This window comes from Paenibacillus sp. J22P218 (assembly GCF_056269195.1).
The window spans coordinates 691,188-748,858 of the sequence record NZ_JBWDNL010000003.1 but is presented as its reverse complement, the minus strand read 5'-3'; the positions used below and the strand labels follow the sequence as shown (position 1 = coordinate 748,858).

Below are 57,671 nucleotides of genomic sequence, written 5' to 3'. Positions count from 1 at the left end.
ATTTCCGTGAAGGCGTACATGGCATTAACTTGTCGAACACGGAGTGGAATACGGTTCATCTTAACATTGCAGAGCTTCCACGAGATGTGATTACAGAGGTAGAGATCGGCTACTACATTAATGGTAAGAGCCATGCGACAGGTGACTCTATGAAGCTGTCCGTGAGATCGATTCAATTAGAGCTCGTCGATCAGCAGGAAGTGACAAAGGGTTGGTTACCAAGTCCGCGTGAAATTGTATTCTCTCATTCCGGATACCGGACAGATAGTGCGAAGACAGCATTAGCACAGCAGCTGGATGCGGAGCATTTTCAGATCATTAGCGATGTAAGTGGTACATCCGTATATACAGGCACAATCAATCAGGTTGAGACAGGTATCGGACAGTTTCAATTGATGGAATTTACAGAGGTTACAGAGGAAGGTCGTTATTATATCCAGGTTGGCGAGATCACTTCACATCCATTCACGATTGGGTCATCGGCAAAGGTATGGCATGCTTCGATCTGGAAATCATTGAACTTTGTGTTCTGTGAACGTTGCGGCTATCCGGTTCCTGGCATTCATGGCACCTGTCATGGAGATATTATCGCAGAGCATAACGGGACGAAGCTTGCCTTCCACGGTGGTTGGCATGATGCGGGCGATGTATCGCAGCAACTGATTCAGACCGCTGAAGTAACGCTTGCATTGTTCGAGTTAGCTGAGCGGACTCGGCCGAAAGATGAGGATTTGTACCTTCGCTTATTGGAGGAAGGCGAGTGGGGTCTAGATTTCCTGCTACAAACGAGATACGGTGACGGCTATCGTGCAACTAGTGCGGGAATTACACGTTGGACGGACGGTCTCATTGGCAATATGGATGACTGCGCGGCGCGTGTGCATAATCAAGCCTACGAGAATTTTTATTGTGCAGGCATCGAGGCTTATATTCATTCCCGCCTCCCTGATGAGGCGTTATCCAAGCGTCTACTGGAAATAGCGAAGGAAGACTTTCAATATGCGCTCGATGTCTTTGCAGTGGCTGGCTTCGATCAGAAACCGATCTTCTGGGAGCATACGTATCAAACGTCGGAGAGCCTATTCATGGCTACAGCCTCCTGGGCAGCCTCAATGCTGTACAAGGCAACACAGGAAGAGCGCTATGCAGAGAAGGCGGTTGAATTTATCCGTTATGTGGAACAGTCACAGGAGTTAGAGGGCATCTCTCTTCCGGATGGAACGTCATTCATAGGCTTCTTCTACCGCAATTCGGATAAGAAGATCATTCAGCACTTCAACCATCAGGCTCGCGAGCATCTGTACTTGCAAGCGTTGGTCGCTGTACACGAGACACAGCCTCAGCACGAGGAAGCCGGTCGCTGGCTTCAATCGATTCAAGCGTACGGCTCGTATCTCAAAAAATTAAGCTCGTATACGGCGCCATATCCGATGATCTCAAGCGGTCTATATCATGTGGATGAGCACCAAGATGAGCGAAGCTTCGGGCATCAGCATTTGCTTGTAGATGAGCGTGCGAAAGTCGACTACACGCTTCAATTGCATCAAGGTGTTCAAATAACGGAGGAGATATACGTACGCCGTTTCCCGGTATGGTTCTCTTTCAAAGGAAATAATGCGATCGTGTTGTCCACAGGCAAGGCAGCTTCAATAGCCGGTCAATACTTGAAGGATCAAGAGCTTCTAGATATTGCAGAGGGCCAGCTGCAGTGGATTGTCGGGAAAAATCCTTTCGGTCAATCACTCATGTATGGTGAAGGCTACCGCTACGCGCAGCAATATTCAGTATTAAGCGGTGAGATGACGGGAGAGCTTCCCGTAGGTGTACAAACGTTCGGTAACGAGGACGTTCCTTACTGGCCGCAATTCAACAATGCCACTTATAAGGAAGTTTGGGTCGGCCTTGCAGGCAAATGGATGTCCATATTGGCAGATTTGTATGCAGCGGAGGAGGTGCACCATGAATCTTGATTCGAAACCGACGATGATGACCTACATTCATGAGGAAGAGTCGATGTCTCGCAGCATTCTTGCTTCCTATCCGGCCAATGTGGAAGCCTTCGCAACAACGGCTGGGACGAAAGCGGACTGGCTCGTGTTTGCAACAGGCTCAAGCATCAATGCAGCCCTCAGTGCGAAATACTTTATCGAGCGGTTGATTGACGTTCGAATTGATGTACGTGAGCCCTTTCATTTTGCGAACTATGAATCGTTCAGTCCGTACACGGATCTCGTCGTCGCGATATCCCAAAGCGGTCAGAGTACATCGACAATCGGTGCGCTAGAGCGCACTCGTGAAGAAACAGAGCTTACGACGATTGCTCTCACGAGTGATGTGAATGCCGAGATCTCGGCAGTAGCTGACGTCACCATCGATATAGGCTGTGGCAAAGAGCGAGTAGGCTTCGTAACTAAGGGGTTTCTTGCTACCGTCTTCACCTTGATGCTTGCTGGTCTCCGTATCGCTGTCGTGAATGGCAAGATCACTCACGAGAAGGAGCGAGAGCTATTGCGTCAGTTCGAGCTTGCGATTGACGCGATTCCATTAACCATTGTGAAGACGGAGCAATTTTTTGATAGGCACAAAAATGATTTTGCTAACGCACCTCGCTTTACAGCAGTTGGGTATGGGCCTGCATACGGAACCATCAAAGAATTCGAAACGAAATTCTGCGAGACGGTTCGCATGCCTTCGCAAGGGATTGAACTGGAGGCATTCATGCATGGTCCTTACCTTGAGGTGAATCCCGAGCATCGGATATTTTTCTTGGAGATAGGAGGTGAGGTACAAGAGAGGCTCGAACTGCTGCGTGACTATGAGAGTAAGTATACAAACTATACGTATACGTTGTCGCTGAACCGTGCAAGTGATGAACACACGATTGGTCTAGAGCTCGAACTGACAGAAGAGATGGCACCTTTCATCATGATCATTCCGTTTCAAATTTTAGCCCATCATATTGCTACCGCAAGAGGCATTGCACTCCGCAATCGAATTTATACCGACTTTGGAGTGGCAATGAAGAGCAAGACGAAGCCAGGCGATTATGCTTAATCCATTATTCATAACTTGGGGGTCATGTTAATGAAGAAAAATGCACTAGTAGTATCGTCCTTGATTCTGTTAACTTCCGCTGCTTTAGCTGGCTGTGGCTCTAATCCAGATAATAGCTCAAATCATTCCACAGATGACAAGCCTATCGAGATCACATTCCGTCATGCTCTGATCGGGGAAAGAAGACAGGGTACGCTCGATTTAACGATGGAAGCAGTCAAGAAGATGGAAGCAGAAGTTCCAGGATTAACAGTGAAAATGGATGGCGTTGACGGTGAAGTCAACCGTAAAGATAAAATCAGAGGTGAAATGGCGTCCGGAAACGTGCCAGAGATCTTTGATGCATTCGGTAGTCCCGATGTCAAAACGTTCGCCAAAGAAGGAAAAGTACTCGATATTACACCAATTCTCGATGAGCTCGGAATTAAAGATAAGTTCCTTAATCTAGATGCGTGGACGTTGGATGGCAAAGTATATGGACTGCCAATGTCGGCGAGTGCTGAGGGCGTATTCTACAACAAAGAGTATTTTGCATCCAAAGGATTCGAAGTACCTACAACCTACGATGAACTGCTGACGCTTATGGACAAGATCAAAGCCGATGGCAAAATCCCATTCTCGGCTGGTTCTAAGTCTGCGTGGGTACCACTCATGCTGACCAACCAGATTTGGTCCCGTACTGCAGGTCCAGAAGTGACTGCGAAGTTCTCGACTGGCGAAGCGAAATGGACGGATCCGGCAATAACGGAAGCGTTCAAGGTTCATCAGGATTGGGTCAATAAAGGCTACTTCAAGAAGGGCGAGCTTGGCTTCGAGTATGTGGACTACAATACCCAATTTATTAATGGTGAATCGGCGATGATGTTCGACGGTAGCTGGGCAGCTTCATTATTCCAAGAAGGCGGAGCGGGCATTAGCCTTGCTGGTAAGGTCGGCTTCTTCAACTTCCCTCCTATGCCTGGCGGCGTAGGCGATCAAACGTCGATCATGCAGGATATGAACAATGGTTATGCATTCTCAGCGGAAGTAGCCAACAATCCAAGAAAGCTCGCTGCTGTAAAATCGTTCATTAAAAACTTCTACACGGAAGAGATGCAGATGCGTTTCCTCGTTGAACGCGGATCATTGCCTTGCATTAAGCTGGACGAAGCAAAGGTGCAGGAACAGGTGAAAGACCCAATGATGAAGGAACTAATGACTATGCTTCTTCATACCAAATCTTCTTACGCTGCGTTTGATGCCTTGGTACCTGCTGATGTCACTACAGAAATCGGTAATCAAATTCAAAAAATAGTTAGCAATACAACAACTCCAGAGAAGGCAACCGCTGCGATTCAAAAGGTTCAAGAAGAAGCGAATGCTGAAGCGGAATAAATATTGTAAGTTGTAAAAATAAGGGCGCCCTTATAGTAAGTGAAGGGTGCCTTTCCTTTCAATCATTATGATGATAAATTGGCAAGGTGGTGTGAGTGATATGAATAAAGCCCTAAGAAATCCAGTCACATATATACTGTTTATTATTCCAGCATTGCTGCTGCTTATCATGTTTTTTATTTACCCGCTCATGAGTTCGCTTTATTACAGCTTTACGAACTGGAACGGAATTTCAGATAATGTGAAGCCGGTTGGCTTCAAAAACTTCTCGAAAGCACTTACAGACCTAGCGTTCTGGAACTCAGTCAAAAACAACGGTTATTTCATATTATTCTCTGTATTTATTCAAGTCCCGATTACGATCGTTGCTTCATTAATGATTGCGAACGTAAAGAAGCTTCAAGGCTTATACAAGACGGCGATCTTTATGCCTACCGTCATGTCAACGGCAGTCATTGGCATATTGTGGGGATTTATTTATAACTATGATGTTGGTTTGTTAAATAAAATGATCGTTTTCTTAGGCGGACAACCGATCGATTGGTTAGGTAGTCCAAAGACAGCGATGCTGTCTATTCTAATTACGAACACCTGGCAATGGGCAGGCTTCTATATCGTGATGATTCTTGCAGCCATTCTTACGATTCCTAAGGAGCTGGATGAAGCTGCAATGATTGACGGCGCAACCGGCCTTCAGCGCGTGAGAAGAATTACAATGCCTCTCATTACGCCTGTAATCAGTGTTGTCATTATGCTCTCCATCGCGGGTTCAATGAAAGCAGCCGATATTATTATCGTCATGACGAAGGGCGGACCTGCAGGCTCGACGGACGTAATGGCTACTTATATGATCAAATACGCGATTACCAACTTTAAGTATGGTTACGGTAATGCATTATCCTTCATTATCTTTATTTTCACGATGGTGGTTACAGTTCTATATCAAGTCTTAATTGCAAGACGTGCTGAAAGGATTGATTACTAATGATGAAGGCGCTGAAAAAAAGCGGTAATCATATATTTTTAATGGCGTATCTCCTCATCATTTTGTTTCCATTCCTATTCGTCGTATTTTCTTCCTTCAAAATGAACAATGCGGAGATTGCTTTAAGTCCGTTCGGGCTTCCTAAGCAATTTCATTGGGAAAACTATGTTGATGCATGGGTAAATGCGAAGATTAATGTTTATTTCTTTAATAGCTTATACATTTCGTTAGTATCCTCCATACTGACGATTATCATTTCAGCCATGATTGGATTCGCTGTAACGCGCATGAAATATAATAAGATCAGTTCGGTCATATTTAGCATTGTATTGCTAGGAATGCTGATTCCGAATACTTCCTTGATGCTACCCATCTATCTATTGCTGCAAAAAATCGGAGTATTGAATACCCATCTTGCTCTTATCATCCCATATGTGGCAAACGCGATACCGTTATCTACGATTATTATCGCTGCTTTCATGCGTTCATTGCCCAAAGAAGTTGAAGAGGCAGCTGTTATCGATGGACTTACGGCAAAGGGGATTTTCGCGAAAATAGCCATGCCGCTAGTCGGACCAGCGCTCGTGACGGTATTTATCATGTCTTTCTTAGGAAACTGGAACGAGTTCCTGCTTGCGAACTACTTCCTATCGGATGATCTTCTACGCACTTTGCCTGTCGGGATGGTTCAGTTCCGAGATGCAAAGCTATCCAACTATGCGCAAATGGCTGCGGGTATCGTATTCTGTGTTGTTCCGGTCATGATTATTTATAGCGTATTGCAGAAGCAAATTATAGAAGGGGTTACCGCGGGTAGTGTGAAGGGGTAATTTGAGCTCGCCTCCGCCAATACCATGAAAAACCCGACCTCGCGAGGTCGGGTTTTGGACACAATACAGTCGAATTATTTCGACTTTTCTGAAATTAATAGAGTAAATCGTTTCGATTCATGGTATGTTACTCTGTGGTGAATGTCATACTATAGGGGCTGCATAACGATGATGGGAGATACGACTGAGAAAGAGCGGACGATATTTGACCATATTGGAAATACGATCAAGACCGATGATCGGGAAATTCGTATACTTGCCAAGTATGAGGCGCCATTGGTAGTCGTGCTGGGCAATGTGCTTAGCGATGAGGAATGCGATGAGCTAATTAAACACTCCAGGGATCAATTGCAACGTTCTAAAATAGGTGGAGAACATGCAGTCAATCAAATTAGAACGAGCAGCGGGGTGTTCTGCGAGGACAGTGAGACGATTACAAGAATCGAGAGGCGCTTCTCTCAAATTATGAATATTCCTATCGAGCACGGTGACGGATTGCAAGTTCTGCTCTATACCCCTGGCCAAGAGTATCAACCACATTATGATTTCTTCGCAGAAACGAGTCGAGCAAGCGCTAACAATCGAATTAGTACGCTCGTGATGTATTTGAATGATGTGGAGGAGGGCGGGGAAACGGCGTTCCCCATGCTTAATATGTCAGTTTTCCCTAACAAAGGCATGGCCGTATACTTTGAATATTTTTATAGCAATCATGAATTAAACGATTTCACTCTGCATGCGGGGACACCGGTCATTAAAGGGGAAAAGTGGGTTGCTACGATGTGGATGAGAAGACAAGCCCTTCGTATTTCCTAAATAACCGCTCGCCACCACCATAGGTAAACCGCATCCGCATGAGGATGTGGTTTTTACTATTCCCTCGACATTACGCTTGAACATAGAACTATGTATATAAAAAGGAGTGCCATACGAATGAAATCTCGTATCACGGATCGGATTAAACTCTCGCCAGGATTTTGGGCAGGATTACGTCACTTAGGGATTGCCGACTACGAAGTAGCACGCCATGCACGATTACCGCTTACCATTATAACTGAACCGGAAGTGACCACCGCCCAATATTTTGCGATATGGCAGGCTTATTCCGATCTCGTAGGCGATACGGCCAAGGCAATTATCAATCTGGCGACTTCTTATGAGACAATGCACTACCCGCCGACTGTTTTAGCGACTTACCACGCTCGTGACTACCGCGATGCTTTGCACCGAATGGCTCGTTACAAACAACTTTGCCCTCCTGAACGATTACAGATCACCGAAGGTGCCGATTACTGTACGATCGAACTGGAATGGCAGAATTCGGAGCAATCGGGTCCGCCAATGCTTGTAGGCCTCACTCTGGCGTTTCTATTAGAGCTTGGACGCAGGGGTACGGGGCAACTATTGACTGCGCGGAATGTCGAGTTTTCCCAATCCATGGGCGATGTGAAGGCGCTTGAAGCTTATTTTGGCTGCCCTGTCCGAATCGACGCAACATGTAACAGACTGACACTGCATCGAAGAGATCTGGACCGCTCCTTTGTCTCGTACAATGAAGAGCTACTAGAGATTCTGACTCCCGTTCTCGACCAATCATTGAATGAACAGAAGCAGGGCCGATCAATTGCCGAGATGGTCAAATGGATTATGAAACGCAGCCTCACAAGCGGACGACCGGACATTCAGGCTGTGGCGAGGGAACTCCGTATGAGCGACCGTACCTTGCAGCGGAGACTTAGCAATGAAAACACAAGCTTCAATAATCTGTTAACAGAGGCTAGACATGAGCAGTCGCGTGAGTACTTGGCGGACCCCTCGCTTGATATTAAGGAAGTGGCTTTCTTGATCGGATATGAAGACCAGAACTCTTTCTACCGCGCCTTTCGCAATTGGGAAGGCGATACTCCTTCAAATTGGCGCGCAGAACACTTTGGCGTGTAAAACAAGAGTATTGGCGGGATAGGCTAGTTACCGAACAACGCATACAAGGTAATATAATCACTATCCACAACATAAGAAGGAGAAATGCATGATGGATATGGGATTAAATAATAAAACAGCACTAATTACAGGTTCAACGAAAGGCATAGGCAAAGCAATCGCCATTGAACTTGCCAAAGAGGGCGTTAATGTACTTATCAATGGCCGAAATGATGATGAAGTAGAACGTACTGTGAGTGAAATCAAGTTGAAGTTCCCGGATACTACGCCTCAGAATGCTGCAGCCGATCTTGTGGATGCTAAGCAAAGAGAAGCAATATTTGAAAAATATCCTCAAATCGATATTCTAGTAAATAGTATGGGTAAATATGAAATCATGAAATATGAGGATGTTGACGACGAAGTGTGGGAATCCTATTTCCGCACAAACGTGCTTGCAGCAAATCATTTAACTAAGTTTTATTTGCCTAAAATGTTGAAAAACAATTTTGGACGTATTATCTTTATAGCTAGCGAAGAGGCCATCATGCCTTCGGGACAAATGCCTCAGTATTGCATGACCAAATCAATGCTATTATCATTGTCAAAAAGCTTGTCCAAACTAACAATAGGTACAGAAGTTACAGTCAATACGATCATGCCAGGACCCACGCTTTCTGAAAATGTGCATCAAATCATTGACGGTATATATGCTGATGAAAATATGACGTTCGCAGAAAAAGAGAAAAAATTTATGGCTGCAAACCTGCCTCAATCCGAAATACAGCGATTTATTAAGCCTAATGAGATAGGCAGACTAACAACATTCGTATGCAGTCCTTATGCATCGGCGTTTAAAGGATCTCCAATCCGTATGGATGGGGGAATGGTGCCGACTATTTTTTAACATTACTTAAAGTAGCAATAGGGTAACAGAGAAACGGCGAAGATCGTCTCAAATAAGTTGTAAGGAAAAGGACCGGCCATTGAGCCGGTCCCTCTTTGTAATCAGACTTAAACGGTTGATTCTAAACGATAGGACCATAAATATCCTTTCGATTCCAGCAGAAGCGTATCCTGGATTTCCTTCGGCTCTATGATGATGCTGTTGTTGGTATTCATGATGTAACCATCATTTATTCGATCGATTACGATGGGCACATCCAGCTCCATAAAAAGCTGACGCATACGGTATATCGTATTATACAGATTGGAGAGTGCCCGTTTTTCCTCTACATGCGTCCAGATATCATCGATGATTCTCCATTTTAAGCATAATTTATTTTCATGAAGCAGAAAGTAGTAGAACAGCTCCTCGGTTACGCGAGTAGGCCATTTTGCAAGCTGTTCCCCCTTTTTCACATATGCTTCCCCATAAAGCTGGACAAAAAGCTCCTGCTTATTCGCCGGTTTCTGTTTATTGCCATAATATTTCTGAAGGCGTTCATCCAACTGCTTAACTGTATTCGGAGTCATCGGTTTTAAGATATAATCAAGCGCTTGTACGCGAAAGGCTTGCACGGCATATTGCTGGTGAGCGGTTGTGAAAATCACAGGCACGTCGATGCCGTTTTCCACTAGGCTTTGGGCCAATTGAAGTCCTGTCATTCTCGGCATTTCAATGTCCAGCACGAGCGCGTCCAAATCTAGCTTCGGTATTTCCTGCAACGCATCGAACGGCGATTCGAAACGGCCTACAATTTGAAAGGGACCATAGGTTTCCAGCAACCTAGCATGCAGTCCCAGAATCGGTTTCTCATCCTCAACGAGAATTACTTTCCACATGATTTCGTCCCTCCATGATCGGAATTATTAATTGAATGGTAGTTCCTTTGCCCGGCAAGGAGCTGATCTCCAGGCTGCCTTGTTTGAGATCATGTACGCGTCGACGCACATTCGTAAATCCGATGCCGGCATCGGCAAGCTCTCCTCCCATTAATTGGGCGCATTGCTCTGCTGACATACCTACGCCATCATCGGCGACACATATGCTCAAGCGAGATTCGTGCGAGTAGATCGAAACCTGAACATGTCCAGATCCTTCTTTGTCGAATAGACCGTGGCGAATCGCATTTTCGACTAAAGGCTGCAAGAGCAAACTAGGAATCAGAACATTGTCGGCGGCAATTAGCGGATCGATGTCACAGGCGAATGTTAACCGTTCGCCAAATCTGGCCTTTTCTACATCTACATAAGCTTCAATAATTTCCAGCTCTTTCTGAAGGGAAGAGAATTGTCCGTCCCGGCTCGTTTCAAATATATAACGAAGGAAAGAACTGAGCATCGTCAGCAGATAAGCGGCACGCTCTCCATCCGTGTAGCAGAAGGAAATAATATTGCTGAGCGCGTTATACAAAAAATGCGGTTTGATTTGGGTTTGCAGAAAGGCCATTTCATATTCAATCGCTTTCAGCATAGATTGTTTCGTCTGTTCAGCGGCATTCAATCGAGCCATCAAAGTCTCTTTCGAGAAAGGTTTTACAATGTAATCATTTGCGCCGGAAGCAAATATTTTTTCAATATGCTTAGGATATTCGGATGAAATCATCATGATAATCGGCAGCTCCAATAAAGGCGCTTGCGTACGGATTTGCTGTAGCAATTCGAGACTATTCATGTTGCCGGGAATAATGTCGTCAATAATCATCATCGCTATTTCCGGGTGACTGCTATAGTAGTCGAGCGCCTCTTGAGCAGTATAAGCAATTCGAATTTTGTACGTATCGCTCAGCATGCCCCTCATGACTTCCGCGTGCATCACATCGTCATCGACAATGAGAAGCGTTGCCAGCTCTAGTTCTTCTGCGGATACGGCAGCTTCAACGTTGTATTCGTATTCCGCTGCTGTAACCGGCTCTTTAAATTCGCTGAAAGCCAGTTTGAGCGTGAATCGGATACCTCTCTCCATTCGTTCATACCTTATGCTTCCATTCATTTGTTGGACAAGCTCCACCGTCATCATAAGCCCGGAAGATTGCTGCCGGTCCCTGTTCGCTGTCACGGACTCGCGAGTTGTCGCCACATGAAGAAGGACATCCTCTCCAGCCTGCATGGCTTCAATAGACAGGCTGTTTTCTACGGTATCGTTAGCGATCTCTGTCATCATGCGCAGGAGCACCTGCGTCAGGGCTTGCTCGTCCGCCGATACATAAAGCTGCTTTGATATGTTTTCGTTTATTTGAATTTTCTTCTTCACGAATGTAAGCTGCATCAACTGAAGCACATGGAGCATGACCATTCGGAGATTAGTGGACTTCAGCTGAATGGCGTAATCATTAAATCGAATACGAGTAAAATCGTTCAAATCTCTCAGGATATAAACCATGTTGCCAATTAGCTGCTCGGCTAAGTATAATTGCTCGCCTTGCCTCCGGTGGTCGCGCTCTCGAGACATCGAATGAATCAAATGGACGGCGTCATGCAGAGGTCTCTGCAAATCAAGCGTAGCAACTTTCAGGAAATCATCTTTCGTATCGTTTGCCTTCTGTAATCGAGCAGTCAGCCGCTCGGATTCCTCCGTTCGATTCATGAGACGTATGCCGAGAAAAACATTCATCGCCAACACGCACCCGATCAGTCCGATTCTGTTCAAGCTGTTGCGGCCGGAGTAGAACAAGCTGTCCGACGAACCGCTTATCGCGAAGATAGCAAGAAACAATAGCATTGCCAAGAGAAGGACAGCTTCGTTTCTGCGTATCGAGATCCGATTCTTAACAATTAAATAAAAGATGCGAGCGATAACTCCCAGGAATAGTCCATCCATATAGTAAAAAAATTCATACTGCATGCTCGACAATGCTCTTGCCGGGAGAACGGCATTTAAAGACGAATAGACCAGGAGCGGAAGAAGCAGCAGAAACAATGTCTTTCGATTCATAATAGAAGGAATAATCTTGACAATAAAGACCAGAAGCAAAATGGCGCTCAGGTATGTACTGACGTCTTGGATGCGAAAATAGAGCTCGTAAGGAAATGACGGGAACTCGCGTATGATCAATCGCTCTCCGCGAAACACAATTACGATCGCTAACGTTAGAAAGTACAATCCGCTGTATAGGAAGGCTTCGTCCCTCGTCCGCAGCAAATATATGGTTAAATGATACATGCAGAACAGCAGCATACATAAGGCTGCAGCCCATTCCATGGTAAGATCTCTCTGCACGTCATTCTTAATATGCTCGGCGTCGCCGATATCGATTGGCAGGACGATGCCGCCTCTTGCATTGTAGAAGTTGGATGCGTGAACCGTAATAAGAAGCTGTCGGCCATCAGGTTTAAAGTAAACTTCATAGGATGGATTATCCAGTACCGTTTCTTGTTTAGAATCGGCGGTTTTCCCTTTTTCCGAGATGAATGCGCCATTGACATAGATGGTATGGGCAGACCAAATATTTCGAATGCGAAGACCGATGTCCTCCGACCAATGCTCGGGCAGATATACCATGATCTGATAGGAGCCCCATTGCACATTCGACGGCCAAGGACCTGGCACTGGCACATGATTCGCATCTTTGGAAAAATCAGTCGGACTGATAAAAGAATCGGCCGTAAACTTCCAATCGCCGGCTAACGAAACAAATGGAGAATCGGTCAGCTCTCGCAGGTCAAGCACGCCGTCTAAGGCTTTGCTTTGGACGGAGCTTGTATCATGGTCGCTAAAAATCATATAAAGAATGGCGATTAAGGCGCATACCACACCTAAGCAGCCAAGTACCTTTTTCATGTATAGTCACACTCCTATTGATACTATCATACGTTAAAGGTCTCTCAAAAAACTACCAATTGACATTTAGAATGGAGAGAAGTTTGAGAGATTTTTGAGAGAAGCCTCTGATATGGTGGGATCAACATCTTGGATAATTTGGAGGGGTACTTCTTTTTGGCAAGGGACTTAACTCTTAATTTGAGATGGTTCTATCAGCATGTATTTCTAAATCTAACAGGACGGGTGACTCAGATGAAGAAAAAGATGATTGCAATGGCAGTAGCTTTTCTATTGTTGGTTACGAATACATCAATGGCGTACGCACTGTCACCGGTAGCAGAGGTTTACTTTAATGCCGGCACAAGCACTTATGATTCCAGCGATTTTGAAAGTCAATTAAATGATGCCATTAAAGCTAAGCTGATAGCAGGGGGCGTAAATCCTAAGTATGTGTCGATTATGGACGCAAGCGCAAACCCGGCAGCTGTAACGGACTCGCATGTCCATTCCGGCTCTGACAGCTGGTATAACAGCACTCCACCGGAGGTTGTAACGGCCGATCTCAATCACGTTCAGACTTCCAATAACGGCAAAGCTTTAACGTTTTATGGTTACACCGAGTCGGGCTATAAGGATTTCATGCTGACGAGCGAAACGCCTGACGGCAAAAAGATCATTACTTTTGACATGGATGAATCCAAAGCCAATTACCATAGCATGGAAGGCGGAGGTTTTCTATTCAATACTCAGATCGATGACGCTGGCCTATTGAGCGGCTACGCTATTTTATATGTTAGTGATGGTATTAATGTCTATCAGATTGATGAAGTGAATGCAGATGATTTGCACAATGAGGCATATAGCGATTTGGGCTCGATAGACGGCGTTACCCTAATCGAAAGCTATGAAAAGGGGACATCGGCCCAACACACAATTAAAATCAATGTAACGGATACAACATTGAATATGTGGGATAACGGAGAGCAAGTTATTAGAAATCTCGATCTCCCTGATTCTTATGGTGAAGAATTCGGTCCAATCGTCAGCCATATCGGCCACGGTTGCGAGATCATTTCAATCTTTGCTTTTGACAATATGAAGCTGTTCTCTACTTCGAGCAAAACGTTGGACGAAGCAGTAGAAGATATCGTTTGGGAAGATTACGCTCCTTTGCGCTATGTCGTGAACATCAACGACGATCCTAGAGAAAGCTTAGATGGGGGAGAGAATCAATCCCATTTGAAGGACTCCTTCGATAACAATGACGTCCAATATGTAGGAGTAACTGAATCGGTTTATGAGGATATTAACCAAAACTTTATTGATGAGATTGCGAATGGCGGATTATATGTGCCTTCCGGTTCCGAGAATGCTAATGAAGAAATCATTGAAGCAATTGCAGAACGTATTGTGAATCAAATTATTAATGATTATAAAGTGGCGATTCTGGCTATTGAAGAAGCAGAGGACAACACGGATATCTCGTTTAATTCCGGAGATAACAAAAATACGGTGAGAAATGACATTACGTTGGAGCAAAGCGAAGATGTAACGACAGTCTGGTCCTCCGATCAGCCTTCAATCATCGCGCCTGATGGAACGGTTACAAGACCGGTTACGGACCAACCAGGAATCTATGTGAATCTGAAGGCAACGATTACAAAAGACGGGTTAACAAGCGAAAAAATCTTTACGGTTTATGTGCTTGCTGCAGAGCCTGGTCCTTTAAGCACTTTGTCGGCGGTTGCAGGCAATGGCCAAGCGACACTGAACTTTCCGCCACTAACGGATGCATCGGATGATGATATTGTGGTGGAACAATCGATAAACGGTACTGACTTTACTCCGGTTGATCTAGATGAAACGCTCACGGCTGCTTCAACGAGTGTAACCGTAACCGGCCTAACGAACGGAGAAACTTACTATTTCCGACTATCTGTCGGTTCAGGTTTTTATGAAGGTGTATCTAATATTGTCGAGGTTTCCCCTTCTGACCCGGTAACCACTTTGTCGGCTGTCGCTGGCAACAAGAAAGTTACATTGAAATTCCCTGCTATAACTGGGGCATCTGACATCGTAGTTGAACAATCAACGGACGGTGAAACTTTCACTCCAGTAACGACATCAGAGGTGTTGGACGCCGCTTCTACGAGAGCGACTGTAATTGGTCTAACGAACGGAGAAACTTATTATTTCCGTTTGGCAGTCGAATCGGGTCAGCATGCAGGCTTATCCAACGTCGTTACCGTTAAGCCGGTTGCGCCTTATATTTCTGAAGAGCCAACAATGGATACGAAAGTAATTGTGACCGACCAAGCAAACGGCGGTACAATCACACCGGACAAAATCACGAAATTAGTCGGTGACGACTTGAAAGTAACAGGTAAAATCAAGTCGGCCAACGGCAAAGAGCTGGATCTTCCGAATATTGTAATGAATGAAGACGGCAGCTTTACGCTTCCGAAGGTCGAGGCCGGCGAATATGTATTATCGTTGAACGTGATTGCGCCAAATGGCGAAAAGCTGGCAGGCCCTGTTGGCAAACTAATTGTTGATGCCAACGGAAAAGCAAGCTTAACGGTTGATCTGATCGATCCTTACGGAACGATTCTTGATACGGTAACCAATCAGCCCGTTGCGGGCGTGAATATGAAACTGTACTGGGCCGATACAGAGCTGAATCGTTCCAAGGGCAGAGTGCCTGGAACGCTTGTTGATCTGCCAGAGCTGCCGAATTTCGCACCAAACAAAAACCATAACCCGCAAATAAGCTCGGAGAGCGGCGAATACGGCTGGATGGTTTATGCCGACGCCGATTACTATTTCTTAGGCGAAAAGAATGGATACGTCGTGTTTGACAGCCGTAACGATAAGCGCGAAGAGAGCTTTGGGGATGACAGCCATATTAAAGACGGGATTATTCATGTTGGCGAAACGATCGTGAAATTCAGCTTCTCCTCGCAGCCGATCGTGAAAGCCGAGGGAACTCATAATCCATACATGGTTGGTTATCCTGACGGAACTTTCGATCCGGATCGAGGCATTGTACGAGCTGAGATCGCTGCAATCCTGTCCCGTTTGTACACATCTACAGCAAGCGAGAAGAATGTATCGTATTCCGATGTGAGCGCAAAATATTGGGCGGCAGATGCTATCGCAACAGTTACGAATAATAAATGGATGGTCGGCGCTGGAGACGATACGTTCCAGCCAAAGAAAAAAATTACGCGAGCGGAATTTGCGCAACTACTGACGAACGTGTATAAATGGGACGTTGTAAATGAAAGCACCTACACGGACGTAACGGGACACTGGGCGGAGAAAGCTATTGCAACGGTTGAGAAGCAAGGCCTGCTATTTGATTTTACGGATAAGACCTTCAATCCGAATCAGGAGATTACGAGAGTCCAGGTTGTCAGGATCTTTAACCAACTGCTGGAGCGTAACCCATGGCATGTCGAGGTTGGCGCGAAATGGACCGATGTTCCAGCAAGCCACGAGTACTACTTGGACATTATGGAAGCTTCGGTTCAGCATCCATTCGAGCAATACGAGACCGGTATCGAAAGCTGGAAAAAATAGAAACAAGTTCACGAAAGACCCGGCCTCGTGAGGTCGGGTCTTTCGTGGTATTCCTGTCCATACGCGCAAACGGTGTCTGCTCAGTGACACAGTGATTGGTTTAGGAAAAAACCTAAACTTCTGTTATAATAAAAGGATAAAGTCAAGAAAGTTATTGACTAAGAATAGGAATGGTTGCCCCGGTTATGAATGAATTCGAAGACTGGAATCTTAAAGTGAAAAAAACCTTTAATGCTACAAGTAATCAAGAAGTATTAACGGTTACAGAGGCAGGTAATTTGTTAGGCCTTACAAAAGATCAAATGAAAACCTACGCAGACAAAAGCCATCTAACTAAAGTGCCGATCATGAGAAGTGTTCATAGGTATCTTTTATTGAAGAGTGAAATAGATGAGTTAATAAAGTGATTTAAAACTTGAGAGAGAGTACCGCATGAGGTGCTCTCTTTGTTTTGTTGTTACAAACGTTGGAAAACCATGTACGGAACACTTTTCGAAGTGTTCCGTGCATGGTTTTTTTCTTGTTTTAGAAATCATATCCATTCCAAAAAATGCTGTCCTCCAAAACCGAAAAATGAAACCCTAAAACGAAATCTCAAGCCTTACTTCAGCTGCGGCTGAGATCTACAATTAGAGAGCAATATACATGTGCAAAGGCTTTCAATAGATGGTTCAAGATACACAACAGCGTGGAGGTATTGATGTTGAAGACACAGTTAAAAAAGCTATACTCTCAAAGGCATATTCAGATTATGGCGCTGTTAGGCGTGGTCTGGATGATATTATTCAACTACATTCCGATGTACGGAGTCATCATCGCCTTCAAGGAATTTAATATTGTCAAATCGATTGGCGAGGCACCTTGGGTCGGCTTAACTCATTTCAAGGAATTTTTCCAGGATGAGAGCTTCATGAACGTAATGAAAAATACGCTTGGCATCAGTCTCATTAAGTTGATAATTGGTTTTCCTCTGCCCATTATTTTTGCATTGTTCCTTAATGAGGTGCGTTCGGTTAGATTCAAGAAATCGATTCAAACGATCTCGTATTTGCCGCATTTTCTGTCATGGGTCATTCTCGGCGGCATTCTAACTACGTGGCTTGCTGATATCGGCATTATCAACAACGTTCTGCTTGCGCTCAATATCATTAAAGAGCCGATTTCTTATTTGGCGGAGCCGGGGTACTTCTGGAGCATCATCATCGCCTCCGATATCTGGAAGGAGCTTGGCTGGTCGGCGATCATTTACTTAGCGGCTATCGCCAGCGTATCGCCGGAGCTGTATGAAGCGGCAACGATCGACGGAGCGGGACGTTTTCAGAAAATGTGGTTTGTAACGCTGCCCAGCATCAAATCGACGATCTCCATTCTTTTTATTCTTGCGGTGAGCGGCGTGCTGAACTCCAACTTTGACCAAATTCTTGTGCTGCGGAATCAATTGAACGAAAGCGCGAGCAACGTCATCGATATTTACGTGTATCAGACCGGCATGCAGCAAGGACGTTATTCTTATTCCACGGCAGTAGGATTGTTCAAGTCTGTCATTGCGATTATTCTCTTGCTTCTTGCCAACCGGATAACGAAGAAAATAAATGATACATCGCTGTTCTAGCAAGTAGAATGTGCTTGCTTACAAAAGCGGTTTTGTTACTCAAAAATTTTAGGAGGTCGTGCGACCGTGTTTAGTTTGAAACGCAAAACGAAGGGCGAGGCAATCTTCGATCTCTTCAATAACATAGTCATGCTGCTGGTCTGCTTCGCCACTCTATATCCGATCTGGTATGTGCTGGTGAATGCGCTGAATGAAGGGCAGGACGCCATGCGCGGCGGCATCTACTGGTGGCCAAGGGAGTTAAGCTTTGAGAACTTCAAAGCGGTACTCCACAGCAGCGGCATTATGACCGCGATGGGAATTACGGTTGCCAAGACAGTTCTGGGCACCGTGCTTCACGTATTTTTCACAGCGATGATTGCGTTTGCGTTCTCGCGCAAAGGGCTAATCGGGGGCAAAATCTATATTCTGATCGCCACCGTTACGATGTTCTTCGGAGGCGGCTTGATCCCTACCTATCTGTTGATGAAGGATCTTCACTTGCTGGACAGCTTCCTTGTGTATATTATTCCGGCAATGTTCAGCGTTTTCGATCTGATCATCTTCATGACCTTCTTCCGCGATATTCCGGACGGTCTGGAGGAAGCGGCCAAAATTGACGGCGCCAATGATTGGTTGATTTTTATTCGCGTGATTTTGCCGGTGTCGATGCCGGTCATCGCGACGATCGCTTTGTTCCATGGCGTATATCAATGGAATGATTATTTTACCGGCGTGATCTACATGAACAATATGGATTTGCAGCCTATTCAGACGTATTTGTACCGGGTCGTCGCTCAATCCAGCTCCAATCAAATGGTAGCGGCTATTCCGGGAGGCATTGGAAAAACAGTGACGTCGCAATCGATCAAGCTGGCTACAATGGTCGTCACGACACTTCCGATCGTCCTTGCCTATCCGTTCCTGCAGAAGTATTTTGTCAAAGGCATGATGATTGGCTCGATAAAAGGTTAACCAACCATCGGCAATGGCTGCAGCGCTTTTTTTGTAAAGTGCAGTAGATTGCATATAATCAATCATAAAGAGAAGGGGAAGACACACATGAACAAAAGGTCTAATCTCAAAAGCATGTTAATGTTGATGGTTGCTGCAGTTCTTGTATTTACGGCAGCATGTTCTTCAGGCGGCAACAACGCCGGCGAGAAGGAAGGCAACACGCCTCCCGCAGAAACCGTTAAGCTGACGGAGAACGATAAGGGTTGGGAAGTGGATAAAAGCCCGATTACGTTTGACTGGTATATTAACTTCTCATGGTTTGCTAACAAATGGGGCGTAGATACAACTTCGAAATACATCACTGAGAAAACGGGCGTTAACGTGAACTTCATCGTTCCTGCGGGCAACGAAGCGGAGAAGATGAATACGATGATCGCATCCGGCACGCTTCCGGACTTCATTACGCTGAGCTGGTCTGAAGATGCAGTGAAGAAAATGATCGAAGGCGATTTGGTTCTGCCTCTTAACGAGCTTGCTGACCAATACGATCCGTACTTCTACAAAGTAGCGGACCCGGATAAGCTTTCCTGGTACAAGCAAGAGGACGGTAACGTATACGGCTACCCGAACTCGTCGTCTTCGCCTAAAGACTATGAGAAATTCGGTGATAACCTCGTGTCCTCGCAGACGTTCCTGGTACGCAAGGATATGTACGAGGCACTTGGCAAACCGGACATGCGCACACCGGAAGGCTTCCTGAAAGCTCTGGAAGATGCGAAAGAAATGTTCCCTGAAGTGAACGGCCAGCCGTTGATCCCGCTCGGCATGTATGATTTCAACAACACGGGCAACGCCTCTTTGCAACATTACATTCAGAACTTCCTTGCCATTCCGTATGAAAAAGACGGCCAGCTATATGATCGCAACACCGATCCTGAATATGTGAAATGGCTGAAAACGATGCGCCAAGCAAACCAAAACGGCTTACTGTCGAAAGATATCTTTATCGACAAGCGTCCACAAATGGAAGAGAAAATCGCTCAAGGCCGCTATTTTGCAATGCTGTATGCAAGAACGGACTTAGCGGCGCAGCAAAATGCATTGTTTGCAAACGATCCTAATTCGGTTTATATTGCTGTAGACGGTCCTGCGAATGCAAATCTGGATCAACCGACGCTCGCCGGTCCTTCGATTTCCGGCTGGACGGTTACGTTGATCTCCAAGAACGTGAAGGATAAAGCGCGCGCGATCCGTTTCCTGGACTATATGATCTCGGAAGAAGGCCAGCATGATTTGTTCTTCGGCAAGCAAGGCGTAACTTGGGACAACATTGACGGCAAAGATCAATTCCTGCCGGAAGTACTGGATCTCCTGAATACAGACCGCGGGGCGTTCGACAAGCAATACGGCGCATCCCATACGTTCTGGATGATGATGGACACGAACTTGACGCCGATTTGGCAGCCTGCGACAGTCGAGCCGTTTAAGCAATTGGAAGACTGGACTGCCGGCAAGACGAAGAGCCTGTCGGAATTTGACCAGCTCAATCCAAACGGCACTTCGGAAGAAGGCATTATCAACACCAAGATTGACCAAGAGTTCGGCAAAGTGCTTCCGAAGCTTCTGATGGCCAAATCGGATGCGGACTTCGATAAAATTTGGAACGAATACTTGGAAAAACGCGAATCGCTCGGATTCAGCAAAGTACAAGCGTTCAAACAGAAGAAATATGAAGAGAATGTAGCAAAGCTGAATGGCGCTGCGAAATAAATAAAGCTTAGGCGAAGAGTACTCCAGTTACCGGCAACGGACTGGAGTGCTTTTCGTCGCATATGGGAATAATAAACATCGACAATAGCCGGGGCGGAAGTGAGTCGCAACATGGTCAGTAAATTTTGGTTATCTATGCATTCGATTGCGAATTGGCTTGGCCGCAGATCGATGCAGAGCCGTTTGGTAACCGCTTATATTGTTATTCTGTTAATACCAAGCTTAATCGTCTCGAATTACTTGTTCAGCCAAATTCGCGAGAGCTACAGCAACGATGCTTTGAAACAGGCGCAATATTCTGCAGAAACGGAGAAAGTGAATATTCGCAATCAGATGGAAGCGATGGAAAGAGCGGTGCAGGTTACGCTTTCGAATCCCGAAATTATTGATTATTTGTCGCTCAAGGAAGATCTTCCGGTGGAGCAACTGCTTGAGCTGTACCGGGGACCGCTGACGGATATGATCGATATTCAGCTCAGTAATCCGAATATCGCCCATCTGCGGTTATTTACGAATAATGAGAAGCTGTCGGAGATTTGGCCGATTCTTTTTCATGAACGACGTATTAATCGCGAGTCCTGGTATGGTCAGTTGGACGGTCTGGCTGGCAAGGAATTATGGGTCTTTAATAATGAGGACCCCGATCTGTTGCATCGAAGTGTGACGGAGCTCAGCAGCCTGATGCCGAAGGTGTCGCTTATTCGGACGGTTGAATCCGGCGGCAAGCGGATCAGCGTGATCGAGGTCTCGATGCTGCTGAAGCAGTTTTCACCCAAAGCGTTCGCGAGCGTGAACGATGAAGGCTCGCAGATGATGCTCGTGGACAGCAACGAGACGATATTTATTGACGAAAGCCAGCCGTTCGCAGGGGGCAACCCGGATCTGCGCGATGCGATTATCAGCGAATTTGATGCGATGAAACGTGATGGCGTTACGAATAAACGATTTGTGGTAGATAAGCATCCTTATCTGCTCGTGTCGACTCCCGTGGAACAGGCGGACGCCTACGTTCTAAATGTTGTATCGCTCCAAGCCGTCAATAAGGACATTTCGAAGACCGAGAATCAGATCATTGTCATTAATTTAATCCTGATTGCTTTGCTGTCATTCATTACGTATTTCCTCAATTCGATTATTCTTAAAAACTTGCGGCGGTTGACTGAAGCGATGAAAAAAGTGCGGCGGGGAGAGACGCCTGCCGGAATGCCTCTCGGCGGGGGCGGCGAAATCGGAGAGCTTGCCCATCATTTCAATAAATTGATTCATACGATCAATGAGTTGATTGCACAGGGAGTGCGGAAGCAAGCGCTGACGAAAGAAGCGGAATTGCGGACGCTGCACAGCCAGATTGATTCTCACTTTTTGTACAATACGATCGAGAATATTAAGATGCTGGCCGAAATGGAGAACCAGCTGACCATCTCCGATTCCCTCACTTCTCTTGGGGGGATGATGCGCTATAACTTCAAGTGGTCGGGTGAATATGTCAGCTTGCAAGATGAGATCAGACATATCCAGAACTATATCGCCATTATGAATATTCGTTTCGATGAGCCGATTAAGCTGGAGCTCGATATTCCGCCGCGGCTCATGGAGATTGAGCTGCTCAAAATGTCGCTGCAGCCGATTGTAGAGAATGCGGTAAAGCACGCATGGACCGGCGAAGAGGACAAGGAGAGCGTCATTTGGATCGACGTTTACGAGCAGGGCGATGACGGGGACAAGGACGTTATTATCAAGTTAAGAGATAACGGCAGAGGAATCGGCGAGGATCGTTTGAAACAGCTGAATGAGCGGATTCAAAGTGAAGGCGGCGATGACGACCAAAGCTCTTTATCTGCTATAGGCAAGCAAACGTTTGGCATCGGTTTGCGAAACGTGCACCAGCGGATTCGGCTTTATTATGGCAAGGCATATGGATTAAACGTGTATAGCAACGAAGGGCAATTCACAGAAGTGGTGATAACCCTTCCGAAAGTGCTGTTAATGGGAGGGAGTTCCGGATATGAGGACTATGCTGATCGTAGATGACGAGAAAAATATCCGTTTAGGGCTCAAAATGATGATTGAAAGAGAATTTCCGAATGAATATTTGATTCGCATGGCAATCAACGGCGAGGATGCCTTGGAGCAATATGGAAAGGAGCATGCGGATCTCGTCATTACCGATATTCGCATGCCGGTGATGGACGGCATTGAATTGATTCGGCGGCTTGCTGGAGAGGCAGAACCGGAGCGGCAGCCTGTTGTTATCATTCTCAGCGGATATGACGATTTCGCATATGCCAAAGCCGCGATCGAGTATCAGGTGAAAAGCTATCTGTTGAAGCCGATTCGCCGGGAAGAGCTGTTTGAAGCGCTTCGCAAAAGCGAGAATACGCTGCAAATGCAAGCCCAATTGGCTGAAAAGGTGGCTATAAGCGATACGTATCGAGAGCAGATGCGAATAACCCGGCTGCAGGAATGGTTCAGGCAGGGCAATCCTGCGCCGGAACAACTAAACGAAGAGTTAGACGTCATTGGGTTCGAGCAATTCACGCGTCCGTTCACGGTAGCTGTCCTGCATTATCGATCGGAGAAAGGCGAATCGATGAACAAGGACCAGTTCAAACTGCTGGTGGATCATTTGCTGGAGCCGATTAGCGGCAAAGTCGATGTCTCGTTCGTGGACAATATGAACAAGCTGGTTCTGATCGGAAGCCCAGCCTCGCAATTTGTAGAGCTGTATAAGCAGACCTGCGGCAATGAACTGGACGGGCTGCATATCGGCATCAGTGCGGAGGGCTGCCATGCGGAGCAATTGTTTCACTGCTATCAACAAGCCTTTGAGGCGCTGGAGTGCACCTTTCTGTATTCCAACTGCCGTCTGCTGCGGCATGAGGATATTCGCGGGGAACGGCGGTATTTTCCGATTCCGGATGAGGAGATCCGCAAGCTTGGCAACATGCTGGGAACCGATAGGGAGCGCGAGCTGCAGGATTTGCTGAAGCAGATTTTTCATACCGAGGCTGTTCCGAATGTCGATATGCAATATTTGAAGCGGGTCGGTACGATGATTAACGAGCAGGTGCTGGACGAAATCTTCCACCTCTATGGCGAAGAATCGATTGAAGTGCTGAAGATGTATCGCAAAGTAGGCAACATGGACAACTTCCGCACCTTTCATGACTACTACCGGAGCCTAGAGCTTCTTCTGCTCAGCATAAACGACTATGTAAAAGGAGTTCGTTCGGCATACAGCGAGCATTCAGAAATGAAAGTGGCGGTAGATTATATGGAAGCCAACTACTTCAAGCCGCTGAATATGGCAGTCGTGAGTAATTACGTCGGCTTGAATTATTCCTACTTCAGCGAAGCGTTCAAAGCGTATACTGGAGAAAACTTCGTGCTGTTTTTGAAAAAAGTGCGCATTCGCAAGAGCAAGGAGCTGTTGCTGGAAGGCGATCGGAAAATGCAGGAGATCGGCAGCGCCGTGGGCTTCGAAAACACGAAGCAGTTTTCCCGCGTATTTAAAGAGCTGGAGGGCATTTCGCCGCAGGAGTATCGGATTAAGCTCAGGACGGATGCGCATATCGCTTCGTCAAACCATTGAATTGTTCCTTGAGGAGCTCACCTTCGCTAGAAGGTGGGCTTTTGTGTTGAGCGAAAAGGGAGTTCACACCATAAAACGCCTTTTTCTGTCGGATATACGTCGTAACGCGTTAAAACTGATGGTTGTCCTTTATTTGTTATTAGCTATAATAGAAATATATCATATAATTTCAACCCGAATACACGGTTTAAACTTCCGCTCGGATGAAAAAGGTCGCGACTTAGGTATCATTGCCGATTAGTCAACTGAAGGCATTGTAAATAAAAGCATAAAAACAATGTTGAAGGAGACATGATCATGGCACAATCCGTAACCTTTTACCCGCTTGGCGTAGGCGATTCGTTTACTACGCGGCACTTTTTTGTCAACAGCGTTATTAATGTGGACGGTCGCGAATTTTTTATCGATTGCCCAGGGTACGTCGCGAAAATGCTCTATCAAAACAGCTTGCATGGAGAACTCCCGCTCGGGATTGACAGGTATAAGGAGCTGTTCATTACCCACCTGCACTCCGATCACGTTGGCGGTGTCGAGGAGCTCGCATATTTGCAAATGTACAAAACCGTTAATCCGATCAAGCTCTACGGGCCGGATTGGCTGCTGCAAGATATTTGGTCCCATCTGCGTCCCGCATTGGAGCCTTCGCCTCGCGAAGGAAGCGACATCGCCAATTTCGACTGGTACTTCGACCCGATCGCGATCGGCGAGACCCATGATTTCGGAGAGTTTAAAGTCAGTTACAAATACACGCGGCACAAGCCTCGGACGCTCGCTTACAAATTCGATTTCGGCAACTTTAAGCTTGGATACGCACCGGATACGGGCTTCGATCCGGAATTGATCGCATGGTTGAGCGACAGTGATCTCATTATTCACGAGGTATGGTTCGGACCGACGGAAGTATTGGGCGGCGATATTCGCAATCTGCATACGCCGATAGCCGATCTGCTCACGCTGCCGGAGGAATTCCAACGCAAAACGCTGCTATGCCACTACGCGGACTCCGCTTATACGGACCACCCCGAGAACCCGAGCGAAAATATCGGAAGCTACCGGCTGCTGCAGCAAGGAAAACTGTATAAGCTGGTGTAAGCGAAAAAAAAGACGACCAAAATTCCTGTTTAGGGAATCTTGGTCGTCTTTTCGCTTTGGCCGGGCGTTCCCGTTCCGAAGAAATGGATGGATAGAATGAATAACTATGGTATATTAAAATTTGTCGTTTACATAATGTGACAAGTCTATTATTTACAATTATATCTACTGACAGAAGGAGAACAGAAGATGAAAAAGTTCATGCAATTATTTGTTATTCTCGCGATGGCGGCGCTAAGTGTCCAATCGGCCGTTTATGCCAGCGCTGGCAAACAGCAGATTACTGTAACGAAGGGAGCGGCTGCGATTACGGTTAACGAGGAGCCGTTATATTTTAATTACAATCAAATTCCGTTCACCTATAAGGGGACAACGTATTTGCCGATTCGAAAGATTGCTGAGGCACTAGGTAAACAAGTAACGCTGAACTCGCAAAAATCAACGATAAACCTTTCAGGAAACGTAGAGTATGAGCCTGACTATAGCGGGTATAGCGATAGTTACGGATATAGCGAAAAGATTTCAATCCAATTCGTCAAACTAAATATCGTGTACGACGGGAAGCTGGTGCTGAAAGAGATTCAAGCGATTGTTTACGATAATACGACTTATTTGCCGATGCGCGCTCTCGCTGAAGCAGTAGGGGCAACGCTGGAGTTGGACCGCTACACCATTAATATTAGCAAGCCGATTCTAATTCCCCATGTTCAATACCAGACGATAAAAGTAGATGGATCAATTAGAAGCACGGTTGGACAGGGAGCTGATTTCCTCGCGTCCTACGATTATCTGGCTCCCTCGGTCGTCACCTTCGTAAACCCTGACGGCACGCTGAACGTAGGCTGGGACGATCAGAATAGCGAGACCTTGAAAATCGCCACTCTATCTGCGGACTTAAAGGTTACGAATACGCTCTCCATAAAGAAAGAGATGCCGCTAATGGGCTCGTATACCAAGGATGAGCAGGGTAACTTCTATGTCCTTTGGGGTCGTGAAGTGAAAGAAAACGAGAAGAATGCGGCAAGTGTCAAAATCAGCAAATACTCCAACGCCGGCGTGAAAATGGGTGACGTATCATTTACGGCGGGAACGCAATATTTTAATGGGACGAAGGAGCCTTTCGCATTCGCCAATGCGAAGCTTCAATACTCGAACGGGCTGTTGGTCGCTTTTTTCGGAAGGCTTATGTTCCAATCTAACGACGGGTTGAACCATCAATCCTCGACCGCCTTATATGTCGATTCAACAACGATGAAGCAGGTGACGCTTCCGATTCCGTATTCAAGCCATTCCTTTGATCAGGATGTTGCTTTTGACGGGGATAACCTTGTATTTGCAGATCGCGGGGACGTGTACGATAGAGGTTTTGTTATTTCCAAGGTAGATCGTTCACAGGATGCGTTGCATAGTGTTACACCGTTTTATTTTAAATATGGGACGGCGATCTATCAGCAAACCTTCTCCGAGCTAGGAGGTATCGCTGTTGTGGATGACGGCTATGTCCTTGCGGGTTCATCCGAAAAAACGATGAGCGCGGAAATGGCAAAAACAGAACATAATGAATCGAGGAATATATTTATACAGCGGATTGCCAGAAATTTCGAACAGGCAGCCCAGCCCGTATTGACCAAAGGGGATAATCAGCATTTCAACATTTCGCTTAGGGGAAGTACGTATGACGTATCTAATACAGGCGTGGTTTGGTTAACCGATTATCGAGACAAAGACTTGGAAAATGCGGCCCATCCGAAAATGACTAAAATAGACGGCAATCGAATCGTTATCGTATGGGAGAAAGTCGGTCAACGAAACAAAGACTCAAGCAACATGGATTACAGAACAACCTATTATATGGTCGTTACGCCAGATGGGGAAATCGTAAAGCCGGCAACGGAAATAAAAGGCGCAAGAATAAATGCTGGTGATTCGATTAGATACCTGAATGGAGCGGTATACTGGGCTACGGCCAATACGAATTCCAAAATTATTGTTTATAAGTTAGCAGACCTGAAATAGGGAGAAAGAGCACCGGTGAGGGTGCTCTTTCTTTTTTTATAAAGCTTCGCTCTCCGAAAGCTCGGCTTGCTTATGCACGCGAAATTTATCTCTAATAACCGCATATGTAATGAGTCGTCCGAAAAAATGTCTAGTATGGGGGTCATCCCAAGTGATGTTGCGGGTATGCGTCAGCTTGCCTAGATAGATCATGTTATTGTCGTCTACGAGCTCGGGCGCCATGGTCTTCACAAAGTCGATGACCTCACTCTGCTTCATAGCTCCTTTTTTGCCGAGCGTGAGCTTGCCGTTATGATGAATCTCATAATAGTCGCCCGTATCGGTTGCGTACTGCTCTAAGTTGAGCTGCAAGGAATTGTGCTTCTTCTTGTAATCGTCAATCGCAACAATAAGGTAGCCGTACAACACCGCTAAGCTAATAATCTGATTGTTTTTATTGCTGTCTTCGATAATGAAATATCTGTAATCTCCCGTCCAATTGAACCCGGCGGCATTGCCGAATTTGGTCATTCGAATGCCTTTGTCCTCTTCAATCCAAACATCCCCGAGATACTGTCCGCCAATAGAAACCGTGTAGTCCCAAAGAATTTCACATACGTTTATCGCGAAGGGAATGAAGGCATCGCTATTATTCTCGTGAATTAATCCTAACTGGAGCCATTCTTTTTTTCGTTTATTCTTATAAAGATCCGAATACTTCAGCCGCTGCCAGGGTTCTTTTTTAGGTTTTTTAAAAGAAAACTTCGATTTTTTAAGATCCTTGTACGTAGGAAGCTTGGCTAATAATTGATAATGACCGGTTAGTTTGTTCCTTGACTCTATCAATAAATCGATTCCGTTCGTGATTATCAGGGTATGCGCTTGAACGGTCTTGTCGTAGTTGCGAGCTTGGTCATAGACATCATGGGTGAGCTCCTCGTTCATTGATTTACATTCCACAATGAGAATGGGCTTCTGATCGGAATCGTATACAATGATATCTGCCCTCCCGGCTGCTCCTTTTTTAAAATCGGTCATGGGCACTTCGGTATCTATGCATGGGAGCGGGACTTGCATGGCCTCGACCAAGATAATGATGGTTTTCTGACGCACATGTTCTTCGGGCGTAGCCGGAATAAGTATTTTTCTACATGGATCAAGATAACACGGCTGGCCGTTTCTTTGATAAGTGCGGGGTAAAGGGATGGAATCAAAGTTAAACATGATGAGAGCTTCTCCTTCAGGGGTTCTTGTGCTTTGTCGTCCAAGCTATTCAAGGAGTATTCCATAAGCTCAAGGGATTTTCCTGCACTTAGTCAATCTATTGCCGCTCAATAGGTTTATTTTGGGATTTAGGGAACTTTGGGCGCTTTAACTTGTCTAATAGGGTGGAGGTGAACGTGTTGGAGTCGGAATACTTGAAATACATACAAGAAGTGGACAGTACGGAGCTGTACAATCTGATGACGCAATACGGGGACGACGTGTGGAGATACGCTTATGCGATAACTAAAAATCATGAGCAGTCCAAAGATATCGCACAGGAAGTATTCATTAAAGTCCATTTGAAAATGTCTACGTTCCGAGGGCAATCCTCTTTTAAAACATGGCTGTTTTCCATCACTAGAAATATTGCGCTTAATGAGATGAGGTCCAGTTATTTTCGCAGGATGTTATTGTTCGAAAATGTGAGATCCAGCCAGACTACTCAGTCTGCAGAGGTGACCTATATGGGGAATCAAGCGGCAGCAGACCTTCGAGAAATCATTATGAGTCTATCTCGCAAGCTGAGAGAGGTGCTTATTCTGAACTTGGAGCATGATTTGACGATTCAAGAAATGGCGGGCCTGCTCGAGATATCAGAAGGAACGGTAAAGTCCAGGCTGAACAGAGCGCGCAAAGAAGTAGAGAAGAGATGGGAGGCGGATAGATAATGAATCATGATAAACCGGATTGGTCGGCAATGGTTAAGGCGAGCTCCATTCCAAAGGGGGTATTTACGGAAAAAATGAAAAAAACCGTCATGAGCCAGGTCCAGCAGAATCAGCGCAAGAAGATGAACAGCCCTTTCTATTTTGTCATAATCCCGCTAATCGGCTTAATGATCTGTATTACGATTCTTCCTCTCATTGACCGTTGGCCAACAAACGCGATAATGGGCTCGGAAGCAGCCTCCGACCAAAACATCGTATTGGACTATGAGCCTACCAAGGATCTCAAATTCATTCCTGAAACGGATATGGGAGTGAGGAATTCGACCTTGCTGCGACTGCCGATAACATCTGTTCAAATCAAAGAAACGGTCACCATAGACGGCTTCGGCAAGTACTTGAATTATACGAAAGTGGAGGAGGGGGACACTTCCTTTTTCGGATTTGAGCTTTCCAACCATTTCAGTTCTGCAAATGGCGAGTTTTACGAGATAGGTTACGGCGCAATGACGGAAGTGAACTTCCAAAAAAGTGATGCTTTCGGATTGGCCGACCTTCGAATGGACGGTAGATGCGGGCCCCAGAGGAAATGCACGTATTGGATTTCCTTAGACCAAGATGTGGTCAAGGTATATTATCAAATGAATGCACCGACCATTTATGAGCAGGATCTAGACGGTGATGGAGTAACCGAGGCGATCATCGTTACTGATGGAACGCAGATTTATATTTACAAAAATATAGCGGGTCAAATCCAATCGGTAAATGTTCAATCGGCTCTTCAAACGAAATACGGAGATACAGTAACGTATGATCCCGTGAGCCAAGTTTTTCGGTTAACCAACGAGGATGAAACGAGACAGTATCGATATGCGGCGGGAGAGGATAAGCTCCGTCAGTTGGACAAATAACCGTATAAGATGTGAGCCCAGTAGCCATTAGGACTACTGGGCTTTTTTGCAGCCTATGCTGGATCTAGCGTCGCGGACATTCGTTTGCGGTAGACGGCTCCAGACAACCAAACGCTGATCTCGAATAAGGCGAGGAGCGGAATCAGAAGGAGGAAGTCCGAGACGATGTCAGGCGGCGTCATCAGATTGGAGCTGACGACCAGGATCAAATATGCGTAGCGGCGCGAGCGCTTGAGGCGATCCGGCGTGAGCAGGCCGATCCGCGTGAGGAACATGACGATGATCGGCAGCTCGAAGGCTGCGGCGATCGGGAGAACGATGTTCATCATAAACGCAAAGTATTCGGCGACGCCGTACGTTTCGGTCAGATTCAGATTCTCCGAGATGTTGTTAACGAAGGAGAAGCTCATCGGTAAGACGACAAAGTAGCCGAAGCAGCCTCCTACAAGGAAACAGATGACGCTGTACGGGATATAGCGGATCGTTGCTGCCCGTTCGTGAGGATACAGCCCCTTCTTCACGAAGCTCCAGATGAGAGCAAGCGCAACGGGTAACGTTAGCGTTAAGGCGACGACCATGGCTATGATCATATAAATGCGTACGCCGTCGAAAGGAGAAAAGGTATTCCATTCCATCTGTGAAGCCGGGGGGGCGCTCTTAATCGCATCGAAAATGAAAGGCGCTGCGAAAAGTCCGAGGGCCGTGCATCCGGCGAATACAGCGGCGATGATAATGATCTGTTTGCGCAGCTGGCTTAAGTGCTCCAAGAAGGACATCAAAAACGGGTTTCCCATTATACCTTTCTCCTCTCTATGTTTCGATGGAATGAGCGGTTTCGGTCATGAGCGCTTTGCGCAGCTCGAACGTATGAAAGCCGTCTCTTAGCTTTCGGTGAATCTCTTTTAATCGCTCTACGTCCTCGAACGAAAACTTCCTTGCCCCGCCAGAAGTACGATCTGGAAATACAAGCTGGCGGTCCTCGTAGTATCGGATCTGCCTCTCCGTCAAGCCTGTCAATTGTCTGACCATACCAATGCTCATCACTTTGTAACTCATTGCTTCGCCTCCTGGATCGATTCATAGAATACTGGAAGAGTGAATTATGCAATAGATTGATGATAGATAAGGTGACATTTACTTTCTTATGGAAGAGATTTTAGCAAGGCGACTCGTAAATGACAATGATCTCCATGAACTAGTAATTTGGTATTTGGTATTTATTAGGCTGTAAATCTAGGATAACTAGCCTATATTCGTAAAATTTATCGTAGTTTCACAATATGCCAAAAATGATTTATGTCAGACTTTCTAACACAAAAATAGAAAACTGCCAATCGTCCATGCTATCTTGTCGTTGTGTGGTGGACAAAGCACATCGATGCTGAAGAATGGAGTGGAGACGAATGGAGTCGAATAAAACGCCAAACGAGATGTCGAGGCGCCAGTTTCTGGGTACGGTAGGGAAGCTCGGGGGAGGCGCTGCGGTGTTCAGCGTCATGGGCACGCTGGGGTTATTGTCGCCCGAGACGCTGAAAGCGGCAGAGTACGAGCCGCCTGACAAAAACGCGCTGTCGATGAGCAATCGCGGAGGTAAAAAAATTGTCATTCTCGGGGCGGGCATCGCCGGCATGACGGCGGCCTACGAGCTTGGCCAAGCTGGATTCGATTGCACCATTCTGGAAGCCCGTGCGCGATCAGGAGGACGAATCTGGTCGGTGCGCCGCGGTACGACGGTTACTGAAATCGGAGGAACGAAGCAGGTTGCGAGGTTCTCCGACGGACTTTACTTGAACGGCGGTCCGATGCGAATACCGCAGTTCCACGTCACGATGGAATACATCCGCAAGTTCGGTATTCCGATCGAGCCGTTCAACAACGTTAATGACCATGCTTATTATTATAACGAGAACGTCGGGGAGCTCTCTGGCAAGAAGGTTCGTAAACGAGAGGCAAAGGCTGACGTGCGTGGATATGTAAGCGAGCTGATGGCGAAGGCCGTGAATCAGAACGCGCTGGACATGCCGCTGACTGCCGACGAGAAGGAGAAGCTGGTTGCTTACCTTCGCTCGGAAGGTGGATTGGATGCCGATCTGTTCTATAAAGGTTCGTCGAGGGGCGGGTATAAGGATGAGCCTGGGGCTCGCTTGGATGCCGGCGTCATCCGCGATCCATTCAGCATGAAAGCGATCCTGAATTCCGGATTCGGCAACTATCTGAGCAGCGAATACGGCTACGACCAACAAATGATGATGTTCCACCCGGTAGGCGGCATGGATGCCATTCCGAAGGCGTTCGAGAAACGGCTTCAAGGCAAGATTCGTTTTCATTCCGAAGTATCGGAGATCAAGCAAAGCGAGAAGGGTGTCACGGTTACGTACAAAAATTTGGCCACAGGCGGATACCAGAATGTAGAAGGCGACTACTGTATCTGTACGATTCCATTGCCGGTTCTGAAGAAAATTAAAGCGGACTTCTCGCCGGAGATGAAAAATGCGATCGATAGCATCGGTTATGCCTCTGCTGGTAAAATCGGCTTGCAATTCAAGCGTCGCTTCTGGGAGGAAGACGATCAGATTTACGGCGGCAACACGCTGACTAACATGGATATTTCGTCCATCTATTATCCTCCTACCGGTTATATGCAGAAGAAGGGGTTGTTACTCGGCTATTATGCGTTCGGCGGCAGCGCGGACAAGCTTGGTGCGATGTCGTATCAGGAGCGCGAGACGCATGCCCTGGCTCAGGGTGCAAAGATCCATCCTCAATACCACAAGGAATTCGAAGCGTCGTTCTCCATCGATTGGAAGAAGATCAAGTATAACGAAGGGGGCTGGGTAGGCTATTCCGGCGATCAACGGAATACCGTCTATCCTACGCTCTGCAAACCCGACCGCAGAGTGTACTTGGCCGGAGAACATATTAGTTACGTCACGGCATGGATGGCAGGCGGCATTGAGTCGGCTAGAGCAGTCGTTACCGACATCAGTCAACGAGTCATGAAGGAGTAGGGAAGGAAATCGCTAGGACAAGGCAATTATACTTATTAATAAGTTGGAGGGATTCATACCTATGGCGATCAAGCGCAATATCAAAGTATTGATCGGGACAGCGATTCTGTCCTGCTTCATCGGTGCATCCGTGTACGCAGCAACTGTAACGCCGAATAAATTCCCGTTAACTCCGATACACGAGCCCGAATTTTACGGCAGCCCCAGCTCGTCCATCGCAAGCGCGGTAGCGCTCCCTGCCAGCTCCGCGACGTTCTCCACGAGCGGTACAGTGCCGCCTCTGCTGAACAAGGATGGCAAAACCATTTACGAGCGTTACGGAAATACGGAGAAACAAGCGGAAGGCATCATGAAAAATATTGAAAAACAATTGCAGGATCAAGGACTGTCGCTGAAGGATGTCATCTATCTGCGTGTTTACGTTACGCCGGACGCGGCTCTGCAGGGCAAGTTCGATTATACAGGTTGGTTCAACGCATACGCGAAGTTTTTTAATACCAAAGAAAATCCGACAAAGCCGGCCCGTTCTACGGTAGGCGTCGCGGGACTTGTGAGCGCCGATTGGCTGATCGAGATCGAAGCGGTCGCCGCTTACCCGACACCGCATAACCAGGATTGACCGACGGGCAGTTGCCCGATCTAACCCAAGACGAGGAAGGGGAAATGATTATATGCTGCAAAATATTGGATTACCGGGATTGCTGATGATTTTGGTCGTCGTACTCATCATATTTGGACCTTCAAAACTGCCGGAGCTCGGCCGCGCAGTCGGTCGGACGCTGCATGAGTTCAAGTCATCAGCGAAGGAGCTCGTCTCCGATACGAAGGACGATGTCATCGAAACGCCGAAGGAAGCTGCCAGCAAGGGCTGATGATACAACCTTAATAGGATGAACCCGACCTCTCAGGGTCGGGTTTTCTGTTTTATTGTTTTAATTCACACTTGACAGGTTGGTTAAGTATGAATAAAATAAAGTTCATCAAGCGAGTTCATATTTTTTGGCTCAATATGAAATAATGTTACATTAATAATAATACAAAATGAAACATTATTACAAATGAACCCGCTGACCAGACCGCTGGAAGCTGTGCTTGAAGAAACTGAACCATTACGGAGGGAATGAAAATGAAGAAGGCACTAATAATCGTATTCCTGGTTTCTATGCTCAGCGTGATTCTGGCGGGATGCGGAGGAACGGACAGCAATAACGGCGCGGCGCAGAATCAAGCGGAACCGGCAAGTACGGAAGCCGCACAAGAGAACACGGGCAGCAAGGAGAAATTTAAGCTGAACCTCGCCATCTGGGACGAGAAGCTGAAGGATACCGTCAATCAGGTAATTGAGATTTATAAGCAGGATCATCCTGAGGCGGATGTGCAAGTTACGATAACGCCAGTCAAGGATTATTGGACAAAGACGCAATCGAGTCTCGTCGGAGGCGAGGGTCCCGATCTGTTCATGATGAACGGACCGAACTTCAATAAATTCGCATCGCTCGGCTTGCTCTCAGACCTGCAACCGCTTATTGAGAAAGACGGAGTGGACACTTCGGTATATCCGCAAGGCATCAATGAGCTGTACAAGCTTGATGGACATGCTTATGGCATTCCGTTCTACCTCGGCTCTATCGGATTGTTCTATAACAAGGAGCTGTTCGATCAAGCAGGCGTTCCGTATCCGGATGAAAGCTGGACATGGGACACGCTGAAGGAGAAAGCTGCCCTATTGACCGATAAAGCCGCTAACAAATACGGTTATATTGCGGTAAACGCAGATCAAACCGGCTACTATCCTCTCATCCATCAAGCGGGTGGCAGTGTGATCAGCGCCGATAAAAAGACGTCGGGACTGGATTCCGAGGGCACGATCAAGGCGATTCAATTCATGAAGGATTTGATGGATCAGGGCATTTCTCCTTCCGCGCAGCAGCAATTGGAAACGGAAGCGCTGCAAATCTTCGGCTCTGGCAACGCGGCCATGTATCCGGGAGGTTCGTTCGATGCCTTTAATCTAAACAAGTTGCTCGGCGACAAGCTGGGGGTAACGGTTCTTCCAAGCGGAGAGCAGAGCGGTTTCTATGTGCATGGCTCCAGCTGGGTCATTAATAAGCAGTCCAAGCATCAGCAGGAGGCATGGGAACTGCTGAATCTGCTGGCTGGCAAAGCGGGTCAGGAGCTTCTGGGGAAAAACGCGATCAACTTCCCCGCTTATACGGATTATGTCGATCTGTGGGCGCAGTCGATTCCATCCTTGGACATGAAAGCGTTCGTCGTATCCCTCCCGGATGCGGTAGCTTATCCGGTATCGCAGAACACGTCCGAATGGCAGAAGGTAATGGCGGCATCCATTACGGAAGCATTAACCGGGACTGTTCCGGTCGAAGAGGCTCTATCCAAAGCCGCACGGCAGATGAACGAAATATTGAGCAGAGATAAATAGCAATGAGATTAAAGGAGCCGAAGGGAGCAGCCAAGCGCCTTCGGTTTCCGATCGGGTAGGTGAGCGGATGAAACGAAAATTGGAAATGAGATGGGCGTATCTGTTCATCGCGCCTGCGCTGCTTGGGCTGTCCTTGTTCCACTTGCTTCCGGCGGCTGCATCCCTTGTGCTGTCTTTCACGGAATGGAACGGATTAACAAAGCCGATCTTCGTAGGTTTGGATAACTTCGCAGCGCTGTTTCGTGACACTGAGTTTATTCAGTCGATTCGAAATACCGTTTACTTTACTGTAATTAGCGTACCGGTATCGATCGGACTGGCTACGGTAGCTTCGATACTGCTGAATCAGCGTATAAGGGGATTGTCGCTCTACCGCACCCTTTATTTTGTCCCTGTTGTTACGATGTCAACAGCCGTGGGACTGATCTGGAAGTGGCTGCTTAATGCGGAGTTCGGTCCTGTCAATTACGTATTGGGACTGCTTCATCTGCCGCAGCCGAACTGGTTGTCCGATCCATCGATGACCATGTTATCCATCGTCATCGTCTCGATTTGGTCGACGGTGGGTTACTATATGATTATTTTGATCGCAGGTCTGCAAGGCATATCCGCAACCTATTACGAAGCCGCCGAAATGGATGGAGCGTCGAAGTGGTATCAGTTGTTCCGCATCACGCTGCCGCTGCTGACGCCAAGTCTGTTTTTCGTCCTGCTGATTGCTTTAATAAACAGCTTGCAGCTGTTCGACTATGTATTCGTTATGACAGGCGGCACGACCGGTACTTCGGGACCGAACCCCATGCTGCTGAATTCGACCCGTTCTATTGTCTATACGATCTATGATCAAGGTTTCGTTCTATTCCGAATGGGCTATGCATCGGCGCAGGCTGTCGTTCTATTCACTGCTATCTTGGCGTTCACGTTGGTACAATTCGCGCTTCAGAAAAAATGGGTTCACTATCAATAGAAAGGAGGCGACAAGATGAACCGAATGGCAAGCAAGGTCACGATCCATATCATTCTGATCGCAGGCGCGTTCCTCATGTTTGTTCCGTTCTTATGGATGCTTGACACCGCATTGAAGACGTTCGAGGAGTCGATGCTGACGCCTCCGAAGCTGTTGCCGGATGTGATCCAGTGGTCTAACTTTGCGGAGGTATTCGCGAAAACCGATTATATCCGTTATTATTTCAATACCGTTGTCGTGGCGCTGTCCAAGACAGTAGGGCAGTTGTTCTTCTGCTCGCTTGCGGCATTCGCGTTTGCGACAATGTCCTTCCCAGGTAAGAACACGTTGTTTTTCATTATCCTCTCCAATATGATGGTGCCGAGCCAGATTGTCATTATTCCTACATTTGTACTGATGAAGGAGCTCGGATGGCTGGATTCGTATAATGCCCTTATTGTTCCGGGGCTTGCGAGCGCGTTCGGGATTTTTCTGCTTCGTCAGTTTTTCCTATCTATTCCTCGGGAGCTGGGCGAAGCGGCTCAGATTGACGGCAGCTCTTATTTCCGAATCTATTGGAGTCTGTATCTGCCGCTGTCTCGTTCCGGGCTCGTGGCGCTGGCAATCTTCGTGCTGATTGCGTCTTGGAATGACTTCATTTGGCCGCTCATCCTGACGAATTCTGACGAGATGCGTGTATTGTCGCTGGCGGTAGCTAGCTTCGTTGGTGAATTTTCAACCGAATACCCGCTTATGATGGCGGCAGCCTTCATGGCTCTATTGCCCCTTGTTGTTCTTTTTTTGCTTCTGCAACGTTTTTTCATAGAGGGGATTGCGCTTACGGGTATGAAAAGCTAATGATATTAGGAAGAGGAAAGGCGGTGGAAGCAGAGTGACGCTAAAAGGGATATTAATGAGCATAGAAGGCGCTTACGATTCCTTATCTTCGATGGAAAAGCAGGCAGCCAAATATATACTGGATCATCCGAACGAGGTTGTTAATATTTCCGTCCAAAGCTTGGCGCAGAAGACGAAGGTCGGGGAAGCGACTATTGTCAGGCTGTCCCGTTCGTTGAAATGCAAGGGATTCAAGGAATTGAAGCTGCGCATTGCGGCTGATCTGGCTCTTTCCGATACGAAGCAGGAGGAATACCAGCAGTTTCAAGTCGGAAGCTCGACGGAGGAGCTTATCTCCTCGGTGAGCGGCAGTAATCTGAAGTCCGTACAGGATTCGCTTACGGTGTTATCGCCGGAAGCTGTCGACCAAGCTGTTGGGAAGCTGCTGCAGGCGCGAAAGATTGGGGTATTCGGCATCGGTCCGACTGCGCTGGTAGCGGAGGACTTTCAACTTAAAGCCTCGCGCATTAACAAATGGTGCGAGCTTGGAGCAAGCGGAGATATCCAGGCGATTATCGCCGCCAATCTGACAGACCAAGATGTCGTGCTTGGCATATCGCATTCCGGTCGTACGGAAGAGGTGCTGTATGCGCTTCAGGTCGCCAAGGCGAACGGCGCGGCAGTGATATCCTTAACCCAATTCGGCAATAGTCCGATCGCCGATATGTCGGATATACCGCTCTTCACGAGCACGATCGATCAGAATTTTCGGAACGGAGCGATGGCTTCCCGTATCGCCCAATTAAACGTTATCGATATCTTGTACGTCGGTATGGTTGCGGGCAGCTATGAGGAAAGCATTGCCTCGCTAGACCGTACGAAGCAGGCTGTAAGGCGGAAGAAATAAATGTACGGCAAAGAGGTGCAAGAGCATGACAAGACCGGAGCAGAGTCTATATATTGGCATTGACGGCGGCGGCTCTAAGACTGTATGCGTCATCGGGGACGGTACGGGTCAAGTAAAACATGTGGGTTATGGCGGGGCTACCAACGTCAAATCAAGCACCCGTGCAGAGACGGAGGCTATACTGCTTCAATTGCTAGAGGAGACTCTAGCCCGATGCGGCGCCTCAATGATGGATGTAGCCGGTCTATCGCTTTGCTTAGCGGGCGGACACCGTCCGAGCGACAAAGCCGCGATGAAGGAATTCATGACTCCCTACTTCTCCCGTGAAACTCGAATCGTTGTGCAGAGCGACGCCGCCGCCGCATGGGCTGCCGGTACTTGGGGACAGTCCGGTATTGTATTGATAGCCGGAACCGGCTCTATCGCCTATGGCCGTCTCTCCCCTGAAAGCAGCGAGGAGAGAGCGGGAGGATGGGGATATTTGCTCGGCGATGAAGGCAGCGGTTTCGAGCTGTCGCGAAAGGCGCTGCAGGCCGTCATGCGTCATTATGATGGGCGCGGTCCGGCAACGTCCATGACCGAAGCTGTGCTTGCAAGGCTTGAACTGGATCAACCAGAGGCGCTAGTTGATTGGCTTTATGGCCATCCTGCTATGCGCCGAGAGCTGGCGGCACTGTCCGATATCGTCATCCATGCGGCGATGAAAGGCGATTCCGTAGCCGAGACAATCGTTGCTGAAGCCGCCTGCGAGCTTAGCGAGCTGGTCCGTGCCGTTCGAAAGAGGCTGGGGGATGACAGCCTCCCTGTTATTGCGGCAGGAGGCTTGTTCTCGGCTCCCTATTTCTATTCCGCATTCATAGCGGCCTTGCAGCAGCGTGATGAGGAGGCAGGAGAGTGCCGTCTGCTGACGCTCCCGCCCGCCGTTGGCGCCTATTATTTGGCGCTGCATGAAGCGGGACTTGCTAGCCCGGCAACCGGGAAGATTATTGAAAGCTCGCTGAGGCTGTAGCTTCATTTCATAGCGTGGAGGCATATTTTCTATTGAACTTAAGCTGGCCTAACAGTAGGAGGAGTCAAGATGCAGCAAGAAACGTCATCGTTATTGACTGAGCAGAGCAATGGCAGATCCCGGCACCTGGATCAGCTGCCCGTAGGCGAGATTATCCGCCTCATGAACGAGGAGGATCAGACCGTAGCTTTGCGAGTGAAAGAGGCGCTTCCTCATATTGAGAGAGCGATTGAGCACATTGTTGCGAGACTAGAGAGTGGCGGAAAGCTATATTATTTCGGGGCAGGTTCTAGCGGCCGCATCGGCAGTTTGGATGCTACGGAGTGTCCTCCGACGTTCGGCGTTGACCGGGAGCTGTTCAATGCTGTCATCGCAGGCGGTCAAGAGGCCATGTTCCAGGCGGTTGAAGACGCCGAGGATGATGAGGAGGTCGGTAAGCTTGATGCCAGGGAGAGGCTTTCGGACAAGGATGTGTTCGTTGGATTGGCCGCAAGCGGAACGACGCCGTACGTGCTGGGCGCGATTAGGGAAGCAAAACGAATAGGTGCGCTGACGGTGGCAATTGTATGCAACGTAGGAACGCCGCTCGGAGAGGAAGCCGATTATCCGATCGAAATACAAGTCGGACCTGAAATCATTGCAGGCTCTACCAGGCTCAAGGCAGGCACAAGCCAGAAGATGGTCGTCAATATGATTTCCTCGACGGTGATGATTCGTTTAGGAAAGGTATACCGCAATCTGATGGTCAATGTACAGGCGACCAATGAGAAATTGCGAAATCGTGTCGTCAATATGGTGATGCAAGCGATCGAAGTAGACGAAGGGACGGCTCAAGGGCTAGTTCAACAGGCAAACGGCGATGCGCGCATCGCGATTCTAATGCATAAATTCGGACTCCCGCCCGAAGAGATCGACGAGCGATTAACGGCATGTAATGGCCATTTTGGCCATACGCTGCAACAGCTAGAACAGCAATATCGCTTGCTTCCATAAAGAATAGCTCCCGTCCAAGGCTTCTCGCTGGTGGAGATGGGAGCGAATCATACGGACAACGCGAAGTTCGTCATCGTTCGCGGTAAGGTTAAGCTCCCAAAGCCTCATTCGTAATTTTCTTAATATCGATAGGAGAATGAGAGCTTTCGTTAACAATATCCGGCAAGATATGCTCCAAAAAGTAATCCACGCAATGCAGCTTTATTTTCTTAATCTTAATAAGCGCTTCGCGGTACATGATAACAAATTCTTTCTCGGTGTTTCCTCGTTGCAATTCGGTCAAAGCTTCGTATACCTGATCGAGCTTATCGGCCACTTCAAGAATGAGCCCTTCGACGGAGTCGTCCTTGCCTTCGCGCAGCTGTCTGAAGAAGATCGGCTTGAACTCCTCCGGAATATTTTCCTCAATAAAGAGTGCAATCATACCTTCCTCTACCTGCTGCAGCATGCCGCGAAGCTCCAGCGAAGAATGCTTGACGGGCGTTTTGATATCCCCGATAAAGATTTCGCCATAGTCATGGCTGCTCGTAATTTCGTAAAGCTTCTTCCAGTCGATCGCCACGCCATTGCTTTCCTCGATGTCGGCGAGCGTCTTGGCGTATTGGACAACCTTCCAAGAATGAGCGGATACGCTGTGCTCTTCGAATTTAAATTTCCCTGGACAACGAATAATACGTTCGAGATCGTTAAGAGATTGAAAATACGTATGAATTCCCACGACATATCATTCCTTTTCCAAATATAATGTGCGGCATTACGGTCAGTATAGTGCTCATTTGTTAATGGGCGATTAATTGCAATCAGGAAATATATGAAAACTACATGTATTAAAAATTGTCCCCCTCATTCCGTATGATTTTCATACCTCATCCACATCGTTTCAAGCTATGATATCATTAGCGGGTATTGTACCCATTCAGCATGATTCGTACAGGAAAGGGTGGTATTTCCACACTTATGCGAATGAAACGATTAAACAATGTAACGTTCAAAAACAGAATTATTTTTATCTTTTTGATAAGCAGTTTAACCCCATTCATCTGTTTGGGTTTCATATCGTTTTACACGATCGATTCCATCATTGGCAATAAGGTGGAGAGCGCGCTGCAGAGCAATCTGAAGCAGGACCTGTTGACGCTGGAGAATGCGCTCAACAATCTCAATCACGTATCGCAGCAGTTTGCTTATGGCGGAGGCACGATTAAGCGGCTTGAAGAGCTCGAGACGGAACAGGAGCCATACGAGAAGCTGCGATTGAACAATGAAATTCGGAGCGAATTGAACAATATTACGTTTTCGAATCCGAATATCGGCTTGCTGATGTATTACGATGCCGAGAATAAGGAGTACGACTTCGAGAACTTCCGCGTTCGCGGCGATTTCCAAACGGATAAACTGCCGATCTTGGCTCAATATTCGGAGATCACGTATTATGGACCCCATATCAGCTACAATGGCTCGATTAATCAATATGTGTTCAGTATTATGCGTAAGGTTAATTTGCCGGATAAAGATATGTATTTATACATTGAGTCAGGCCGAAATGCGCTTACTTCTTTGTTCGCTCCGCAGAATCGGAAGGAAAGCTCGCGCCGCTTGCTGCTGCTTGATCCAACGGGAAAGATTGCATTCAGTGAAGTATCGGACTCTTTTGCCGTGCAGCGCCTATTCCCGGAGACGAATCCGAATGTGTTATCCGGCTATTCCGGCGGTTACTTTTGGAACAAGGAAGTAAGCAATCAGGGGTGGAGCATCGTATCCGTCGTTCCTGAGAAGGAGCTCAATCAGGAGCGAAACCGATGGCTTCTTCAAATATCGGGTATTTTCTTCTTGTTCATTATTGTGGCTTTGTTCTTTGCTTGGCTGCTGTGGAAGATGGTCTATCGGCCGCTCGATAAGTTCCACCGGGAGATAAAGTCGCTCATTCATTCGAATGAGGGCGAGCATAAGGAGCAGACCTATATCCCGGAATTCGATTATTTGCTATACCAGACGCGCAGCATGAAACGGAAGATCTGGGCGCTCTACGAGGAAGTGGAGCAGAAGGAGAAGCGTAGAGCCGACCTGGAGGTAGAGAAGCTGTTGTATCAAATTAATCCGCATTTCTTGATGAATACGCTCGATACGGTTCACTGGCTTGCCGTCATGAATGGTCAGAAGGATATCGACAAGCTTGTGCTCAGCCTGAACAAGCTGCTCTATTATAATCTCGGCAAGATGGGCGAGACGTCCACGATCGGCAACGAGATTGATGCGCTTAAGGAATATTTGCAGCTGCAGCAAATTCGTTATGACTTCCAGTTCGATGTCGATATCGACGTGGACGAGAAGAGCTTAGGGCTGCCGAGCCCTCGTTTCCTGCTGCAGCCGATGGTGGAGAACGCTCTCTATCACGGAGTGAGCGACGACGGCTATATTTATGTCGGCGTGATGCTCCAGGAGGACGGACTTCTCATTACGATTCAAGATAACGGAGCGGGCATGACGAAAGAGATGATTGATCAGCTTTTGGACGACGATACAGAAGTAAGCGATAAGGTTGGAATGGGGATCGGCATGAAATACGTGAAGCGGATTCTAAAGGCCAATTACGGCACTGAGTCCAAGCTTCAGATAAAGAGCGAGCAGGGTAAAGGAACGATCGTTTCCGTACGTCTACCATTGCCTGCCGCTGCCGCCGATTCTGAGTCGCATGCCGCCATAGAAGCACCAGCACCAGGAGGTGAGCACCCCTTATGATCCGATTATTAATCGTGGACGATGACAAGCTTGTGCGTAAAGGCATCATATCCTCGATGCCATGGCAGGAATTCGGCATGGAGATCGTAGGCGAGGCGAATAACGGAGAAAACGCGCTCAAGTTTATGGAGTTGAATCCCATTGATCTGTTGATGACGGACTTGTCCATGCCGGTCATGTCCGGTATCGAGCTCATGCGAATCGTTCGGGAGAGATTCCCTTCGGTGCAGATCGTCGTGTTGTCGCTGCATCAGGATTTTGAATATATACAGGAGGCGCTGCGCCTAGGGGCCATTGACTATATAGCGAAAACCCAGCTTGAGCAAGAGCAGTTCGAGGAAGTGCTCGGCAGGATCGTCAAGCTGATGGAACGCAAGGATGGATTGAAAGCTGCTGCCGAGCATCAGGTGGACATGGCGACGCCAGCAGGCGGTCATCTATATGTGTATTATGCGCTAAGCGCAGGCTCGGAGGAACTATCGGCGGATCAAGCCATTACTAGCAACGCGGCGGAGGCAGGCCCTGGCATTTGGTATACCTCGGAACCGCTGCCGCGGGCGACTGTGCCGAATACGAATATGGTCAGCATTCAATTCAGCGGTCTGGAAGGTATAGACCATAAGTCCATCATGCAAATGATTAGGGGATATGCCAAAAAGGATCTTTTCTACGATTATGAGCCCGAGAATGGCTTGCACCATATCGATGCGGCGAACTATATGAATGGGGACAAGGCAACGAGCGGTATTCCGCTCGATCAGATGAAGGAAAAGTGGGGAGCGGCGGATTGGATTTATGACGATGCAGTGTTCAGGTCGCATCTATCCGAGCTGAAGGAGCTGAAGATGCCTCCGGTACGCCTGGCCCGTATTTTCTACTCCTTATCTGACGAATGGAACAGGTTGTATCAAGCGATTCTGACGGAGCCGATCGCCATCGAGGATTTTTTTCCGAGCTGGTTCAGCTTCGAGCGGTGGCTTGCGGAGGTGCGGGAGCGGATCAGCCGCGCGGGCGCCAAGCCGCTATTTTCCCCGGAAATTCAGAACAGCATCGTGAAGGCAATGAATCTCGCGCAGCAGAACATTGGCGAACCGATCTCGTCTTCGGAGATCGCTCAGATGGTGAATATGAGCGGCAGCTACTTCAGCCAATGCTTCAAGCAGTACGTGGGCCAGACGTACACCGATTATGTGCGGGAAATCCGCATGGAGCGGGCGAAGGAATATTTGCGGAGCACGAACAAGACGATTCAGTGGATCGCCGAACAGATCGGATACAGCGACGAGAAATATTTCAGCCGTCTGTTCCGCGAGCATGCCGGCGTATTGCCAAGCGAGTATAGGCAAATGCCCGAGAACCAAAGAATGAAACTATAGAGGGTAGATAACGTGCGAAAAGAGGATAGACATTTTTCGCGCGTTTCTTTATGCGGTAATGAAAATTTCTACCCTGATTGCGGAATGCTCTCTATCTCGAGGCCGAACGTACCCGTGCTATATTGAGTTTGTCGAAGGAAACAATGACGATTACCAAAGGGGGATTCACATGAAGAAAGCCATATTAACGATTTTGGCTATGATGACCGTGACGGCTAGCGTAGCCGCATGCAGCGGAAATAACAACAAGCCGGATGCAGCGACGGATGCGCCGGCGAATAACGGAGGAGCGACTAACGCACCGGTCACGGAAGAGGTCATCGATCCGTTCGCGAAGTTCGATGAGGCGACCGAGGTTTCCATCGGCCGCGCGATTGACCCGAACTATAAGTTCGACGGCAGCGATACATCGGAGGACAACGTCTACACTCGCTGGCTGAAAGATAAATACAACATCGTCGTGAAGCATGCATGGGAATCGGCTGCAGGCAATGACTATCAACAGAAAGTGAGCCTCGCAATCTCCAGTAACGACTTGCCTGACGCGATGGTCGTCAATGAAACGCAGCTTCGCCAAATGGTCAAAGCGGGCCAATTGGCTGATCTTAACGAAGTATACGGTAAGTATGCAAGCTCGGAGCTGAAAGCGGTTTACGACTCCAACCCGGGTCTGCTGGACAGCGTAACGTTCGACGGCAAGCTGTACGCATTGCCTGAGACAACGCTTCCTTCCGCGCCGCTCACTTGGATTCGCAAAGACTGGCTCGACAGTCTGAAGCTTGAAGCGCCGAAGTCGCTCGAAGATCTTGGCAACATCGCCAAAGCGTTCATCGACAACAAGATGGGCGGAGAGAACACGGTAGGTATCGTCGGTACGCAGCAAGGCGGTTCGCTATCTTCCAACTTCCTTAATTCAACCGACCATTGGTATAACTTCTCCCCGTTGTTCTTCGCCAACGATGCGTATCCAGGTATCTGGGTGAAGGATAAGGACGGCAATGCGGTATACGGATCGACGACGGAAGAAACGAAAAAAGCGCTCGGCATGATGAAGGACTGGTACGCAAACGGCATTTTGGATAAAGAGCTTGGCATTCGCAAATCGACGGCCGAGGTTGTGGCAAGCGGCCAAACCGGCATTTTCTTCGGCCCATGGTGGTCGGCTTACAACTTGACGGATTCGATGGCTAACGATCCGAAAGCGAACTGGAGACCTTATGCGGCTCCGCTTAACGAAGCAGGTAAGTTCAACTCTAACCAAGCGACAGGCAGCAACTACATTGTTGTCAGCAAAAACGCTAAGCATCCAGAGGCTGTTATCAAAATGCTGACGCTTCACAAATGGGGCAAGGACGAAGAATTCAAGACGCTGACGGAAGGCAAGGAAATGACGTCCCAACAGGTACCGTTGTTCCTGATCCTTGGCGCGGGCGATCAATTGGAATACGCGGTTAATAACCTTCGCAAGTTCTTGAAAGATGAAATCAAGCTTGAGGACTTCGACAATGTCAACTACGGATGGGCTTTTGAAATGGCTAATCACGCCAAAGCCGTTAAGCTTGATCCGGTAGACAATTACGATATCCAGTACTTCGATCAGAAGACGGATGCCGGCTTCTTCAATCACATCTATGCGCATCTGAACGGCGGCTCGACGTTTGTAGACGCGGATATCAACTGGGTACGCAGTATCGCGACAGCACAGACCAAAACGATGGAATCCAGATGGACGAATCTGAAGAAGCTTGAAGACGAGACGTTCCTCAAAATCATTATGGGCAGTGCCGATCTGAGCGCATTCGATGAGTTCGTAGCGAAGTGGAAAGATCAAGGCGGCGACAAAGTTACGGAAGAAGTTAATGAATTGAAATAGGTGATTGGAATAAGACGGGCGTTCGTCGCCCGTCTTTATCTTTCAAATAAGGGAAGTGGAGAGAGAATGTTACACAGAAGCTTTGCCAAACATTTCTACATCATGCTGATTCCCGGACTCTTGTGGTTAATCTTCTTCAATCTCTACCCCATGTACGGCGTCTTAACGGCGTTCAAAGAGTTCAATCCCGGCATGGGCATTTGGAAGTCGCCATGGATCGGGTTGGAAAACTTCAAGTATATGTTCGAGCTGGACGACAGCAAGCTGATCTTCCGGAATACGGTCGTTATCGCGTTCGCGAAGATGGTCGGCAACCTGATCGTTCCGCTTGTTTTTGCGCTGATGCTGAACGAAGTGAAAAACCGCTTGCTCACGCGTACGGTTCAGACGATCGTTTATCTGCCGCACTTCCTGTCATGGGTAATCGTAGCGGGCATGATGCTCGATATATTCTCTTACTCGGGGCCCATTAATCAGCTCCTGAGCGCTATCGGGATCGAGCCGATCTTGTTTTTCGCGGACGCGAAGATCTTCCCGGCGCTTGTCGTCGGAAGCGACGTGTGGAAGGAATTCGGCTTCAACGCCATCATCTTCTTCGCTGCGCTTACTTCTATCAATCCCGAGATGTATGAAGCGGCAGCCATTGACGGTGCTTCGCAGTGGAAGCGGCTTACGAAAATTACGATTCCGAGCATTCTCCCCGTAGCTGCTTTGCTGGCTACGCTCAGCCTGGGCAATATTTTGAACGCGGGCTTCGATCAAATCTTCAATATGTACAATCCATCGGTCTACTCGACGGGAGATATTGTGGATACGTGGGTGTTCCGGGCAGGTCTCATCGACTTCCAGCACGGTCTCGCTACGGCGGTAGGGCTATTGAAATCGGTTGTCGGACTTATTCTTATCTCGGTTTCGTATACGCTGGCTTACCGGTTCGCGAATTATCGAATATTTTAAAGGGCGGGAGTGAAGAGACATGATAACCGAACGTTCGGTGTTTTCCAGAGTGTTCAACGGCCTGAACCTCATATTGCTTATCATCCTTATGCTGCTGTGCCTGCTTCCGATATGGTACACCTTATCCATATCGCTAAGCGATAAGGCGGCAGCGTCGGCGGGACAAGTGTTCCTGTGGCCGAAAGGCTTTACGTGGGGCTCCTATATGACCATTATGGAAGACGGACAATTTTTCAAATCGTTTTTCACTTCGGTGAAAAGGGTTGTGTACGGCACGGCTATCGCATTCTTCGTTATTTTATTGATGGCTTATCCGCTGTCGAAGACGCCGAAGGAGTTTAGGCCAAGAAATATGATCATGTGGCTGCTCGTCTTCGCGATGCTCTTCAATGGCGGCTTGGTGCCTTGGTATTTGACGATGCAAACGCTTGGCATGACGAATAACATTTGGGGACTCGTGCTTGGCGGCGGCCTGCCCGTCTTCAACGTCATCCTCGTGATGAACTATTTGCGCAATATGCCGAAGGAAATGGAAGAGTCGGCGATGATCGACGGTGCCGGACCATGGCGCATCTTGTTCAGCATCTGCCTGCCTCTATCCGTACCGGTGCTGGCTACTATTATGGTGTTTACGATCGTGTACCATTGGAACGAGTTTTTCCAGGCGCTTGTCCTTATGAACAAATCCGAGCATTATCCGCTGCAATCGTATATTCGGCAAGTGGCTGTCGTAATCGATCCGACGAGGATGGATGAAGAATCGGTTAAGCGGATGTCGGTGTTGTCCAACCAGACGCTTAATGCGGCGAAAATCTTTATTTCCATGCTGCCGCTGCTCGTTATTTATCCGTTTCTGCAAAAGTATTTCGTCAAAGGAATCACCCTAGGCTCTGTCAAAGGGTAATGGCGTCGACTGCAAATGCCATTTGGAGATGACATGGCATTTCAATTATAGATTCTATTCACGGCAGTGAAGGAGGGGAAGTCGATGCCAAGGAGAGTGAAATGGTTGATTGCTCTACCGTTGATCGCTTCGCTATTGGGGTTGTCTGCTTGTTCAACGGGAAATGCGGATCAGCCTAAGGAGCCAAGTGAGGAGGTGGCAGCCGTGGTGAAACAAGTGGTACCCGTTCCCGAGTGGGCGGCCAAGTCCGTCATGTACGAGGTCAATGTGCGGCAGTACACGAAGGAGGGCACTTTCAAGGCGTTCGAGGAGCATCTGCCGCGTCTGAAGGAGCTTGGGGTGGACATTTTATGGTTCATGCCGATTCATCCGATCTCTAAGACGAATCGGAACGGAGCGCTTGGCTCGTATTATGCGGTGGACGATTACAAGGCGGTTAATCCGGAATTCGGCACCGATGAAGATTTCAAGGCGCTCGTCGACAAAGCGCATGAGATGGGATTTAAGGTGCTGCTCGATTTGGTAGCCAACCATACCGGCTGGGATCATGCTTGGACGGCCAACAAGGATTGGTATACGCAAGACGAAGCGGGTAATATCGTGATGCCGCCGGGTACGAACTGGGCGGATGTCGCCGATCTGAACTATGACAATGCCGACATGCAGGCAGCTATGCTTGAAGGCATGAAGTATTGGGTGAGCGAATTCGATATCGACGGCTATCGCGCCGATTATGCCGGCGGCGTGCCCAAAGCGTTCTGGGAGCAGGCGCGGCTGGAACTGGAGAAGCTGAAGCCGGTCTATATGCTGGCGGAGGATGATCAGCAGATCAGTCTGCTGAGCCGCGCTTTCAATGCCAATTACGGCTGGCAGCTGTACAATATGATGAATCGAGTGGCCAAAGGGCAGGGCAATGCGAAGCAGATCGCGCTGTACGCAGATCGGCTCGCTGCGAGTTATCCTGCAGGCACGTACGCGCTCAACTTCACGTCCAACCATGACGAGAACTCATGGATAGGGACGGAGTATGAACGGTTGGGGGATGCGGTTAAGCCGATGACGGCGCTAAGCTTCACGCTCCCGGGTATGCCGCTTATCTATTCGGGGCAGGAGGCGGGTCTTAATAGAAGGCTGCTATTTTTCGATAAAGACGAGATCACATGGGATGAACTATCCATGCAGCCGTTCTATAAGCAGCTTGTGGATTTGAAGCACAACAATCCGGCGCTGTGGAATGGAAGCGCAGGTGGAGATTACCGTTCGCTTGAGGGCGGGGAAGACAGATTGCTTGCCTTCGAACGCACGAAGGACGGCAATACGGTTATTGTGCTCATGAACCTGTCCGCCGACAGCGTGACAAGCACCGTCCAGCTTGGAGCTTCCGCAGGTGCATATCTAACGCTTGGCGGCGATGATGCGCCGGTCGAGCTGCAAGCGGAGCATGCGGTAGATTTGGCGCCGTGGGCGTATGAGATTTACGTAAAGTCCGATTCATAGAAGCGATCAACGGATGCGGTTCGTGCATAGCGACAGCCGTTGCCGTCTACGCTTGTAAAAAATAAAATATTTTACAATGGGTACCATTGGGATTAGCTATTATCGGCCGGATAGAGTATAATCCATATATAGAACGCGTGACCGAATTCACATATCGTAGTGGGTTATTCATTCGAAACAATAACCTAGTACGATATGTGAATTTTTTGTTTGAAACAAGCGTAAACGGCTGTCGCCTTCCTTTGGCGGCAAAAGCTCGTTTCGTGGAGATATATAAGCACATTTACAAGTGAAAACTTATAAGTTCTTATATATTGAAATAAGAAGGTCATGTAAATCAATCAAAGGTGGTAATAAGAATGGAACAAGGAACAGTGAAATGGTTTAACGCGGAAAAAGGCTTTGGCTTTATCGAAATCGAAGGCGGCAACGACGTATTCGTGCATTTTAGCGCAATCGTTGGAGACGGGTACAAAGCATTGGACGAAGGCCAACGCGTCGAGTTCAATGTCGTTCAAGGCAACCGCGGACCGCAAGCCGAAAACGTCGTAAAACTGTAAGGAATAATGAAATGCCCCGAACGTATCGTTTGGGGCATTTCTTTTTTTACTACATTTGTTGCTAGTAGGAAGAGGGATGCCTATGTATTATTCTCGAAGGAGATTGCAGGAAGATTTGCCGGAAGAGTTAACCTCCATCTGGTCATGTACGGGAGATAGCTGTTCGGGATGGATGAGAGATAATTTCACGTTTTCCATCGTGCCTCTATGCCAACAATGCAAATCCGAGATGGTAAAAAGCGAAAAAATGCTGGCAACCGTTGCGAATACGAGCCCTAACCAGCTCAAACGGTAAAAATCAGCAAGGTTGTGAATCTTTTCGCACAATCCAGCAACATCCATTTACCTTCTCTTCAAAAAGGAGTATTCTTCTTGATGCTATGGGAAGGGGTGACTGGAGTTGTCTATGTTAATGAGACTGCTCAATCGGAGATTTATTTATTTTACAATTATTCTTATATTAAAGGGTGTTCTCGCTTGGGACATCGTATTCCAAGAGGGTCCTTCATGGAACATGCTCATAACGGAGGTTCCGTTCTTCTGGATCGTGTTCTGCTTGATCGAATGGCTAGCCAAGAAACGCAAGATGCTGTATTACATGATAGTGAACTTGATGTTCACGCTGCTCTATTTTACCGTACTCATGTATTACAAATATTATGGCATCATCGTCACGTATCATGCGTTCAGCCAGGCCGATAAGGTGACTAAGGTCGGCAACAGCACGTATTCGCTGATGGACCCTTATTATTTGCTCATATTCTTAGATATAATCGTGCTTGCCGTTATTTTGTGGAGACCGAAGCATGTGCGTATACGCAAGTCGATCAGCATGAAAACGTTCCGCGGACCCGTGCTGCCTATTGTATTCGCCGTATCGATCGCGCTTTGCCTCTTCAGCGTGTGGCCGAACCGGGCCAGCATGAATGAAAGCAAGCAAGCGAATGAAATGGGTATTCTTAATTACGAGGTGTTCACGATATTCGCTGACAGCTTGGAGGCTGAGGAGCCGGTGGAGATGGAGAACATTTCCCAGGCAGCCATCGACGAACTGAAGGGCATTCAGCAGCCTGTGACGCAGGCGGAGACCCCGAAATATTGGGGAGCGGCCAAAGGGAAAAATGTCATTATTCTTCAGATGGAGTCGTTCCAAAACTTCCTGATCGGTGCGAAAATCGACGGTCAAGAAATTACACCGAATTTGAATAAGCTCGTAAGTGAAGAATTTCACTATAACCATTTCTACACGATGGTCGGATCTGGAACGACATCGGATGCCGAATACGTAGTCAACACGTCGCTTTATGTGCCTCAGCATGAGGCTGCCACACAACATAATGTAGACAAAGCTCTTCCGAGCTTGCCGAAGCTGCTTCATGCGAATGGGTATACAACGGCAACGTTCCATACGAATAAGGTCGAGTTCTGGAACCGCACGGAGCTGTATAAGGCGCTCGGCTGGGATCGTTACTACGATCAGGCTTTCTTCGGCGACGAGGACCACGTAGCGTTTGGCTCGTCCGATGAGGTTCTATATGCGAAGACGATCGACGAGCTTGTGAAGATGGATCAAGAAGAACAACCTTTCTACGCGCAGGTTATTTCGATGAGCGCTCATCATCCGTATCACATTCCGGAATCGAAATATCGTATGACGCTTCCAAGCAAGTACGATGATACGCTCGTGGGCAACTATATTCATGCGCAAAATTATGCCGATTATGCGCTTGGACAGTTTATCGCAGACTTGAAGGAAACCGGGCTGTGGGATAACAGCGTTGTGTTAATGTACGGCGACCATCAAGGGCTGCCGCTGTACTCGCTGGACGGCAGCGAGAAGAAGCTGATCGAGGAATTGATCGGGCATGAATACGGATATACGGATATGTTCAAAATCCCGCTGATTATGCATGCTCCAGGCGTTACGTATCCAGCGGTGATGGAGCAAACCGGCGGTCAGATCGATATTTTGCCGACGGTTGCGAACTTGACGGGCGTGTCGCTGGACAATCAAATTCATTTTGGCCAGGATTTGCTCAATCAGAGCTCCAACCTGCTGCCGATGCGGCATTTCTTGCCGAGCGGCTCGGTCATTACGGATACGGACGTATTCCTGCCGGGCATCGGGTTTGAGGACGGCGTGAACTACTTCTTGCTCGACAATAGCGAGTCGGAAGCGGGAACATCGGAGGAGCAATACAATCGAGCACTTGAGCTGCTTCATCTGTCGGACAGCTATGTGTCGCAGCTGCCGAATAAATAGTGTACAGGGCATAATAAGGAGGATGTGGAGACACATCCTCTTTTTTTTGCAACCAAACGTAAAAGGTGTTTCAACAGCCTGCGAATGAAGGATTGTCTCGAGAGGCATATTGGAATAGAAAGTAGTTCATGATTAATAATGCGGAGGCACTAGGATGAAAAGCATGAAGGCATTAGTGTTTGATGCGTTTGGCGGGCCGGAGGTGCTCAAATACAAGGAGATTCCCGCGCAGAGTCTTAAGCCGGGAACCGTATTGGTGCGGATGAAGGCAGTGGGTTTGAATTACGCCGATATATACCGCAGGCGGGGCAATTATCATTTGGCGGGGAATCCGCCTTATATATTAGGTTATGAGGGAGCGGGTATAGTAGAGGAAGCCGAGGCAAATGCTGCAGGCCTTAAGCCGGGTGACCGAATCGCTTTCTGCGATGTGCCGCATGCCAATGCGGAACTGGTCCTGGTACCTGTGGAGAAGGCAATTCCACTGCCTGATCATATCTCGTTCCAGACGGCTGCGGCGGTACTGTTGCAGGGCATGACCGCGCATTATTTGACGCGCGACAGCTACCATGTGCAGCAAGACGACGAAGTGCTTGTTCACGCTGCGGCCGGAGGCGTCGGTCAACTGCTGGTGCAGATGGCGAAGCGGCAAGGGGCGCGTGTGCTTGGGATTGTCTCATCGGAAACAAAGAAGGAGGCAGCTCTGGCAGCCGGTGCCGATGAAGTGTTGCTCTATAGCGACAGTTGGGTGGAAGCGGCCAAAAGCTGGTCAGCCGTTGGCGAAGGGGTAAAGGTTGCGTATGATTCCGTCGGCTCAACTTTAATGGACAGCTTTGCGGCTGTTCAGACGAAAGGAACGGTTGTCTTCTACGGGATGGCTGGAGGAGATCCGGCCTTTGTGGATCCAAGAATGCTTATGGATACGTCGAAGACGTTAACCGGCGGAGATCTATGGAACCATGTCGCCTCCCTTGAAGACCGCGTGCGCCGGGCGGATGAATTGTTTGGCTGGCTTCTGGATGGGAGTCTGAGGCTGGAGACGCCAAGAGCTTTTCCGCTTGAAGAAGGCTCGGACGCCCATCGTCTGCTCGAAAGCCGCAAAAGCATAGGGAAAATCATCCTAATTCCATAAGGCTCACAAACCCGACCCCGTTGGGACGGACTGTTTCTGAGAGGCGATCATCTTGTCATGCTTAAGATACGGACGCGAATGATCCGGCGATTAAGATTTGGTTGGATTTTATATAGATACCGAAAGCAATGGCGGCATCATGGAGTTGATTCTCCCTGTGCCGCCTTTATTTATTACAAATTTTCGCAGAAACATCTATAGTTTTTAGGGTTAATAGGGAGCGGAATTAGGTTTACGATGGATTTGGGGATTGCTGCTTTTTTAGTTTATGAAAGCGCTACCTTTCTCACATCCATGCATAAGGGGGAAGAAGTGGAATGCGAAGAAAGTTGAAGGTTTATTTATCCTTGCTGCTTGCGGTTGCCTTATTGTTGCCGCAAGTATGGACGGGCGAATCCGCTCATGCGGCCGCAGTCGGAGAGGTCGTGCTTGCCAATAATTTCGACACGAATACAGACGGCTGGTTCAAGCGGGGTTCGGAAACAGTTGTACAGTCGACCTATACGGCGCACGCTGGGGCAGGCAGCCTCAAGACGACGGGGAGAACGGAGAACTGGAACGGTCCGGGCGCGTACTTGGATACGTTGGTCAAAGGGGCGACCTACGAGTTGTCCGTATATGCCAAGCTGCTGGAAGACACGGCTGGCGAAGCTACACTGGAGATGAACGTGAATCAAGAGGGTCTGCCGGCTGGCGATTCGGCTGCTTATAAAGCCGTACGTGCGGAGACGGTTACCGCCGGCGAGTGGGTAGAGATTAAAGGCAATATCACCTTGGATCCTCGGGCGACTAAGTATCAATTGTACGTTCAAGCTTCGGGCAACGCTACGGTATCGTATTATATCGATACGTTCAAGGCTAAGCTGGTTGCGCTGCCAGTGACGGATCCGGTTACGCCGGAGGCTACCACAGTGCTGAGCCAAGACTTCGAGGATGGCAGTACGGGCGGGTGGCTGCCGCTATCATGGGGCGGCTCGGGCACCGTTGCCATCTCGCAAGATCAAGCATCGTCGGGAAGCCGCTCGCTCCGATTCTCGGGGCGCACAACGAAATCGGCCAGTCCGAGCCTTAGTATTCTCAGTTATTTGCAGCAAGGCCGAACGTATGATATTTCACTCAAAGCAAAGCTGGGAGAAGGCTCAGATAAACTCCATGTGACGTGGAAAAACGGAAGCGCCTTCGATTGGCATATGGGAGAGAGTACGGTATCGAGCACCGAGTGGACAACGTTTAGCAAAACAGGCTATACGCTTCCGACGGGATCATCGGAGCTACTCCTCTATATAGAGACCCTAGCATCTACTGCGGATATCTATATCGACGAAGTATTGATCAAGGATACTACGCCGCAGACTGTAACGAAAATTGTGGACCAGGGCTTCGAGGACGGTGAAATAGGGGAATGGGTTCCTCTTTCATGGGGCGGTTCGGGCAGCTTGTCCGTCAGCACGGATACGGCTTCTGAAGGGACGCATTCGTTGAAATTTGCCGATCGTCTGACGAAGAGCGCAAGTCCAAGCATAAGTATTTTCAATAAGCTTCAGCAGGGACACACGTACGATATATCGCTCAAGGCAAAGCTAGGCGAAGGCTCGGACAACCTCCATGTGACGTGGAAGAACGGAAGCGCTTTCGATTGGCATATGGGGGAGAAGACCGTTACAAGCACGGAGTGGACAACGTTTAGCAAAACAGGCTATACGCTCCCGTCCGGCACGGCTGAATTGCTTCTTTATATCGAGTCGGCCGCATCCATCGCGGATATCTACATTGACGAGTTCGTCATTGTCGATGTGACGCCAGGTCAGACCGAGCCTGATCCCGATCCAAGCACGCTCGATCAGACAGGCATCGCCACTGGGTTTGAAGACGGACAAGGAGACTGGGTACGAAGAAACGGTGATGGCAATATTGAAGTATCCTCCGACGATAATCATACAAGCGGAGGGGCCAACAGCTTACTGACGACCGTATCGGATCAATATGACGGTCCGCTCTTGAACGTACTTGGCAAAATGCACAAAAACTACGAGTATACGTTGTCGGCTTGGGTGAAGATGGCGCCGGGAGAAGATCCGACAAGACTCCGTCTTAGCGTGCAATCCGGCGACAGCACGTTCACGAACGTATCCGCCAATGCAACCGTAACGGATGCGGCATGGGTACAGCTGTCCGGCAAGTTCTCGCTCAGAACGAAGCCGACCGTACTGAACGCTTATGTAGAAACGGCGGATGATAACGGCGAACCAAGATCGTTTTATATGGACGACTTTGCGTTAACCTATGTGGGTCCGCTCGAAGGAACGCTGCCGATCCAAACCGGGCTCGATAGCTTGAAGGATTTGTACGAGGATTATTTCGAGATCGGCGCTGCGGTCGAGCCAGCTCAGTTCACCGGCACGGCGGATCAACTGCTTAAGAAGCATTATAGCGCTATCGTAGCCGAGAACTCCATGAAGCCGGCTTCGATGAATGCGGCCGAAGGCACGTACAACTATACGGGCGCGGATGCCATTGTGAAATATGCCAAAGACAATGATATGAAGCTTCGATTCCATACGTTGTTGTGGCATGAGCAAGGCGCTGATTGGATGTTGAAGGATGCGCAGGGTGAGTGGCTCGAAGCGAACGAAACGAATAAGGCGCTTGTGCTCTCCCGCCTCAGATCGTATATTCAAGCGGTCGTCGCCAAGTATGCGGATGTCGCCGATTACTACGACGTGGTGAACGAGGTGATCGACGAAGGCCGTCCTGACGGCATGCGCGATACGCACTGGTATCGCATTACGGGTCTCGATTTCATCCGTGTGGCGTTCGAGGAAGCGCATAACGCGGACCCGACCGCGAAGCTGTACATCAATGATTACAGCACGCACAACCCGCAGAAACGCGATTTCCTGTTCGATCTTGTTACGAAGCTTAGAGACGAAGGCGTGCCGATCGACGGCGTGGGCCACCAAACCCATATTAACGTGAGCGGACCTTCCATTCAGCAAATGTCGGATTCGATCCGTAAGTTCGGCGAGGCCGGATTCGACAATCAACTGACGGAGCTCGATATATCCGTTTATACGAACAACAGCACGGCTTATGATCCGATTCCCGAGGACATTCTTGTCCGCCAAGGCTATCGGTACAAGGAATTGTTCGAGGAACTGGTGAAGCTCGACGAGGAAGGCAAAAACGCCGATCCGGACACCGAGGCGTACAATCCGGACGGCTGGATCAGCAACGTAACGATCTGGGGTCTGGCGGATGACCATACGTGGCTGCATAATCGCGGTACGACACGTCAAGACGCGCCATTCCCGTTCGATAAGCGTCATCAAGCGAAATACGCTTATTGGGGAATGGTTGAAGCGGTGAAGGAGGTTGTTCCTTCCAAGCTGCCGCTCGTAACGAAGGAAGGCAGCGCTGCGGAAGGCACTCCGATTATCGATGGGCATACAGATGACGTCTGGAATAAGGTTGCCGCTATGGAAACGGAAAGAACGAGTGCGTTCGGAGCGAGTTTCAAAACTTTATGGGATGACAACTATCTGTATGTGCTAGCTGATGTGCAAGACAGTGTTAAGACGAGCGAAGACAAAGCGGAGCTGTTCGTGAAAACGGACGATGGCTTCACGAAATATGAAATTGCTCGTGAAACATCAGACCAAGTTACCGAGAAGATAGGCGGTTATATCGTCGAAACCGCTATTCCGCTCAGTGGCAATACGGTCGGCAAAACATTGTATTTCGACATCCGCTTGACGACCGGCGGCGCGCAGGACGGTACGGAGCATGGTCAGAATGGCGCAATCGTTTCCTGGAGCGATGGGCGCAACATTCAGCACCAGGATACAGCCGGTTACGGCTCGCTGACGCTGGTTGCCGCTCCTAAGTCGGCACTGGCGGTGAAGGGAACTCCGGTTATCGACGGTGAAGAGGATGCGGAATGG

At 48.1% G+C, this 57,671-nt stretch carries 45 protein-coding genes (2 of these 45 cut by a window edge); 39 read left to right on the top strand and 6 right to left on the bottom strand.

The features are described from left to right. The 8 genes from AC0YN0_RS17935 to AC0YN0_RS17900 all read left to right on the top strand — a co-directional run. Positions 1 to 1,970 carry the 3' portion of a glycoside hydrolase family 9 protein gene (locus AC0YN0_RS17935; RefSeq protein WP_475822473.1) on the top strand. The gene continues 436 nt to the left of window position 1, outside the view, so the window shows 1,970 of its 2,406 coding nt (coding positions 437-2,406); the start codon falls outside the window, past its left edge; it ends in the stop codon at positions 1,968 to 1,970. Further along, on the top strand, positions 1,960 to 3,054 hold the full coding sequence (locus AC0YN0_RS17930) for an SIS domain-containing protein (RefSeq protein WP_475822472.1): 1,095 nt from the start codon (positions 1,960 to 1,962) through the stop codon (positions 3,052 to 3,054). The genes AC0YN0_RS17935 and AC0YN0_RS17930 overlap by 11 nt, the downstream gene beginning before the upstream one ends. A 30-nt stretch (positions 3,055 to 3,084) precedes the next feature. Then, entirely contained in the window at positions 3,085 to 4,428 is a 1,344-nt protein-coding gene (locus AC0YN0_RS17925) for an ABC transporter substrate-binding protein (RefSeq protein WP_475822471.1), read from the top strand. A 100-nt stretch (positions 4,429 to 4,528) separates the two neighbouring features. Next, positions 4,529 to 5,413, top strand: a complete 885-nt coding sequence (locus AC0YN0_RS17920) for a carbohydrate ABC transporter permease (protein WP_475822470.1) — start codon at positions 4,529 to 4,531, stop codon at positions 5,411 to 5,413. A 2-nt stretch (positions 5,414 to 5,415) separates the two neighbouring features. Further along, positions 5,416 to 6,243: a carbohydrate ABC transporter permease gene (locus AC0YN0_RS17915; protein ID WP_337103550.1), complete on the top strand. Its 828-nt coding sequence runs from the start codon at positions 5,416 to 5,418 to the stop codon at positions 6,241 to 6,243. A gap of 168 nt (positions 6,244 to 6,411) precedes the next feature. Then, positions 6,412 to 7,059 (top strand): 2OG-Fe(II) oxygenase, encoded by a 648-nt coding sequence (locus AC0YN0_RS17910; protein WP_475822469.1) that lies wholly within the window; start codon positions 6,412 to 6,414, stop codon positions 7,057 to 7,059. A 117-nt stretch (positions 7,060 to 7,176) separates the two neighbouring features. Continuing rightward, a complete protein-coding gene (locus AC0YN0_RS17905) occupies positions 7,177 to 8,184 on the top strand; it encodes an AraC family transcriptional regulator (RefSeq protein WP_475822468.1) in 1,008 nt (335 codons plus the stop codon). Positions 8,185 to 8,275: 91 nt separating this feature from the next. Further along, positions 8,276 to 9,070, top strand: coding sequence for an SDR family NAD(P)-dependent oxidoreductase (locus tag AC0YN0_RS17900; protein ID WP_475822532.1), 795 nt, complete (start codon positions 8,276 to 8,278; stop codon positions 9,068 to 9,070). A 107-nt stretch (positions 9,071 to 9,177) separates the two neighbouring features. Here AC0YN0_RS17900 and AC0YN0_RS17895 read toward each other — a convergent pair whose 3' ends face one another. After that, a complete protein-coding gene (locus AC0YN0_RS17895) occupies positions 9,178 to 9,948 on the bottom strand; it encodes a response regulator (RefSeq protein ID WP_475822467.1) in 771 nt (256 codons plus the stop codon). Next, complete coding sequence (locus AC0YN0_RS17890) at positions 9,926 to 12,886, bottom strand: histidine kinase (protein ID WP_475822466.1); 2,961 nt, start codon at positions 12,884 to 12,886, stop codon at positions 9,926 to 9,928. Before AC0YN0_RS17890 ends, AC0YN0_RS17895 begins: the two co-directional genes overlap by 23 nt. Positions 12,887 to 13,120: 234 nt before the next feature. Here AC0YN0_RS17890 and AC0YN0_RS17885 point away from each other — a divergent pair, with 234 nt between their 5' ends. From AC0YN0_RS17885 to AC0YN0_RS17845, 9 genes are all read left to right on the top strand, one after another. Beyond that, positions 13,121 to 16,450: an S-layer homology domain-containing protein gene (locus AC0YN0_RS17885; protein ID WP_475822465.1), complete on the top strand. Its 3,330-nt coding sequence runs from the start codon at positions 13,121 to 13,123 to the stop codon at positions 16,448 to 16,450. A gap of 185 nt (positions 16,451 to 16,635) precedes the next feature. Beyond that, the gene (locus tag AC0YN0_RS17880) at positions 16,636 to 16,857 is read left to right on the top strand and encodes a DNA-binding protein (RefSeq protein WP_475822464.1); all 222 of its coding nucleotides are present in this window, start codon (positions 16,636 to 16,638) and stop codon (positions 16,855 to 16,857) included. A 293-nt stretch (positions 16,858 to 17,150) separates the two neighbouring features. After that, positions 17,151 to 18,062, top strand: coding sequence for an ABC transporter permease (locus tag AC0YN0_RS17875; protein ID WP_475822463.1), 912 nt, complete (start codon positions 17,151 to 17,153; stop codon positions 18,060 to 18,062). Positions 18,063 to 18,191: 129 nt separating this feature from the next. Continuing rightward, entirely contained in the window at positions 18,192 to 19,016 is an 825-nt protein-coding gene (locus tag AC0YN0_RS17870; RefSeq protein WP_475822531.1) for a carbohydrate ABC transporter permease, read from the top strand. Between the two features lie 87 nt (positions 19,017 to 19,103). Then, positions 19,104 to 20,768 (top strand): extracellular solute-binding protein, encoded by a 1,665-nt coding sequence (locus tag AC0YN0_RS17865; protein ID WP_475822462.1) that lies wholly within the window; start codon positions 19,104 to 19,106, stop codon positions 20,766 to 20,768. Between the two features lie 111 nt (positions 20,769 to 20,879). Next, on the top strand, positions 20,880 to 22,799 hold the full coding sequence (locus AC0YN0_RS17860) for a cache domain-containing sensor histidine kinase (RefSeq protein ID WP_475822461.1): 1,920 nt from the start codon (positions 20,880 to 20,882) through the stop codon (positions 22,797 to 22,799). Next, on the top strand, positions 22,774 to 24,360 hold the full coding sequence (locus AC0YN0_RS17855) for a response regulator (RefSeq protein WP_475822460.1): 1,587 nt from the start codon (positions 22,774 to 22,776) through the stop codon (positions 24,358 to 24,360). The genes AC0YN0_RS17860 and AC0YN0_RS17855 overlap by 26 nt, the downstream gene beginning before the upstream one ends. 297 nt (positions 24,361 to 24,657) lie before the next feature. Then, a complete protein-coding gene (locus AC0YN0_RS17850) occupies positions 24,658 to 25,452 on the top strand; it encodes an MBL fold metallo-hydrolase (protein WP_475822459.1) in 795 nt (264 codons plus the stop codon). Positions 25,453 to 25,641: 189 nt separating this feature from the next. After that, positions 25,642 to 27,468 carry a stalk domain-containing protein gene (locus tag AC0YN0_RS17845; RefSeq protein WP_475822458.1) on the top strand — a complete coding sequence of 609 codons (1,827 nt, stop codon included), beginning with the start codon at positions 25,642 to 25,644 and terminating at the stop codon, positions 27,466 to 27,468. A 36-nt stretch (positions 27,469 to 27,504) separates the two neighbouring features. On the opposite strand, the gene AC0YN0_RS17840 is transcribed toward AC0YN0_RS17845, so the two are convergent. Then, a complete protein-coding gene (locus AC0YN0_RS17840) occupies positions 27,505 to 28,671 on the bottom strand; it encodes a type I restriction enzyme HsdR N-terminal domain-containing protein (protein WP_475822457.1) in 1,167 nt (388 codons plus the stop codon). A 194-nt stretch (positions 28,672 to 28,865) separates the two neighbouring features. On the opposite strand from AC0YN0_RS17840, the gene AC0YN0_RS17835 reads away from it, so the two are divergent. Then, entirely contained in the window at positions 28,866 to 29,381 is a 516-nt protein-coding gene (locus AC0YN0_RS17835) for an RNA polymerase sigma factor (protein ID WP_475822456.1), read from the top strand. Further along, positions 29,381 to 30,289 carry a hypothetical protein gene (locus AC0YN0_RS17830; protein WP_475822455.1) on the top strand — a complete coding sequence of 303 codons (909 nt, stop codon included), beginning with the start codon at positions 29,381 to 29,383 and terminating at the stop codon, positions 30,287 to 30,289. The genes AC0YN0_RS17835 and AC0YN0_RS17830 overlap by 1 nt, the downstream gene beginning before the upstream one ends. 53 nt (positions 30,290 to 30,342) lie before the next feature. On the opposite strand, the gene tatC is transcribed toward AC0YN0_RS17830, so the two are convergent. Together tatC and AC0YN0_RS17820 are read right to left on the bottom strand one after the other, a co-directional pair. Continuing rightward, complete coding sequence (gene tatC / locus AC0YN0_RS17825) at positions 30,343 to 31,083, bottom strand: twin-arginine translocase subunit TatC (RefSeq protein ID WP_475822454.1); 741 nt, start codon at positions 31,081 to 31,083, stop codon at positions 30,343 to 30,345. Between the two features lie 16 nt (positions 31,084 to 31,099). Beyond that, positions 31,100 to 31,345 (bottom strand): MerR family transcriptional regulator, encoded by a 246-nt coding sequence (locus AC0YN0_RS17820; protein ID WP_442052306.1) that lies wholly within the window; start codon positions 31,343 to 31,345, stop codon positions 31,100 to 31,102. Positions 31,346 to 31,692: 347 nt separating this feature from the next. Here AC0YN0_RS17820 and AC0YN0_RS17815 point away from each other — a divergent pair, with 347 nt between their 5' ends. The 9 genes from AC0YN0_RS17815 to murQ all read left to right on the top strand — a co-directional run bounded on the left by AC0YN0_RS17815 (position 31,693) and on the right by murQ (position 40,429). After that, positions 31,693 to 33,297: a flavin monoamine oxidase family protein gene (locus AC0YN0_RS17815; RefSeq protein ID WP_475822453.1), complete on the top strand. Its 1,605-nt coding sequence runs from the start codon at positions 31,693 to 31,695 to the stop codon at positions 33,295 to 33,297. Between the two features lie 61 nt (positions 33,298 to 33,358). Next, positions 33,359 to 33,916, top strand: coding sequence for a RidA family protein (locus AC0YN0_RS17810; RefSeq protein ID WP_475822452.1), 558 nt, complete (start codon positions 33,359 to 33,361; stop codon positions 33,914 to 33,916). A gap of 52 nt (positions 33,917 to 33,968) precedes the next feature. Further along, positions 33,969 to 34,169 carry a twin-arginine translocase TatA/TatE family subunit gene (locus tag AC0YN0_RS17805; RefSeq protein ID WP_475822451.1) on the top strand — a complete coding sequence of 67 codons (201 nt, stop codon included), beginning with the start codon at positions 33,969 to 33,971 and terminating at the stop codon, positions 34,167 to 34,169. A gap of 254 nt (positions 34,170 to 34,423) precedes the next feature. Then, positions 34,424 to 35,737 (top strand): ABC transporter substrate-binding protein, encoded by a 1,314-nt coding sequence (locus AC0YN0_RS17800; protein ID WP_475822450.1) that lies wholly within the window; start codon positions 34,424 to 34,426, stop codon positions 35,735 to 35,737. A 67-nt stretch (positions 35,738 to 35,804) separates the two neighbouring features. Then, positions 35,805 to 36,704 carry a carbohydrate ABC transporter permease gene (locus tag AC0YN0_RS17795; RefSeq protein ID WP_475822449.1) on the top strand — a complete coding sequence of 300 codons (900 nt, stop codon included), beginning with the start codon at positions 35,805 to 35,807 and terminating at the stop codon, positions 36,702 to 36,704. A gap of 15 nt (positions 36,705 to 36,719) precedes the next feature. Beyond that, positions 36,720 to 37,541, top strand: coding sequence for a carbohydrate ABC transporter permease (locus AC0YN0_RS17790; protein ID WP_475822448.1), 822 nt, complete (start codon positions 36,720 to 36,722; stop codon positions 37,539 to 37,541). 34 nt (positions 37,542 to 37,575) lie between these two features. Beyond that, complete coding sequence (locus AC0YN0_RS17785) at positions 37,576 to 38,427, top strand: MurR/RpiR family transcriptional regulator (RefSeq protein WP_475822447.1); 852 nt, start codon at positions 37,576 to 37,578, stop codon at positions 38,425 to 38,427. 25 nt (positions 38,428 to 38,452) lie between these two features. After that, complete coding sequence (locus tag AC0YN0_RS17780) at positions 38,453 to 39,436, top strand: N-acetylglucosamine kinase (RefSeq protein WP_475822446.1); 984 nt, start codon at positions 38,453 to 38,455, stop codon at positions 39,434 to 39,436. Between the two features lie 69 nt (positions 39,437 to 39,505). Then, positions 39,506 to 40,429, top strand: a complete 924-nt coding sequence (gene murQ, locus AC0YN0_RS17775; RefSeq protein ID WP_475822445.1) for an N-acetylmuramic acid 6-phosphate etherase — start codon at positions 39,506 to 39,508, stop codon at positions 40,427 to 40,429. 88 nt (positions 40,430 to 40,517) lie between these two features. On the opposite strand, the gene AC0YN0_RS17770 is transcribed toward murQ, so the two are convergent. Continuing rightward, positions 40,518 to 41,147 carry a YfbR-like 5'-deoxynucleotidase gene (locus AC0YN0_RS17770; protein WP_442052296.1) on the bottom strand — a complete coding sequence of 210 codons (630 nt, stop codon included), beginning with the start codon at positions 41,145 to 41,147 and terminating at the stop codon, positions 40,518 to 40,520. Positions 41,148 to 41,386: 239 nt separating this feature from the next. Here AC0YN0_RS17770 and AC0YN0_RS17765 point away from each other — a divergent pair, with 239 nt between their 5' ends. The 11 genes from AC0YN0_RS17765 to AC0YN0_RS17715 form a co-directional block, all read left to right on the top strand. Beyond that, positions 41,387 to 43,168, top strand: a complete 1,782-nt coding sequence (locus AC0YN0_RS17765) for a sensor histidine kinase (protein ID WP_475822444.1) — start codon at positions 41,387 to 41,389, stop codon at positions 43,166 to 43,168. Continuing rightward, positions 43,165 to 44,544 carry a helix-turn-helix domain-containing protein gene (locus AC0YN0_RS17760; RefSeq protein ID WP_475822443.1) on the top strand — a complete coding sequence of 460 codons (1,380 nt, stop codon included), beginning with the start codon at positions 43,165 to 43,167 and terminating at the stop codon, positions 44,542 to 44,544. Before AC0YN0_RS17765 ends, AC0YN0_RS17760 begins: the two co-directional genes overlap by 4 nt. 169 nt (positions 44,545 to 44,713) lie before the next feature. Beyond that, complete coding sequence (locus tag AC0YN0_RS17755) at positions 44,714 to 46,417, top strand: extracellular solute-binding protein (protein WP_475822442.1); 1,704 nt, start codon at positions 44,714 to 44,716, stop codon at positions 46,415 to 46,417. Positions 46,418 to 46,483: 66 nt separating this feature from the next. Beyond that, the gene (locus AC0YN0_RS17750; RefSeq protein ID WP_475822441.1) at positions 46,484 to 47,374 is read left to right on the top strand and encodes an ABC transporter permease; all 891 of its coding nucleotides are present in this window, start codon (positions 46,484 to 46,486) and stop codon (positions 47,372 to 47,374) included. Positions 47,375 to 47,393: 19 nt separating this feature from the next. Beyond that, positions 47,394 to 48,278 (top strand): carbohydrate ABC transporter permease, encoded by an 885-nt coding sequence (locus AC0YN0_RS17745; protein WP_475822440.1) that lies wholly within the window; start codon positions 47,394 to 47,396, stop codon positions 48,276 to 48,278. Between the two features lie 84 nt (positions 48,279 to 48,362). Then, positions 48,363 to 49,775 carry an alpha-amylase family glycosyl hydrolase gene (locus AC0YN0_RS17740; RefSeq protein ID WP_475822439.1) on the top strand — a complete coding sequence of 471 codons (1,413 nt, stop codon included), beginning with the start codon at positions 48,363 to 48,365 and terminating at the stop codon, positions 49,773 to 49,775. Positions 49,776 to 50,134: 359 nt separating this feature from the next. Next, complete coding sequence (locus AC0YN0_RS17735; RefSeq protein ID WP_337103502.1) at positions 50,135 to 50,335, top strand: cold-shock protein; 201 nt, start codon at positions 50,135 to 50,137, stop codon at positions 50,333 to 50,335. A 76-nt stretch (positions 50,336 to 50,411) separates the two neighbouring features. After that, positions 50,412 to 50,630 (top strand): cold-shock protein, encoded by a 219-nt coding sequence (locus AC0YN0_RS17730; RefSeq protein ID WP_475822438.1) that lies wholly within the window; start codon positions 50,412 to 50,414, stop codon positions 50,628 to 50,630. A gap of 111 nt (positions 50,631 to 50,741) precedes the next feature. Next, the gene (locus AC0YN0_RS17725) at positions 50,742 to 52,598 is read left to right on the top strand and encodes an LTA synthase family protein (protein ID WP_475822530.1); all 1,857 of its coding nucleotides are present in this window, start codon (positions 50,742 to 50,744) and stop codon (positions 52,596 to 52,598) included. Between the two features lie 163 nt (positions 52,599 to 52,761). Further along, the gene (locus AC0YN0_RS17720) at positions 52,762 to 53,730 is read left to right on the top strand and encodes a quinone oxidoreductase family protein (protein ID WP_475822529.1); all 969 of its coding nucleotides are present in this window, start codon (positions 52,762 to 52,764) and stop codon (positions 53,728 to 53,730) included. A 317-nt stretch (positions 53,731 to 54,047) separates the two neighbouring features. Then, positions 54,048 to 57,671, top strand: partial view of an endo-1,4-beta-xylanase gene (locus tag AC0YN0_RS17715; protein WP_475822437.1) — the 5' portion only. The gene runs 2,007 nt beyond the window's last position; the window shows 3,624 of its 5,631 coding nt (coding positions 1-3,624); the start codon lies at positions 54,048 to 54,050; the stop codon falls past the right edge of the window.

Excerpts from the sequence above, each read along its gene's own strand:
- AC0YN0_RS17890 (WP_475822466.1), bottom strand. The coding sequence starts at position 12,886 with ATGAAAAAGGTACTTGGCTGCTTAGGTGTGGTATGCGCCTTAATCGCC.
- AC0YN0_RS17750 (WP_475822441.1), top strand. The coding sequence starts at position 46,484 with ATGTTACACAGAAGCTTTGCCAAACATTTCTACATCATGCTGATTCCC.
- AC0YN0_RS17745 (WP_475822440.1), top strand. The coding sequence starts at position 47,394 with ATGATAACCGAACGTTCGGTGTTTTCCAGAGTGTTCAACGGCCTGAAC.
- AC0YN0_RS17845 (WP_475822458.1), top strand. The coding sequence starts at position 25,642 with ATGAAAAAGTTCATGCAATTATTTGTTATTCTCGCGATGGCGGCGCTA.
- murQ (WP_475822445.1), top strand. The coding sequence starts at position 39,506 with ATGCAGCAAGAAACGTCATCGTTATTGACTGAGCAGAGCAATGGCAGA.
- AC0YN0_RS17820 (WP_442052306.1), bottom strand. The coding sequence starts at position 31,345 with ATGAGTTACAAAGTGATGAGCATTGGTATGGTCAGACAATTGACAGGC.
- AC0YN0_RS17810 (WP_475822452.1), top strand. The coding sequence starts at position 33,359 with ATGGCGATCAAGCGCAATATCAAAGTATTGATCGGGACAGCGATTCTG.
- AC0YN0_RS17725 (WP_475822530.1), top strand. The coding sequence starts at position 50,742 with ATGTTAATGAGACTGCTCAATCGGAGATTTATTTATTTTACAATTATT.
- AC0YN0_RS17735 (WP_337103502.1), top strand. The coding sequence starts at position 50,135 with ATGGAACAAGGAACAGTGAAATGGTTTAACGCGGAAAAAGGCTTTGGC.
- AC0YN0_RS17910 (WP_475822469.1), top strand. The coding sequence starts at position 6,412 with ATGATGGGAGATACGACTGAGAAAGAGCGGACGATATTTGACCATATT.
- AC0YN0_RS17805 (WP_475822451.1), top strand. The coding sequence starts at position 33,969 with ATGCTGCAAAATATTGGATTACCGGGATTGCTGATGATTTTGGTCGTC.
- AC0YN0_RS17800 (WP_475822450.1), top strand. The coding sequence starts at position 34,424 with ATGAAGAAGGCACTAATAATCGTATTCCTGGTTTCTATGCTCAGCGTG.
- AC0YN0_RS17720 (WP_475822529.1), top strand. The coding sequence starts at position 52,762 with ATGAAGGCATTAGTGTTTGATGCGTTTGGCGGGCCGGAGGTGCTCAAA.
- AC0YN0_RS17915 (WP_337103550.1), top strand. The coding sequence starts at position 5,416 with ATGAAGGCGCTGAAAAAAAGCGGTAATCATATATTTTTAATGGCGTAT.
- tatC (WP_475822454.1), bottom strand. The coding sequence starts at position 31,083 with ATGGGAAACCCGTTTTTGATGTCCTTCTTGGAGCACTTAAGCCAGCTG.
- AC0YN0_RS17815 (WP_475822453.1), top strand. The coding sequence starts at position 31,693 with ATGGAGTCGAATAAAACGCCAAACGAGATGTCGAGGCGCCAGTTTCTG.
- AC0YN0_RS17905 (WP_475822468.1), top strand. The coding sequence starts at position 7,177 with ATGAAATCTCGTATCACGGATCGGATTAAACTCTCGCCAGGATTTTGG.
- AC0YN0_RS17730 (WP_475822438.1), top strand. The coding sequence starts at position 50,412 with ATGCCTATGTATTATTCTCGAAGGAGATTGCAGGAAGATTTGCCGGAA.
- AC0YN0_RS17865 (WP_475822462.1), top strand. The coding sequence starts at position 19,104 with ATGAACAAAAGGTCTAATCTCAAAAGCATGTTAATGTTGATGGTTGCT.
- AC0YN0_RS17765 (WP_475822444.1), top strand. The coding sequence starts at position 41,387 with ATGCGAATGAAACGATTAAACAATGTAACGTTCAAAAACAGAATTATT.
- AC0YN0_RS17740 (WP_475822439.1), top strand. The coding sequence starts at position 48,363 with ATGCCAAGGAGAGTGAAATGGTTGATTGCTCTACCGTTGATCGCTTCG.
- AC0YN0_RS17780 (WP_475822446.1), top strand. The coding sequence starts at position 38,453 with ATGACAAGACCGGAGCAGAGTCTATATATTGGCATTGACGGCGGCGGC.
- AC0YN0_RS17875 (WP_475822463.1), top strand. The coding sequence starts at position 17,151 with ATGTTGAAGACACAGTTAAAAAAGCTATACTCTCAAAGGCATATTCAG.
- AC0YN0_RS17880 (WP_475822464.1), top strand. The coding sequence starts at position 16,636 with ATGAATGAATTCGAAGACTGGAATCTTAAAGTGAAAAAAACCTTTAAT.
- AC0YN0_RS17930 (WP_475822472.1), top strand. The coding sequence starts at position 1,960 with ATGAATCTTGATTCGAAACCGACGATGATGACCTACATTCATGAGGAA.
- AC0YN0_RS17755 (WP_475822442.1), top strand. The coding sequence starts at position 44,714 with ATGAAGAAAGCCATATTAACGATTTTGGCTATGATGACCGTGACGGCT.
- AC0YN0_RS17925 (WP_475822471.1), top strand. The coding sequence starts at position 3,085 with ATGAAGAAAAATGCACTAGTAGTATCGTCCTTGATTCTGTTAACTTCC.
- AC0YN0_RS17850 (WP_475822459.1), top strand. The coding sequence starts at position 24,658 with ATGGCACAATCCGTAACCTTTTACCCGCTTGGCGTAGGCGATTCGTTT.
- AC0YN0_RS17855 (WP_475822460.1), top strand. The coding sequence starts at position 22,774 with ATGAGGACTATGCTGATCGTAGATGACGAGAAAAATATCCGTTTAGGG.
- AC0YN0_RS17920 (WP_475822470.1), top strand. The coding sequence starts at position 4,529 with ATGAATAAAGCCCTAAGAAATCCAGTCACATATATACTGTTTATTATT.
- AC0YN0_RS17760 (WP_475822443.1), top strand. The coding sequence starts at position 43,165 with ATGATCCGATTATTAATCGTGGACGATGACAAGCTTGTGCGTAAAGGC.
- AC0YN0_RS17870 (WP_475822531.1), top strand. The coding sequence starts at position 18,192 with ATGCTGCTGGTCTGCTTCGCCACTCTATATCCGATCTGGTATGTGCTG.
- AC0YN0_RS17795 (WP_475822449.1), top strand. The coding sequence starts at position 35,805 with ATGAAACGAAAATTGGAAATGAGATGGGCGTATCTGTTCATCGCGCCT.
- AC0YN0_RS17895 (WP_475822467.1), bottom strand. The coding sequence starts at position 9,948 with ATGTGGAAAGTAATTCTCGTTGAGGATGAGAAACCGATTCTGGGACTG.
- AC0YN0_RS17790 (WP_475822448.1), top strand. The coding sequence starts at position 36,720 with ATGAACCGAATGGCAAGCAAGGTCACGATCCATATCATTCTGATCGCA.
- AC0YN0_RS17900 (WP_475822532.1), top strand. The coding sequence starts at position 8,276 with ATGGATATGGGATTAAATAATAAAACAGCACTAATTACAGGTTCAACG.
- AC0YN0_RS17885 (WP_475822465.1), top strand. The coding sequence starts at position 13,121 with ATGAAGAAAAAGATGATTGCAATGGCAGTAGCTTTTCTATTGTTGGTT.
- AC0YN0_RS17830 (WP_475822455.1), top strand. The coding sequence starts at position 29,381 with ATGAATCATGATAAACCGGATTGGTCGGCAATGGTTAAGGCGAGCTCC.
- AC0YN0_RS17860 (WP_475822461.1), top strand. The coding sequence starts at position 20,880 with ATGGTCAGTAAATTTTGGTTATCTATGCATTCGATTGCGAATTGGCTT.
- AC0YN0_RS17840 (WP_475822457.1), bottom strand. The coding sequence starts at position 28,671 with ATGTTTAACTTTGATTCCATCCCTTTACCCCGCACTTATCAAAGAAAC.